Source organism: Curtobacterium sp. MCPF17_051, assembly GCF_003234595.1.
In the GTDB taxonomy this organism is placed as follows: Bacteria; Actinomycetota; Actinomycetes; order Actinomycetales; family Microbacteriaceae; genus Curtobacterium; species Curtobacterium flaccumfaciens.
In genome coordinates, this window is sequence record NZ_QKSE01000013.1 from 55,340 (window position 1) to 111,466 (window position 56,127).

General features: G+C 72.1%; 51 protein-coding genes and 1 pseudogene (1 of these 52 running past the window's edge). 24 read left to right on the forward strand and 28 right to left on the reverse strand.

Annotation, left to right across the window (positions count from 1 at the left end):
• Positions 1 to 788: the 3' portion of an EamA family transporter gene (locus DEJ35_RS11630; RefSeq protein ID WP_111192768.1), read on the forward strand. It extends 139 nt beyond the left edge of the window; only the last 788 of its 927 coding nucleotides appear in the window; its start codon lies beyond the left edge, outside the window; it ends in the stop codon at positions 786 to 788.
• A gap of 12 nt (positions 789 to 800) precedes the next feature.
• Here the strand turns inward: DEJ35_RS11630 and DEJ35_RS11635 are convergent, their stop codons facing one another.
• On the reverse strand, positions 801 to 1,259 hold the full coding sequence (locus DEJ35_RS11635) for a GNAT family acetyltransferase (RefSeq protein ID WP_111192769.1): 459 nt from the start codon (positions 1,257 to 1,259) through the stop codon (positions 801 to 803).
• A gap of 94 nt (positions 1,260 to 1,353) precedes the next feature.
• On the opposite strand from DEJ35_RS11635, the gene DEJ35_RS11640 reads away from it, so the two are divergent.
• Entirely contained in the window at positions 1,354 to 2,163 is an 810-nt protein-coding gene (locus tag DEJ35_RS11640) for a class E sortase (protein WP_258369776.1), read from the forward strand.
• Entirely contained in the window at positions 2,160 to 2,336 is a 177-nt protein-coding gene (locus DEJ35_RS17335) for a hypothetical protein (protein WP_181419972.1), read from the forward strand. Before DEJ35_RS11640 ends, DEJ35_RS17335 begins: the two co-directional genes overlap by 4 nt.
• A gap of 32 nt (positions 2,337 to 2,368) precedes the next feature.
• Here the strand turns inward: DEJ35_RS17335 and DEJ35_RS11645 are convergent, their stop codons facing one another.
• From DEJ35_RS11645 to DEJ35_RS11660, 4 genes are all read right to left on the reverse strand, one after another.
• Complete coding sequence (locus DEJ35_RS11645; protein WP_111192770.1) at positions 2,369 to 5,359, reverse strand: AAA family ATPase; 2,991 nt, start codon at positions 5,357 to 5,359, stop codon at positions 2,369 to 2,371.
• Positions 5,359 to 6,522 (reverse strand): exonuclease SbcCD subunit D, encoded by a 1,164-nt coding sequence (locus tag DEJ35_RS11650; protein WP_111123681.1) that lies wholly within the window; start codon positions 6,520 to 6,522, stop codon positions 5,359 to 5,361. The genes DEJ35_RS11645 and DEJ35_RS11650 overlap by 1 nt, the downstream gene beginning before the upstream one ends.
• A 72-nt stretch (positions 6,523 to 6,594) precedes the next feature.
• Complete coding sequence (locus DEJ35_RS11655) at positions 6,595 to 7,785, reverse strand: S24/S26 family peptidase (RefSeq protein WP_111123682.1); 1,191 nt, start codon at positions 7,783 to 7,785, stop codon at positions 6,595 to 6,597.
• 68 nt (positions 7,786 to 7,853) lie between these two features.
• Positions 7,854 to 8,453, reverse strand: a complete 600-nt coding sequence (locus DEJ35_RS11660; RefSeq protein ID WP_110858866.1) for a hypothetical protein — start codon at positions 8,451 to 8,453, stop codon at positions 7,854 to 7,856.
• 208 nt (positions 8,454 to 8,661) lie between these two features.
• Between DEJ35_RS11660 and DEJ35_RS11665 the strand changes: the two genes are divergently transcribed.
• Positions 8,662 to 9,240: a MarR family winged helix-turn-helix transcriptional regulator gene (locus DEJ35_RS11665; protein WP_111123683.1), complete on the forward strand. Its 579-nt coding sequence runs from the start codon at positions 8,662 to 8,664 to the stop codon at positions 9,238 to 9,240.
• 36 nt (positions 9,241 to 9,276) lie between these two features.
• Complete coding sequence (locus tag DEJ35_RS11670) at positions 9,277 to 9,786, forward strand: DinB family protein (RefSeq protein WP_110858864.1); 510 nt, start codon at positions 9,277 to 9,279, stop codon at positions 9,784 to 9,786.
• Positions 9,787 to 10,051: 265 nt separating this feature from the next.
• Here the strand turns inward: DEJ35_RS11670 and DEJ35_RS11675 are convergent, their stop codons facing one another.
• Together DEJ35_RS11675 and DEJ35_RS11680 are read right to left on the reverse strand one after the other, a co-directional pair.
• Complete coding sequence (locus DEJ35_RS11675) at positions 10,052 to 12,121, reverse strand: DEAD/DEAH box helicase (protein WP_111192771.1); 2,070 nt, start codon at positions 12,119 to 12,121, stop codon at positions 10,052 to 10,054.
• A gap of 270 nt (positions 12,122 to 12,391) precedes the next feature.
• A complete protein-coding gene (locus DEJ35_RS11680) occupies positions 12,392 to 13,246 on the reverse strand; it encodes a PPK2 family polyphosphate kinase (protein WP_181419960.1) in 855 nt (284 codons plus the stop codon).
• A 110-nt stretch (positions 13,247 to 13,356) separates the two neighbouring features.
• Here DEJ35_RS11680 and DEJ35_RS11685 point away from each other — a divergent pair, with 110 nt between their 5' ends.
• Together DEJ35_RS11685 and DEJ35_RS11690 are read left to right on the forward strand one after the other, a co-directional pair.
• Positions 13,357 to 14,367 carry an alpha/beta hydrolase gene (locus DEJ35_RS11685; RefSeq protein WP_111192772.1) on the forward strand — a complete coding sequence of 337 codons (1,011 nt, stop codon included), beginning with the start codon at positions 13,357 to 13,359 and terminating at the stop codon, positions 14,365 to 14,367.
• Between the two features lie 131 nt (positions 14,368 to 14,498).
• Positions 14,499 to 14,795 carry a hypothetical protein gene (locus tag DEJ35_RS11690; protein WP_111192773.1) on the forward strand — a complete coding sequence of 99 codons (297 nt, stop codon included), beginning with the start codon at positions 14,499 to 14,501 and terminating at the stop codon, positions 14,793 to 14,795.
• Here DEJ35_RS11690 and DEJ35_RS11695 read toward each other — a convergent pair.
• The 3 genes from DEJ35_RS11695 to DEJ35_RS11705 form a co-directional block, all read right to left on the reverse strand.
• Entirely contained in the window at positions 14,792 to 18,259 is a 3,468-nt protein-coding gene (locus DEJ35_RS11695) for an efflux RND transporter permease subunit (protein ID WP_111192774.1), read from the reverse strand. The two genes, DEJ35_RS11690 and DEJ35_RS11695, sit on opposite strands and share 4 nt — an antisense overlap.
• A 63-nt stretch (positions 18,260 to 18,322) precedes the next feature.
• Positions 18,323 to 18,997 carry a DUF6518 family protein gene (locus tag DEJ35_RS11700; RefSeq protein ID WP_110858859.1) on the reverse strand — a complete coding sequence of 225 codons (675 nt, stop codon included), beginning with the start codon at positions 18,995 to 18,997 and terminating at the stop codon, positions 18,323 to 18,325.
• A 149-nt stretch (positions 18,998 to 19,146) separates the two neighbouring features.
• Entirely contained in the window at positions 19,147 to 20,598 is a 1,452-nt protein-coding gene (locus tag DEJ35_RS11705; protein ID WP_258378471.1) for a PLP-dependent aminotransferase family protein, read from the reverse strand.
• Positions 20,599 to 20,659: 61 nt separating this feature from the next.
• Between DEJ35_RS11705 and DEJ35_RS11710 the strand changes: the two genes are divergently transcribed.
• The 3 genes from DEJ35_RS11710 (at position 20,660) to DEJ35_RS11720 (ending at position 22,921) form a co-directional block, all read left to right on the forward strand.
• Positions 20,660 to 21,337: a YitT family protein gene (locus DEJ35_RS11710; RefSeq protein WP_181419959.1), complete on the forward strand. Its 678-nt coding sequence runs from the start codon at positions 20,660 to 20,662 to the stop codon at positions 21,335 to 21,337.
• Positions 21,338 to 21,482: 145 nt separating this feature from the next.
• Complete coding sequence (locus DEJ35_RS11715) at positions 21,483 to 22,343, forward strand: DUF4097 family beta strand repeat-containing protein (protein WP_110858858.1); 861 nt, start codon at positions 21,483 to 21,485, stop codon at positions 22,341 to 22,343.
• Positions 22,340 to 22,921, forward strand: coding sequence for a PadR family transcriptional regulator (locus tag DEJ35_RS11720; protein WP_071405831.1), 582 nt, complete (start codon positions 22,340 to 22,342; stop codon positions 22,919 to 22,921). Before DEJ35_RS11715 ends, DEJ35_RS11720 begins: the two co-directional genes overlap by 4 nt.
• 123 nt (positions 22,922 to 23,044) lie before the next feature.
• On the opposite strand, the gene DEJ35_RS11725 is transcribed toward DEJ35_RS11720, so the two are convergent.
• Entirely contained in the window at positions 23,045 to 23,497 is a 453-nt protein-coding gene (locus DEJ35_RS11725) for a MerR family transcriptional regulator (protein ID WP_111192776.1), read from the reverse strand.
• Between the two features lie 130 nt (positions 23,498 to 23,627).
• Between DEJ35_RS11725 and DEJ35_RS11730 the strand changes: the two genes are divergently transcribed.
• From DEJ35_RS11730 to DEJ35_RS11745, 4 genes are all read left to right on the forward strand, one after another.
• Entirely contained in the window at positions 23,628 to 25,862 is a 2,235-nt protein-coding gene (locus DEJ35_RS11730) for an APC family permease (RefSeq protein WP_110858856.1), read from the forward strand.
• 11 nt (positions 25,863 to 25,873) lie between these two features.
• Positions 25,874 to 26,629: a hypothetical protein gene (locus tag DEJ35_RS11735; protein ID WP_111192777.1), complete on the forward strand. Its 756-nt coding sequence runs from the start codon at positions 25,874 to 25,876 to the stop codon at positions 26,627 to 26,629.
• A gap of 61 nt (positions 26,630 to 26,690) precedes the next feature.
• Positions 26,691 to 26,966: a DUF3072 domain-containing protein gene (locus tag DEJ35_RS11740; RefSeq protein WP_017886246.1), complete on the forward strand. Its 276-nt coding sequence runs from the start codon at positions 26,691 to 26,693 to the stop codon at positions 26,964 to 26,966.
• Positions 26,967 to 27,086: 120 nt separating this feature from the next.
• Positions 27,087 to 27,527 (forward strand): DoxX family protein, encoded by a 441-nt coding sequence (locus DEJ35_RS11745; RefSeq protein ID WP_111192778.1) that lies wholly within the window; start codon positions 27,087 to 27,089, stop codon positions 27,525 to 27,527.
• Between the two features lie 122 nt (positions 27,528 to 27,649).
• Here DEJ35_RS11745 and DEJ35_RS11750 read toward each other — a convergent pair whose 3' ends face one another.
• Positions 27,650 to 28,795: an NAD(P)-binding domain-containing protein gene (locus tag DEJ35_RS11750; RefSeq protein WP_111192779.1), complete on the reverse strand. Its 1,146-nt coding sequence runs from the start codon at positions 28,793 to 28,795 to the stop codon at positions 27,650 to 27,652.
• A 158-nt stretch (positions 28,796 to 28,953) separates the two neighbouring features.
• Between DEJ35_RS11750 and DEJ35_RS11755 the strand changes: the two genes are divergently transcribed.
• Positions 28,954 to 29,172, forward strand: a complete 219-nt coding sequence (locus tag DEJ35_RS11755) for a DUF3073 domain-containing protein (RefSeq protein ID WP_017886249.1) — start codon at positions 28,954 to 28,956, stop codon at positions 29,170 to 29,172.
• A 671-nt stretch (positions 29,173 to 29,843) separates the two neighbouring features.
• On the opposite strand, the gene purM is transcribed toward DEJ35_RS11755, so the two are convergent.
• Complete coding sequence (gene purM / locus DEJ35_RS11760; protein WP_111192780.1) at positions 29,844 to 30,959, reverse strand: phosphoribosylformylglycinamidine cyclo-ligase; 1,116 nt, start codon at positions 30,957 to 30,959, stop codon at positions 29,844 to 29,846.
• A 73-nt stretch (positions 30,960 to 31,032) separates the two neighbouring features.
• Between purM and purF the strand changes: the two genes are divergently transcribed.
• Positions 31,033 to 32,490, forward strand: a complete 1,458-nt coding sequence (gene purF / locus DEJ35_RS11765) for an amidophosphoribosyltransferase (RefSeq protein WP_027465037.1) — start codon at positions 31,033 to 31,035, stop codon at positions 32,488 to 32,490.
• 84 nt (positions 32,491 to 32,574) lie between these two features.
• On the opposite strand, the gene DEJ35_RS11770 is transcribed toward purF, so the two are convergent.
• Positions 32,575 to 32,976, reverse strand: a complete 402-nt coding sequence (locus DEJ35_RS11770) for a hypothetical protein (RefSeq protein ID WP_110858851.1) — start codon at positions 32,974 to 32,976, stop codon at positions 32,575 to 32,577.
• 108 nt (positions 32,977 to 33,084) lie between these two features.
• Here DEJ35_RS11770 and DEJ35_RS11775 point away from each other — a divergent pair, with 108 nt between their 5' ends.
• Positions 33,085 to 35,673, forward strand: a complete 2,589-nt coding sequence (locus tag DEJ35_RS11775) for a LuxR C-terminal-related transcriptional regulator (RefSeq protein ID WP_111192781.1) — start codon at positions 33,085 to 33,087, stop codon at positions 35,671 to 35,673.
• Between the two features lie 300 nt (positions 35,674 to 35,973).
• Here DEJ35_RS11775 and DEJ35_RS11780 read toward each other — a convergent pair whose 3' ends face one another.
• Positions 35,974 to 36,345 carry a sterol carrier family protein gene (locus tag DEJ35_RS11780; RefSeq protein WP_071248502.1) on the reverse strand — a complete coding sequence of 124 codons (372 nt, stop codon included), beginning with the start codon at positions 36,343 to 36,345 and terminating at the stop codon, positions 35,974 to 35,976.
• Positions 36,346 to 36,402: 57 nt separating this feature from the next.
• Between DEJ35_RS11780 and purD the strand changes: the two genes are divergently transcribed.
• Positions 36,403 to 37,671: a phosphoribosylamine--glycine ligase gene (purD, locus tag DEJ35_RS11785; protein WP_111090232.1), complete on the forward strand. Its 1,269-nt coding sequence runs from the start codon at positions 36,403 to 36,405 to the stop codon at positions 37,669 to 37,671.
• Positions 37,668 to 38,537, forward strand: coding sequence for a phosphoribosylaminoimidazolesuccinocarboxamide synthase (locus DEJ35_RS11790; protein WP_111192782.1), 870 nt, complete (start codon positions 37,668 to 37,670; stop codon positions 38,535 to 38,537). The genes purD and DEJ35_RS11790 overlap by 4 nt, the downstream gene beginning before the upstream one ends.
• A 506-nt stretch (positions 38,538 to 39,043) precedes the next feature.
• On the opposite strand, the gene DEJ35_RS11795 is transcribed toward DEJ35_RS11790, so the two are convergent.
• The gene (locus DEJ35_RS11795; RefSeq protein ID WP_110858848.1) at positions 39,044 to 40,258 is read right to left on the reverse strand and encodes a PP2C family protein-serine/threonine phosphatase; all 1,215 of its coding nucleotides are present in this window, start codon (positions 40,256 to 40,258) and stop codon (positions 39,044 to 39,046) included.
• A gap of 88 nt (positions 40,259 to 40,346) precedes the next feature.
• On the opposite strand from DEJ35_RS11795, the gene DEJ35_RS11800 reads away from it, so the two are divergent.
• Complete coding sequence (locus tag DEJ35_RS11800) at positions 40,347 to 40,664, forward strand: hypothetical protein (RefSeq protein WP_146238480.1); 318 nt, start codon at positions 40,347 to 40,349, stop codon at positions 40,662 to 40,664.
• A 76-nt stretch (positions 40,665 to 40,740) separates the two neighbouring features.
• Here DEJ35_RS11800 and DEJ35_RS11805 read toward each other — a convergent pair whose 3' ends face one another.
• From DEJ35_RS11805 to DEJ35_RS11815, 3 genes are read right to left on the reverse strand one after another with little or no spacing between them, the layout of a single operon-like run.
• Positions 40,741 to 41,559 (reverse strand): helix-turn-helix transcriptional regulator, encoded by an 819-nt coding sequence (locus DEJ35_RS11805; RefSeq protein ID WP_146244787.1) that lies wholly within the window; start codon positions 41,557 to 41,559, stop codon positions 40,741 to 40,743.
• A complete protein-coding gene (gene lepB / locus DEJ35_RS11810; protein WP_111192784.1) occupies positions 41,556 to 42,203 on the reverse strand; it encodes a signal peptidase I in 648 nt (215 codons plus the stop codon). The genes DEJ35_RS11805 and lepB overlap by 4 nt, the downstream gene beginning before the upstream one ends.
• Complete coding sequence (locus DEJ35_RS11815) at positions 42,200 to 42,775, reverse strand: hypothetical protein (protein ID WP_146244788.1); 576 nt, start codon at positions 42,773 to 42,775, stop codon at positions 42,200 to 42,202. The genes lepB and DEJ35_RS11815 overlap by 4 nt, the downstream gene beginning before the upstream one ends.
• Before the next feature lie 127 nt (positions 42,776 to 42,902).
• Here DEJ35_RS11815 and DEJ35_RS11820 point away from each other — a divergent pair, with 127 nt between their 5' ends.
• Entirely contained in the window at positions 42,903 to 43,688 is a 786-nt protein-coding gene (locus DEJ35_RS11820; protein WP_111192786.1) for an SDR family oxidoreductase, read from the forward strand.
• Positions 43,689 to 43,809: 121 nt separating this feature from the next.
• Here DEJ35_RS11820 and DEJ35_RS11825 read toward each other — a convergent pair whose 3' ends face one another.
• The 5 genes from DEJ35_RS11825 to DEJ35_RS11845 all read right to left on the reverse strand — a co-directional run bounded on the left by DEJ35_RS11825 (position 43,810) and on the right by DEJ35_RS11845 (position 48,193).
• A complete protein-coding gene (locus tag DEJ35_RS11825; protein ID WP_111123694.1) occupies positions 43,810 to 44,694 on the reverse strand; it encodes a VOC family protein in 885 nt (294 codons plus the stop codon).
• 223 nt (positions 44,695 to 44,917) lie between these two features.
• Positions 44,918 to 46,009 (reverse strand): hypothetical protein, encoded by a 1,092-nt coding sequence (locus DEJ35_RS11830; protein ID WP_146244789.1) that lies wholly within the window; start codon positions 46,007 to 46,009, stop codon positions 44,918 to 44,920.
• Entirely contained in the window at positions 46,006 to 46,602 is a 597-nt protein-coding gene (locus tag DEJ35_RS11835; protein ID WP_220036891.1) for an ATP-binding cassette domain-containing protein, read from the reverse strand. Before DEJ35_RS11835 ends, DEJ35_RS11830 begins: the two co-directional genes overlap by 4 nt.
• Positions 46,599 to 47,642 (reverse strand): peptidoglycan-binding protein, encoded by a 1,044-nt coding sequence (locus tag DEJ35_RS11840; RefSeq protein ID WP_111192789.1) that lies wholly within the window; start codon positions 47,640 to 47,642, stop codon positions 46,599 to 46,601. Before DEJ35_RS11840 ends, DEJ35_RS11835 begins: the two co-directional genes overlap by 4 nt.
• Complete coding sequence (locus tag DEJ35_RS11845; protein ID WP_111192790.1) at positions 47,642 to 48,193, reverse strand: hypothetical protein; 552 nt, start codon at positions 48,191 to 48,193, stop codon at positions 47,642 to 47,644. The genes DEJ35_RS11840 and DEJ35_RS11845 overlap by 1 nt, the downstream gene beginning before the upstream one ends.
• A 320-nt stretch (positions 48,194 to 48,513) precedes the next feature.
• Here DEJ35_RS11845 and DEJ35_RS11850 point away from each other — a divergent pair, with 320 nt between their 5' ends.
• On the forward strand, positions 48,514 to 49,080 hold the full coding sequence (locus DEJ35_RS11850; RefSeq protein WP_181435574.1) for a GNAT family N-acetyltransferase: 567 nt from the start codon (positions 48,514 to 48,516) through the stop codon (positions 49,078 to 49,080).
• A 137-nt stretch (positions 49,081 to 49,217) separates the two neighbouring features.
• Here the strand turns inward: DEJ35_RS11850 and DEJ35_RS11855 are convergent, their stop codons facing one another.
• Positions 49,218 to 50,735, reverse strand: a complete 1,518-nt coding sequence (locus tag DEJ35_RS11855) for a catalase (RefSeq protein WP_111192792.1) — start codon at positions 50,733 to 50,735, stop codon at positions 49,218 to 49,220.
• A 224-nt stretch (positions 50,736 to 50,959) separates the two neighbouring features.
• Positions 50,960 to 51,379 (reverse strand): annotated as a pseudogene (locus DEJ35_RS11865) (Fur family transcriptional regulator); the annotation flags it as partial.
• A gap of 169 nt (positions 51,380 to 51,548) precedes the next feature.
• Between DEJ35_RS11865 and DEJ35_RS11870 the strand changes: the two are divergent.
• On the forward strand, positions 51,549 to 52,862 hold the full coding sequence (locus DEJ35_RS11870; protein WP_111192793.1) for an acyltransferase: 1,314 nt from the start codon (positions 51,549 to 51,551) through the stop codon (positions 52,860 to 52,862).
• A gap of 156 nt (positions 52,863 to 53,018) precedes the next feature.
• Positions 53,019 to 53,849, forward strand: a complete 831-nt coding sequence (locus tag DEJ35_RS11875) for a cytochrome c oxidase assembly protein (protein WP_258378472.1) — start codon at positions 53,019 to 53,021, stop codon at positions 53,847 to 53,849.
• 121 nt (positions 53,850 to 53,970) lie between these two features.
• Here the strand turns inward: DEJ35_RS11875 and DEJ35_RS11880 are convergent, their stop codons facing one another.
• Together DEJ35_RS11880 and DEJ35_RS11885 are read right to left on the reverse strand one after the other, a co-directional pair.
• Positions 53,971 to 55,515 carry a DHA2 family efflux MFS transporter permease subunit gene (locus DEJ35_RS11880; RefSeq protein ID WP_027465025.1) on the reverse strand — a complete coding sequence of 515 codons (1,545 nt, stop codon included), beginning with the start codon at positions 55,513 to 55,515 and terminating at the stop codon, positions 53,971 to 53,973.
• Positions 55,512 to 56,120 carry a PadR family transcriptional regulator gene (locus DEJ35_RS11885; RefSeq protein ID WP_051596619.1) on the reverse strand — a complete coding sequence of 203 codons (609 nt, stop codon included), beginning with the start codon at positions 56,118 to 56,120 and terminating at the stop codon, positions 55,512 to 55,514. The genes DEJ35_RS11880 and DEJ35_RS11885 overlap by 4 nt, the downstream gene beginning before the upstream one ends.
• Between the last annotated feature and the right edge of the window lie 7 nt (positions 56,121 to 56,127).

Sequence of the window (56,127 nt, forward strand, 5' to 3'; positions counted from 1 at the left end):
TCGGCCTGGTGGTCCTCGGTGGCGTGTTCTCGTGGCCGGCCGCGGTCTGGGGTGTGGTCGCGGGGCTCTCGGGCGGCGTCGGGGTGCTGCTGCTCTACGCGGCACTCGCGATCGGTCCGATGAGCGTGCTCTCCCCCGTCACCGCCATGTTCGCAGCCGTCGTGCCGGTGCTCGTCGCGGTGCTCCGCGGCACGGTGCTGTCACCGGTGGCCACCGGGGCGCTCGTGGTCGCGGTCGTCGCGGTGGTCCTGGTCGCGGTGGTCCGGGACGCCTCGGGCGCACGGCTGACCGCCCGAGGCGTGGTCGCCGCCGCCGTCGCCGGGTGCGGCTTCGGCGGGATCGTGCTGGCCTACGACATGACGCCGTCGGACTCGGGCGTCGCACCCCTCGTGGTCGCGCGGGTGCTGCAGGCGGTGCTGCTGGGCGCGGCGGCGATCGTCGTCGTGCTCCGGACGGGAGGCCCGGTGCACGCCCCGACGGCGACGGCCCGCTCCGACGGGGCTGCCGCCGTCCGCGAGCCTCGGTCGGGTCGCGCATGGGGTCCGCGGCTGCTGGTCACCGTGGCCGTGTGCGGCGTCTTCGACGCCATGGCGAACGTCTTCATCCAGGCGGGGCTGCACAGCAGCGACGACCCGGCGACCCTGCCCGTCGTGAGTGTGCTCAACGCGCTCTACCCGATCGGCACGGTGGTGCTGGCCGGGGTGGTGCTCCGGGAACGGTTGACCGCGCAGCAGTGGATCGGCATCGTGCTGGCGTTCGTCGCGTCGGTGGCGCTGGCGCTGGCGTAGCGCGCGGCGCGGTCAGGCGTCGGGGATGAGGCGCTTGCCGAGCGAGACCGTGCGGTCGTCGGTGTAGCCGAGGGACGCGTAGAACCCGAGCACCTGCTCGTTGCCCGCACGCACCTGCAGGTTGAGCTTCGGGCAGCCGAGGTCGGTCAGGAGCCGCTCGAACTCGGCCATCAGGGTGCGACCGAGGCCGGAGCCCTGCAGGTCCGGGCGCACGGCGAGGTAGTTCACCCAGCCGCGGTGCCCGTCGAAGCCGGCCATGCCCGCGGCGACCACTTCGGTGTCGGCGGTGTCTGTGTCATCGCCGTCGGTGCCGTCCGGCTCGGCGACCAGGAAGAGCTCGGGCTGGACGGTCAGCTTGCGCTCGATGTCGCGCCGGGGGTCGTTCCAGGGGCGGACGAGCCCGCAGGATTCCCACAGTGCGACGACCGCGTCGGTGTCCTCGGTGCGGAAGGGGCGGATCCGGTACTCCATGCCCCCACGTTAACGGGGGTGGGGAGAACGTCGTCACCGGCCTGTCGTCGTGATCTGATAGACCTGTCCGACCACCCAGCCGATCAGGAGCCCCGTGACCGCACACGACACCATCCCGTCGCGCCGCAGCGCACGGGACGACGAAGCCGGCTCGCGGTCCCGGCGTTCCCCGCGCAGACGCCAGACGGTCGGCGGCGCGATCGTGTCGCTCATCGCCGAGTTGCTCATCATCGCGGGCGCCGGCACCGGCCTGTACGTCGTGTGGACGGCGTGGTGGACCGACGTGGTCGCCGTGAACGAGCAGACGAAGCTCGTGCAGGGCCTCGACCAGGTCAAGACCCCGAAGGTCGAGGGCACCGAGCACCGCGGCACCGCACCCGTGCTGGACGAACCGCCGGCGTTGTCGGACGTGTTCGGGACGATGCAGATCCCCCGGTTCGGCAACGACTACAACCGGCCGATCGGCGAGGGCACGGATCGTGAGAAGGTCCTCAACACCATCGGGCTCGGGCACTACCAGGGCACCGCGATGCCCGGTGCACCCGGCAACTTCGCCGTCGCCGGACACCGGGTCACCTACGGCAAGCCCCTCAACCAGATCGCGGAGCTGAAGAAGGGCGACTCGGTCGTGGTCCGGGTCACCGACGCGAAGACGAAGTTCGACGTCTGGTACGTCTACAAGGTCACCGACAGCCAGATCGTCACGCCCGACAAGATCGAGACGATCGCGCCGGTGCCGAACAAGCCCGGCGTGGAACCGACCGCCCAGGACCGCTGGCTCACGCTGACCGCCTGCCACCCGATGTGGTCGGCGGCGGAGCGGTACGTGACGCACGCGAAACTCGACTACTGGATGCCCGCGTCCGAGGGCACCCCGAAGGAACTCTCGGAGACGGCCAAGTGATCTTCCCCCTGGTCTGGCGGCTGCTGCCCGGCCCCACCGCCCTGAAGGTGCTCGAGCTGCTGGTCCTGCTCGCGGCAATCGTGTTCGTGCTGTTCCAGTGGGTGTTCCCGTGGATCGCAGCGGACATCCTGCCGCCGCCGGACGGCACGGTGGGGGCCACGCCGACCCCGTAGCGCCTGGTCTGGTCTGGTCTGGTCTGGTCTGGTCAGACCGTGGTCGTCACCCGCGACCCGCCGGTCGGGGTGCGGCGCACGGCGATCCGCTCCGGGATCCGCTGCTTGAGTTCTTCGACGTGGCTGACGATCCCGACCTGTCGCCCGCCGGCGGTCAGTCGGGACAGCTGCCCGATGACGTCGTCGAGGGTCTCGGGGTCGAGTGTGCCGAACCCCTCGTCGACGAAGAGCGTGCCGAGCGACACCCCGCCGGCCTCGGCCTGCACGACGTCGGCCAGCCCGAGCGCCAGGCACAGTGACACGGTGAACGTCTCGCCGCCCGACAGGCTGCGGGGGTCACGGACGGTGTCGGTCGTGTGGTCGTGCACGGCGAGGGCGAGCCCCGTCCGTCGCGACCGTGACCCGGATTCCCGTTCGTCGGAGGTCTCGAGGGTGAACCGCCCGGCGAGCATGCCGCGCAACCGGTCGTTCGCCGCCGCCACGACGTCCTCGAAGCGCCGCATGAGCACGTAGGTGCCGAGCGTGATGCCGGTCGGGTTGACCGAAGCCTCGCCGTTCGCGACGTCGGCGAGCCGGACGACGGCGCGGCTGCGGGCCGAGGTCTCCTGTCGCGCACGGACGGTGCGGTCGACCTCGGTCGCACACTGCTCGACGGCCTCGGCGCGGTGCGCTGCGGTCACCGCGAGCCGGGTGGCCTCGTCGAGCTCGGCCGTCGCGCGGACCCGTTCGGCCTGCGCCGCCGGCACGTCGAGCTGCTCCGGATCGTCGTCGGCGGCCTGCACCACCGCGGGGTCGTCGAGCCCTGCCCGCACGACGGCGCGTTCGGCCTCGGCTGCGCTGATGCTGCTGCGGAAGCGCGCGACGGTGTCGGGGTCGAGCAAGCCGGCGCGTGCGGCATCGACGTCGGGGAAGGCCTGCACGTCGAGGACCCGGGCCACCTCGGCGCTGCGCTCGTCGCGGGCTCGGGCCGCGGCCGCCGCACGGTCGTCGGCCTCGGCGACGGCGCGGAGCACCGTCAGCCGCCCGTCGAGCTCGTCGACCACGGCACGGAGCGAGACAGGGGCGCTGCCGTCGTCGCTGTCGAGCAGTGCTCCGAGCCGGTCGATCGCCTCGTGCACCGATCGCAGGTCGGCCTCGAGCCGCTCGGCATCGGAGGCCGCGGTCGACGCGAGCACCGTGCGCCGGGCGTCGAGATCGTTCCGCTCACGCTCGAGCGCCCGGGTCGCGGTGTCGTGCGCCGTCCGCTCGCGCTCGTGCTCCAGCACCAGCGCCGCAGCGTCGTGCGCCGCTCGGACCCGCTCGTCGGCGGCCACCGCCATCGCGTCGAGGGCGATGCTGTCGACCGTGCCGACGACGCCGGTCAGTCGGAGGTGCTCCGCACGTTCGACGGCCAGGTCGGCCGCGGCGTCGGCGAGCTGCTGGTCGGCCCGACGCGTGGCGTCGCCCGCGGACTCCACCGCTTGGATCGTCGGGTGGTCGTCCTGCGGCGCGGCCACCGACGGGTGCGCGGTCGACCCGCAGACCGGGCACGGGTCGCCGGGGGTCAGCGCGGCACCGAGCTCTCCGGCGAGCCCGGCGATCCGGCGCTCGCGCAGGGAACGTTCGGCATCGAGCGCCTCGGTGGCCCGACGGCGGGCACCGGCCACGACGCGTTCGGCATCGGCGACGCGCTGCTCGGCGCGGTCGCGCGCGGCCAGGTCGGCACGGAGCGACTGCACCCGGGCGACCTCGTGCGCGGCGGCGTCGGCGTCGGCAGCGGTCACCGAGGCGGTCCGGGCGGCCTCGACGATCCGTGCTCGTTCCGACGGCCGTGCCTCGAGCGCGGTGTCGAGGGCGGCGAGGTCGTCGGTGAGTCGCGATGCGGTCGCGGTGGCCTCGGCGATCGCGGTGCGCCTGGCATCCGCTTCGGCCTCGACCGCGACGAGGTGCCGGACGTCGGACAGGGCGTCGGTCAGCGTGTCGCGGCGCCGGACGATCTGCTCTGCGTCGACGGCGGAGAGCGCGTGCTGGTCGCGCAGCCGGGCCGCTGCCGCGGCGGTGTCGTCCGCCCGTACGGTTGCGGCTTCGAGGCCGTCGGCCACCGCGGCGACCCGGGCGGCGCGATCGGCCGTCGCGACCGCGGCCCGTGCCTGCTCGATCGCCGGGGCGTCTTCGTCGAGGAGCGCCTGCCGCCGCAGCAGCGCCGCTCGTCGCTCGAGGGCGGCCGCACGGGCCGTCACCGATCGTTCGTGCTCGGTCGCCGCCGTCGCAGCGGCAGCCGCAGCCGTCCGGGCTGCCCCGGCTGCGTCGGCCGTCGCGCGGAGGGACGCCACCGTGTCGGGGACGACGGACTCGTCGGCATCGGCGAGGTCCGCCGCCTGCGCGAACCGGGCCAGGGCGTCGCGGACGCGGTCGTCGGCTCCCTCGACCTCGGCCTGCACGGCTCGGCGGCGAGCGGCGAGTTCGTCGGCGGTGCGGTCGTAGACCTGGGTGCCGAACAGCGACTGCAGGAGCTTCCGGCGGTCTTCACCCGGGGAGCGGAGGAACCGTGCGAACTCGCCCTGCGGCAGCACCACGGTCTGCAGGAACTGCGCGCGGTCGAGCCCGACGATCCGGGCGATCTCGACCCCGACCTCGGGGATGCGGGACGACATGGGTTCGCCGGCGACGTCGGTGGGCGCGGCGAGTCGGAACAGCTGCACGGACGCCTGCTGCTTCACCGTGCCGGTCCCCCGCTGCTTCGGGCGGTCGTACTGCGGGGTGCGCCGGACCCGGAACATGCCTGCACCGGTCTCGAACACGAGCTCGACGAACGGTTCGACCGCGGGGTCGGCGTGCTGGCTGTGCAGCCGGTCGGAACTGGCGTCGGAACCGGCGAGTCCGCCGTACAGGGCGAACACGACGGCGTCGATGATCGTCGACTTGCCGGAACCGGTCGGCCCCTCGAGCAGGAAGACCCCGGACGCGGCCAGCGCCGCGAAGTCGATCGTCACGAGGTCGGGGTACGGCCCGATGGCGCGCAGTTCGAGTCGGTGCAGGTACATCAGCGGTCCCCCTCGCGCTGCAGGGCGAGCGCCGCGGCCTCGTACGCCTCGGTCAGCACCGCCCGTTCGTCGTCGTCGGGCAACCCGCCGGTGGCGAAGGCCACGAAATCGCCGGCGACCTCGACCGGGTCGGACGTGGCGGTGACGGCCCGCGCGGCGGTGGCGGCCGGCCGGTCCGCCGGCTCGTGCGTGATCGCCAGGGCGTGCGGGAAGAGGTCCTTCACGCGGGCGTACATGCGTTCCGGGTGCACGGTGTCGGTCACCGCGACGCGGACCCAGGCGTCGGCATCGGCCCGGAACTCCCCGGACTCGATGGCGTCGATGCTGCCCCGGACGTCGACGAGCCGCCGCGGCACCGGGGTCGGTACGAGCTCGACGGTGACGGCACCCACCGCGTCGAGGTCGGCGATGGTCACGGACTTCCGCTGGTGCCGCTCGCCGAACGAGAACGCCAGCGGGGACCCGGCGTACCGGATCCGGTCGTCGTCGCCGACGCGCTGCGGGCCGTGCAGGTGCCCGAGGGCGACGTAGTCGAACCCGTCGAACACGGACTCGGCCACACGGTCGACCCCGCCGACGCGGATGTCCTGCTCGCTGTCGCTCGGGTCGGCGCCCCCGACGAAGGCGTGTGCGACGACGACGCTCCGGGTGCCGGCCCGCGTCTCGAGGTCGGCGCGGATCCGTTCGGTGGCGGCGTGCACGACGGCGTGGTGTGAGCGGGCGAGGGGTTCGTCGGGGACCGCCGCCAGGGCGTACCGCGTGAGGTCGGGGTGCAGGTACGGGATGCCGTACACGGCCACCGGGCCGTCGTCGTCGGTCACGAGCACCGGATCGGCCACGTGTGCGGGCTCGGCGAGGATGCGCACGCGCTGCCCCATCACGCCGGCACCGAAGCCGAGCCGCGCGGCGGAGTCGTGGTTGCCCGGCGTGAGGACCACCGTCGTGGTCTCGGCGAGGCGCTCGAGCACGCGGGAGAGCATGCGGACGGCGTCCACCGGCGGGATCGCGCGGTCGTAGACGTCGCCGGCGATGACGACGAGGTCGACCGCCCGTTCGCGGGCGAGGTCGACGAGCCAGTCGGTGAACGCGGCCTGGTGCTCGAGCAGGTCGGCACCCAGCAGTGTGCGGCCGAGGTGCCAGTCGCCGGTGTGCAGGATCCGCATGCGGCCACGGTAACGCCGGCCGGGGACATCCCCGGACACCTCGCTGTGCCCTGTGGACAACGGATCAAGGCGTCAGTTCGCGCAGCTCAGGTTCGTGCCGACGAGCGCGGTCTGGATGCGCGCCGTCGCCGTGCTGTCGACGTGCCAGGAACCTGCCCAGTTGGTGCGGATCTTCACGGTGACGACCGCACCGAGCGTCAGGATGCCGCTGCCCGTGACCCGGATCGGCGCCGTGCTGCCCGCCGGTCCGGTCGCCGCGATCGTGTTCGCGTTCGTGTTGAGCACCGAGAAGGACGTCGCGGGCGGCCCGTTGTACGTGAAGCCGATGTTGACCGAGCCGTCACCGTTCGGGGTGCAGGTCAGCGCGGTGGCTGGGGTCGCCGTGCCCGCCGAGAAGGTCGCCGTCGGTGCGACGGTGGTCCGCGACCACGGGGCCGCGTCCGCCGCTCCGGGCAGCAGGACGCCGGCGGCCGCAGCGAGCACGAGCACCGCGGCGCCCCCGCCGACGCGGCGAAGCCGCCGCACGCGACGCGCTCGTCGACGCGACGCCCGACGGGTGAGGACGGTGGACGAAGCGGTCTGGAGGCCCGTGGCGGTGCCGTCCCGCGCCTCCCGGCCGTCTTCGGTACCGTCTGCCGGACCGGCGGCGTCATCCGGACCAGCCGCGTCGTCCGGACCACCGGCTGCGCCGTCGGTGTCGTCGTCGGCCTCGACGAGCCGCCGGAGCGACCCGTCGATCGTGCAGAGCGCGAGCACCGCGGTCAGGCCGAGCGCGAGCATCGCGACCAGGCCCCACTCCCCGGCGCTGATCCACCGGATCGGCGTCCCGATGAACGGGATGCGCAGGAAGGCGACGCCGTGCACGGCGGAGCGCTCGATCGGCGTGGAGTCCTGCTCGGGGTTGGCGTCGCCCTTCGTGACCATGGTGCCGCGCGGGCCGTCCTCGACGTAGCGGTGCATGCGCAGGTGGTCCGGCTGATCCGGGTCGTCGGCCAGCAGGACCTTGCCCGTCGCGATCTCGCCCGAGCCGACCGGACGCGAGACGACCACGTCACCGGGAACGATCCGCGGCTCCATCGAGCCGGTCATCACGGTGGTCGGTTGCCACCCGATGAGCGCCGGCGCGGCCGCCCAGAGCGCGAGCCCGAGCAGCGTCGCGACCACGCCCCGGGCGAGGGTGGCGACGACGACGCGCCCCCAGTCGACGGCGTCACGGACCGCTGCGTGCGGTGCGGGACCACCGTGCACTGCGATGCTGCTCATGACTGCCTTCGACCGGGGGCGCGTTGCGGGGAGGGAACGGACGGGGCTGGTTCGGCCCCGGTCCCGACTCAGCTGTTCTGGGCCTCCCAGGTGAAGCCGAGGGCTGCGGTGCCGCCCTGCACGGTGTTCGGGGCGGTGCTCGACACCGTGTAGGTGACGCGGTACACGCGCGTCTCGGACGCGGTGCCGGTCGGGGCCCAGGTGCCGACGCCGGTCGCGTAGTTGGTCGAGGCGGCGCCGAAGCCCGCGACGGTGCCGCTGTAGAGCGAGCCACCCGTGGCGGCCGGGGTGAAGCCGGAGCAGGAGCCGAAGCCGCCGCCGGTGCCCTGCTCGATGGTCAGGTTGACGTTCGCCGCCAGGTCCTTCGTGGTCGAGACGTTCGTGCCGTAGAGCTTCACGGCCGAGGGCAGCGAACCGGTCGAGGTCACCGCGATGCAGTTCGCACCGGTCGAGCCGGGCTTCAGGTTGTTCGCCGTGAACAGCGCGGTGTTGTTGTCGTCGTCGGACAGGGCGACACTGCCGGCCGTCCAGTTGTTCGTCGGGTTGACGGTGGTCGAGGAGAAGGCCGCGTACGAGGCCGTCGAGACGACGACCCCCGAGGCGACGAGGGCGGCGGGGATGGCGATCCAGGCGGCGAGGCGGGCAGCACGAGGCGTGACACGAGACATGGTTGGACTCCGTGAGGAAGAGATCTGATCGGTGGTTCGGACGGGCCCGCGGTGGTTGGTCGCGCTACGTGCCGAGGTGGTACGACGATCAAGCTACTTGGCCCTCGAGCAGCTCACAAGACCTGAGGTGTCCCCACTGATGGGGGTATCTTGACGAGTGAGTTACTTGTTGACTGAAGTTCCCAACCTGTACCCGAGAAGAGCTCCCATGACGGACACCGACCCGGTCGTCCTCCCCCCGCACGCACCCGCCGTCCCCGCGGCGCGCGTCGCCCCCACCACACCGCCGGCACCGGTGTCGCCCGACGTCACGGCGCTCGACCCCGTCACCGCCGACACGGACCGCGACGCCGACCTGCCGCGACTGCTCACCGCCTTCCGGGTGCTCCAGACGCAGCACGCGCGCGTCCTGCACCACGAGAGCACGATCCGCGGGCTGAACGCCACGGACACCCGCTTCGTGTTCTTCCTCAGCGCCGCCGACGGCCACGGCGTGACCCCGAAGCAGGCCGGCGAGTACCTCGAACTCACCACCGGTGCGATGACGTCGCTGATCGACCGGCTCGAGAAGCACGGACACCTCGAGCGTCGCCCGAACCCGGAGGACCGCCGGAGCGTGCTGCTGCACCTCACGCCGTCGGGCACGGCGGTCGCCCACGAGGTCGGCGCCGTCTACTCCGACGCGTTCCGGCAGGTCGTCGCACCGTCGGACCGCGCCGTGGTCGCCGCCGCGTTCGAGGGGCTCGGTGCCGCCCTGGAGCGCCACCACCGCAGCGCCGCCGTGTGACAGCGGGTGTCACGGTCCGCGCGTAGCGTGAGCGCCATGACCCCCTCTGAACTCCTCATCGAAGCGTTCTCCCGCGTCCCCGAGACGGTCGAGCGGGCCGTCGACGGGCTCTCCGAAGACCAGCTCGCGACACGACCGGCCGCCGGGGCGAACACCCTCGCGTGGCTCGCGTGGCACATCGCCCGTGGCCAGGACGTGCAGATCGCGGAGCTCGCCGGCTCCGAGCAGGTCTGGACGGCGGACGGCTGGTACGACCGGTTCGGGCTGCCGTTCCCGGCCGAGGCGCTCGGGTACGGCATGTCCCGCGACGACGTCGGGCGGGTGCGGGCCTCTGCCGAGCTGCTCACCGGATACCTGCGCGCCGTGCACGAGCGCACGGTCGCGTACCTCGGCACGCTCGGCCCGGACGACCTCGACCCCGTCGTCGACGACGCGTGGGACCCGCCCGTGACGGCCGGCGCGCGACTCGTGAGCATCCTGGACGACTGCACGCAGCACGCCGGGCAGGCCGGCTTCGTGCGCGGGCTGCTGTTCTTCAACCGCTGAACGCGCGCGGTCGGTCGCTCGGTCGCTTCGTGAGCAGCAATGGTCGGGTCCGACGTCGCGACCCGACCATCGGTGCTCACCATGTGACGGACGGGAGGCCCGGTACCAGCTGGTACCGTCCCTCCCGTCACGGCCGTCATGCCGCTGGCGCGTCACGCCGGTACCGGCGGGTGGGGCCCACCTCCCGTCACGGCCGTCATGCCGCTGGCGCGTCACGCCGGTACCGGCGGGTGGGGCCCACCTCCCGTCCGTCGTGTGGTCGCGACTAGCGCGCGGCGAGCTCCGACACGATGCCGTCACCGGGTGCGGCCTGCACCAGGTCCGCCTCGATCTCGGCGCGCTCGAGGATGCCCTCGATCTTGCGGATGCGGCCACGCGGAACGATCGTCACGACCGTGCCCTCCTTGCCGGCACGACCCGTGCGGCCGGAGCGGTGCATGTACGCCTTGTAGTCGTCCGGGGCGTCCGCCTGCACGACGAGCGAGACGTCGTCGACGTGGATGCCGCGGGCGGCGACGTCGGTGGCGACGAGCACGTTCACCCGGCCGCTCGTGAGCAGCTGCAGGTTGCGCGTGCGGCGCGACTGGTTCAGGTCGCCGTGGAGCGAGGTCGCGCGGATGCCGGCGTCCTCGAACTGGTCGGCCAGACGCTCGGCGTAGGCGCGGGTCCGGGCGAAGACGATGGTCTTGCCGTCGCCGGCGACCAGCTCCTCGAGGAGACGGTCCTTCTCGCGCTGCTCGACCACGAGCACGCGGTGGTCGATGGTCGAGGACGCCTGGTCCTCACCCGCGACCTCGTGCACGCTCGGCTCGTGCAGGAACTGCTCGACGAGCGCCGCGACCTGGGTGTCGAGCGTCGCGCTGAACAGCAGCTTCTGCGCGCGGTTGCCCTGCGGGGTGACCTCGGCCGTGGCGGAGAGGATCTCCTGCACCGGCTCGAGGAACCCGAGGTCGCACATGTGGTCGGCCTCGTCGAGCACGGAGATGATGACCTCGCTGAGGTCGAGCTTCCCCTTGTTCATGAGGTCCTGCACACGACCGGGGGTGCCGACGATGATGTCGACGCCGCGCTCGAGCGCGCCCTCCTGACGGCCGTAGGGCACGCCGCCGTAGATCTGCGTCGTGAACAGGCCGACCGAACGCGCGATGGGCTGCACGGTGCGGTCGATCTGCAGGGCGAGCTCACGGGTCGGCGCGAGGATGAGCGCACGCGGAGCGCGGCCCATCTTGCGCTTGGTGCCGCCGCCGTGCTCCATGAGCTTCTCGACCAGCGGCGCACCGAAGGCGATGGTCTTGCCGGAGCCGGTGCGGCCGCGACCGAGGACGTCCTTGCCGGCGAGCACGTCGGGGATCGTCGCCGCCTGGATCGGGAACGGGCTCGAGGCGCCGAGCTCCTGCAGGGCGCGGGAGATGTTGCCGCCGATGCCCAGGTCGCCGAAGGTCACGCCCTCGACGTCGGCCGCGATGGTGGCCTCGGCCTGGAGCTTCTCGAGCTTGACGTCGTCGGCCGGCACGAACTTGCCGCGCTCGGGCTCGTCGAACGAGCGGCGCGGGGCGCGGTCGGTGCGGTCGTCGCGGTCGAACTTGCGCGGGGCGCGGTCGTCACGGTCGAACTTACGCGGGGCGCGGTCGTCGCGGTCGAACGAGCGACGCGGGCGGTCGTCGTTGTCACGACGGGGCGCACGGTCGTCGCGGTCGAACGAACGACGGGGGCGGTCGTCGTTGTCACGACGGGGCGCTCGGTCATCGCGGTTGAACGAGCGCGGTGCACGGTCGTCACGGTCGAAGCGACGCGAACGGTCGTCGTTGTCACGACGCGGCGCACGGTCGTCACGGTTGAAGCTGCGCGGTGCACGGTCGTCACGGTCGAAGCGACGCGGACGGTCGTCGTTGTCACGACGGGGCGCACGGTCATCGCGGTTGAACGAGCGCGGTGCACGGTCGTCACGGTCGAAGCGACGCGGTGCTCGGTCATCGCGGTCGAACGAACGACGCGGACGGTCGTCGTTGTCACGACGGGGCGCGCGGTCGTCACGATCGAAGCGACGCGGGGCGCGGTCATCACGGTTGAAGCCGCGGCCGCCACGGTCATCGCGGTCGGGGCGACGCTGCCCGCCGCTGTCACGCGGCTCCCAGTTCGGGCGGGCCGGACGCTCGCCCTGCGACGAGCGGCCGCGACGCTCCTCGGCATCCCAGCGCTGCTTCTGGCGGGGCTGCGACGGGTCGGCGGCGCGGAACCCGCGGTGCTTGCTGCTGCGGGCGGCGGGGGTGCCGTTCGGGTGGCGGACGCGGTCGGAGGCGCGGTTGTCCGCGCCGCCCTTGTTGTACGGGGCCATGGCTGCTTTCTCGGGTGCGCAACGTACCGCAGCGCCCGACAGCGACATCGGCGGGGGCTGCTTGCGGAGAGGGGGTTCATCCCGTCGCGAGTCGACGTGATTCCAGCCCTCGAGCAACACACACCCAGCAGAATTTCCGTGATCACAATGTCACGACGTCGAAGGCCGACCGAGCGAGTCTACGCGAGCCGGTGCCCTGACGCCAGCCCCGCGCGGTCCGGCGGCGGCGTGCCGGGCGCGGGACGGGCCTCCAGTCCGGTGGTCGCGCGCTCAGGACTCCGCGAGCCGACGACGCTGCTCGGCGACGTCGAAGTCGGCCTTCGGCCAGGACAGCTGCATGTCCTCCAGCGCCCGGAGCAGGAGCTGCTGCACGGCGAGGCGGGCGTACCACTTGCGGTTCGCGGGCACCACGTACCAGGGAGCCTGCGGGGTCGAGGTGCGGTCGAGGGCGATCTGGTACGCCTGCTGGTAGCGGTCCCAGAGCAGGCGGTCGTCGATGTCGGCCGGGTTGAACTTCCAGTGTTTGTCGGGGCGGTCGAGCCGGTCGCCGAGGCGCTCGCGCTGTTCGTCCTTCGAGATGTGCAGCATCACCTTGACGATGGTCGTGTCGGCGGCGGCGAGGCCGTCCTCGAAGGCGGTGATCGCGCCGTACCGGCGTTCGATCTCGTCCGGTGCGGCGAGCCCACGGACCCGTTGTGCGAGCACGTCCTCGTAGTGCGAGCGGTCGAACACGCCGAGCTGTCCGGCCGCGGGGAGCTGTCGTTCGATGCGCCAGAGGAAGTCGTGCTCGCGCTCCTCGGCCGTCGGGGCCTTGAAGCCGGCGTAGCGCACCCCGTTCGGGTCGACCGCACCGACGACGTGCGAGACGATGCCGCCCTTGCCCGCGGTGTCCATGGCCTGCAGTACGAGCAGCACCCGGCGCTCGTCACCGGCGGTCGACGCCGCGTACAGGCGCTCCTGCAGGGCGGCGAGACGGGAGGCGCCGGCGGCGAGGGCTTCGAGGCCGTCGATCTTGCGACCGGGGAAGCCCGGGGTGTCGTCCGGGTCCACCTGGTCGAGGCGGAACCCGGGTTCGACGCGGAGCAGTGGTTCGGGATCGGCGTTCCAGGCCTTGCGACTGCTCACGGGTCCTCCTGCGGTGCTCCGGTCGGCGGCTGCCGTGCTCATCCTCGCACTGCCGCTGATCGTCCGCTCGGGTGACGTGGGCGGCCGCCGGTGCGGCTAGCGTTGACGTGATGAAGTCCGGCCGCCGCTCAGTGCTCGCGCTCGTCGCCGCGGTCGTGGCGCTCGGCGCGATGGCGTCCTGCAGCACGGACCCGGTCGGCGACGAGAACGCCACGGTGACCGCGGACAGCATCATCTACCCGCTGTCGCTGCGGTACCACGGCATCGACGTGGTGGCGGACGTGCCCTACGGCACCGATCCGCTGCAGCGCCTCGACGTGTGCCTGCCGGCCGACAGCGACCCCGCGACGACGGCGACCCCCACCGCGACGCCGTCGGCCACCGCCGACCCCGATGCCCGAGCGGTCCGGGCCACCACCGGACGCCCGGCGGTCCTGATGATCCACGGCGGCAGCTGGTCGCACGGTGACAAGGCGACCGCCGCCTACCGGTCCGTGTGCAAGTACCTGGCATCCGAGGGCTTCGTGACGTTCAACGTCGACTACCGCCTGGCGCCGACCGACCCGTTCCCGGCCGGGCTCGACGACGTCCGCCGTGCGCTCGACTACGTGTTCCGTCCGGCGACGCTCGAGACCTACGACGTCGACTCCCAGCGCGTGGGCGTGTTCGGCGGGAGCGCCGGCGGCAACCTCGCCGCGATGCTCGCGGTCACCGACCACGACTCCGCCGCGTACGCCGACGGCGACCGGATCCGTGCCGTGGTCGACCTGAGCGGGCCGACGAACCTGACCACCCGGTCCACCGAGCCCGACGGGGTCTCGGCGGCCTTCCAGCGCAAGCAGCTGCTCTACCTGGGGTGCCGGTCGTACGCCAGGTGCCCGGCGGCCACCCGGGCGTCGCCGGAGTTCCACGTCACCTCGGACACCGCTCCGTTCTTCATCGGGCACTCCACCGACGAGTTCATCCCGATGTGGGAGTCGCAGGAGTTCGCCGCGACGCTCCGGTCCCACGACGTCCCGGTGACGTTCGTGGCGGTCGAGGGCACGGCACACTCGATCGCCCAGCTCGACGAGGCGATGAGCCGCCGCGTGGCCACGTTCCTGCGGACGCAGCTGGGCTGACCGCGCGAGCTGACCGGCTGACCACGCGAGCTGACCGGCTGGCCTCGCAAGGCGACCGGCCGCGTGCCCCGGGTGGGTGCCACCCGGAGTCGGGACTGCCGCTGTCGAGCCCCCGGCCGCAGACTTCGGGGGTGACCGACACCTCGACCCGCCCTGCCCGCGCCGCTGCGACCCGCTGGGACCGCCCGGCGCTGCAGACGTTCGGGGAGCTGCTGCTCGGGCTGTCGTTCGTCGCCGCGGTGGCCTTCGGCGGGTACGCCTCGGTCACCGGGCAGCTGGCCGTCGTGTCGCAGGGCGCCGCCGTGGTGTTCCTCGTGACGCTGACCCTGGTGCTCGTGTCGTGGTTCCGAGCGGTCGAGCGCGAGGAGCGGACCGAGCGTGTCGTCGTCTCGCCCCTCGCCGCCATCGACGCCGAGTACCGCTGCTAGGCAGCGCTGCCGGAACGCGCCGCCCGTCGCCGCTGCCGTTCCCGCCGGAGCTCCACGCGTTCCTGGCGTCGCTCGGCGCGCGCCTGCTTCCGGGTCTTCCCCGCGGCGATCCGGTCGTCGTTGCGTTCGCGAGCCCGCTCGACCACGAAGTACAGCGCCGGCAGCACCACGAGCGTCAGCAGCGTCGAGGACACCAGGCCACCGATCACGACCAGTGCCAGCGGCTGCGAGATGAAGCCGGACTTGCCGGTCAGCCCGACCGCCATCGGCAGCAGCGCGAAGATCGTCGCCATCGCCGTCATCAGGATCGGACGGAGGCGTCGTGTCGCGCCCTCGATCAACGCCTCGCGCACCCGCAACCCGCGCCGTCGGTACTGGTTGACGAGGTCGATGAGCACGATGGCGTTCGTCACGACGATGCCGACGAGCATGAGCAGACCGATCAGCGACGCGACGCCGATCGGGACGCCCGATGCGATCTGCAGCAGGATCGCGCCCGTCGCCGCGAACGGCACCGACACGAGCAGCAGCAGCGGCTGGAGCAGGCTCCGGAACGTCGCGACCATGATCACGTAGACGATCAGCACGGCGACCAGCACCGCGAGCCCGAGCTGCGAGAACGCGGACGACTGGCTGGCGGCGACACCACCGATCGAGGCGGTCGCGCCCTTCGGCAGGTCGAGCTCGTCGACGGCGGTCGTGACGGACTGCACGGCCGCACCGAGGTTCGTGGCGTCCGGCGTCACGGTGATCGTGGCGGTGCGGGCCGCGTTCGTCGTGGTGACCGTTGTCGGTCCCTCGGACTCCTCGACCGTGGCGACGTCGGACAGCGGGACCGTGCCGGTGCTCGTCGGGACGTCGAGGGCACGGAGTGCGGCGATGGTGGTCGGCGGCTCGGGGTCGGCGATGTAGACGTCGAGCGTCGCGTCGTCGATCTCGATGCTGCCGGTGTCCCGTGGCGAGACCGCTGCGGCGACGAGGCCACCCACCTGCGTCTCGGTGAGGCCGAGTGACGCGGCCTTCTGGCGGTCCACCCGGACGGCGAGGAACGGCTCCGCCGCGGACAGGTTGCTCGTGGCGCCCGTGGTGTCCGGGACCGACCGCATGGTCTTCAGCACCTGACGCGACGCCGTCTCGAGCTGCGCCTGGGTCGGCGCTGTGACGTCGACCTCGATGTCGCTGCTGCCGCCGAACCCGCCGCCGGAGGACGCGATGGTGACCTCGCCGACGTCCTCGATCGCACCGATCGACTTCCGGGCGTCGGCCTGGATCGTCGGCTGGTCGGCCTCGGCATCGGTCGTGACGGCGTACTGCACCGAGGCGCTGCCGCCCCCGCCGAACGCCGCCTGGATCGACTGGCCGCTCGTGCCGATGGTGGTCTGCACGGTCTCGACGCCGTCGACGTCCTGCAGTGCCCGCTCGACCTTGCGTGCGGACTCGGACTGGACGGCGAGGCTGGAGCCGGCCTTCAGGTCCTGCGTGACCGTGAAGGTGTTCTGCCCGGAGTCGCCGAGGTAGTTCGTGGTGACGAACGGCAGCGTGGCCACCGTTCCGCCGAGCACGATCACGGCGAGCAGGATGACGACGACCGGCTTCCGGACGACCCACCGGAGCACCGGCAGGTAGACGCGGCGCAGACGGTCGGCGGTTCCGGCGTCGTGCAGGTCCGCGGCGGAGGCGAGCACGCCCTCGGACCGGTCGTGATCGTGCCCGGCGACGCCCGCCGACGGCGCTGCATCCGCTTCCGAGTCCGCTGCCGTCGTCGCATCGCCCGGCTTCGCCTTCGGCGGGCGCAGCCACCAGTACGCGAGCACCGGGACGATGGTGAGCGAGACGAACAGCGACGCGACGAGCGCCAGGGTGACCGTCACGGCGAACGGTCGGAACAGCTCCCCCACGAGTTCAGCGACGAAGGCGACCGGCAGGAACACCGCGACGGTCGTCAGCGTCGACGCGGTGACCGCTCCGGCGACCTCGCGCACGGCGTCCCGCACGGCACGGCCGCGGTCGACGCCGGGGAGCATGTGCCGCTTGATGTTCTCGATGACGACGATGGAGTCGTCGACCACGCGGCCGATCGCGATCGTGAGGGCCGCCAGCGTGATGATGTTGAGCGTGTACCCGGCGGCGCGCATGCCGATCGCGGCGAGGAGCACCGACGTCGGGATCGAGATCGCGGTGACGAGCGTGGAACGCCACGACAGCAGGAACACCAGGATGACGATCACCGCGAAGGCGAGCCCGAGCAGGCCTTCTTCGGCGAGGGAGTCGATGGACTGCTGGATGTAGGGCGCCTGGTCGAAGACGACGGTGAAGCGGGGGTCACCCTCGATCTTGTCCTCGATAGCGGGCAGGGCGTCGCGCACGGTCGTCGAGACGTCGACGGTGTTGGCTTCCTGCGTCTTCGTGATCGAGATCGTCAGGGCCTGCTGGCCGTCCACGCGGCTGATCGAGGTGCGCGGCGACTCGGTGATGGCGACCTTCGCGACGTCGCCCAGGGTGGTGTCCGTCGGCGTGGCCGCGGTCGTGGACCCGCCAGTCGCGGCGTCGCCGGTGGGGGCGGTGCCGGTCGCCCCGGTGCCGGTCGCACCCGTGTCGCTTCCGGTCGCACCGGCGCCGGTCGCACCCGTACCGGCGGCACCCGCAGCCGTGCCGTCACCGGACGACGCCGTCCCGTCGGCGGCACCCGACCCGGATCCGTCCGAGCCCGACGAGCCCGAAGCACTCGACGAGCTCGTCAGCGGCAGCGCGCGGATGTCCTCGAGCGAAGCGATCCGCTCACCCGTCTGCACCGACAGGGTCGAGCCGTCCTCGGTGATGGTGCCGCCGGGGATCAGGGTGCCGTTGTCGTCGAGCGCGTCCGAGATCGCCGTCTGGGTCAGGCCGCGGGCGGCGAGCTCGTCCTGGTCCGGCGTGATGACGACGCGACGGCCCGGGTTGCCGAAGACGTCCGCCTGCCGCACGCCGTCGAGCTTCTCGAGGTCGGGGATCGCCGAGGCCTGCAGCCGGTCGACGAGCTGCTCCTGGTTGCCGGACGCCGAGACCGCGACCTGCAGCACCGGCAGGTCGTCGAAGGACCCGGTGACGATCTGCGTCTGCACCGAGTCGGGCAGCGACAGCGCGTTCACCGCGGTCTGGATCTTGTCCTCGGCGCTGGCCAGGTTCGATCCGTACTGGAACGACGCCGACACCACGCTCTGCCCGGTGGACGAGGTCGCACTGGTCGACTCGAGGTCCGGGACGACCTGGATCGCCTGCTCGATCTTCGTCGAGACGTCGTTCGACACGACCTCTGGCGTGGCTCCGGGGTAGGCGCTGACGATCGCGACCTGCGGGAACTCGACGCTGGGGATCAGCTCCTGCTTGAGACTCGAGAGCGCGATGCCGCCGAAGACCGCGACCACGATCGTGACGAGCGCGATGAGGGCCCGGTTGCGCAGGCTGAAGACCGAGAGGAGGTGCACGTCATCGATCCTCGCAGGACCGACCGACGAACGTTCGGCTGGCAGCCAGAACCCGCCGTCGGATCAGAACCCGCCGAGCAACAGGTACGCCCCGAGCACCGCGACGGTCCCGACCACCCCGGTGCCGAGCGCCACCACGCGCGCGACGGGTGAGCGGGTGCCGAGGACCCCGATGCCGAGGAGCACCACCCCGACGACGATCTCGACGACCCAGGTGACGTGCCCGGTCGTCGCGGCGACCTGCAGCAGCCCGCGGATCCCCTCACCGACGAGCACCGCGGCCGTCACACCGAGCGCCCCCGCGCGCCACCGGGCGTCGCGGGACCGCACCGCCACGGCGACCGCCCCGGCCAGCAACCCGGCCGGCACCCCGAGCAGCACCCACGGGTTCGTGATCGACAGCACGTCCGGGAACCCGCGCAGGACCGTCGTGGCCCAGTACCCGACGTGCATGAGCTCGAGGAGCACGACGCCGAGCACCATCGCGAGCGGCAGGGCGACGCGGCCCGCTCGTGCTCCGGCCGCCAGGCACAGCAGCGCCGCGACGAGGAACCACGGTCCGGCCGAGTTCGACACGGAGGCGAGTGCGGGCACCGCCTGCCCGAACGACGTCAGGACGCCGGCCAGGACCGCCCCGCTCAGCGCGATGGTGACCCGCACCACGGCGGGGACCGGCGCGGGCGGGTCGACGGGCGTCGGCACAGCGGAGCGGGTTCCGGCGGACAGGGTCGCGTTCATGGCTCCAGCCTCGCCGGACCCCACCGGCGCCGCATCACCCCGGGGAGCGAGAACCCCCGACCCGGCCTCACCCCAGAGGATGACACCGTCCCCGGCGAACGACACCGTCCCCGGCGGACGACACCGAGCCCCGGCGGACGACGCACCTCTCAGACCACCGCCGCCAACGACCCCCGCACCCCGGTCGACTCGCCACCGACCCGCTCCCACGCACGCGACAGCACGTCGACCAACCGCCCCCGGTCGGCCGGGGCCATCGTGAACGGCACCCGCAGGAACCGCTCGAACCCGCCGTCCGGCCCGAACACCCCGCCCGAGGCCAGCACCACGCCCTCGGCCCTCGCGGCGAGCACGAGCGCGCTCGACACCGGCCGGCCGAGCCCGACCCACGTCGTCAACCCGCCCGCCGGCGCCGGGACGTCCCACTCCGGGAGCCGCGCCCGGAGCGCCCCCACGACCGCGTCGCGACCTTCGCGCAGGGACGCACGCCGCCCCTCCAGGACGGCCGCCGTGCGCGGGACCAGCTCGCGCACGACCAGCTGGTCGAGCACGGGGGTGCCGAGGTCGCCCGTCGGGCGGGCGAGCAGCAGCCGCTGCAGCAGCGCCGGGTCGGCACGGATCCAGCCGATCCGCAGCCCGCCCCAGAAGACCTTGGCGGCGGAACCGATCATCACGACCGACGCCCCCGACGGGTCGGCCGCTGCCAACGGCGGCGACGGCGAACCGTCGATCCGGAGCTCCCCCATCGTCTCGTCGGCGATGACGGTCGTGCCGACCGAGGACGCGACCGACAGCAGGAGCTGGCGGGTCGATGCGGACATGGTCGCACCGGTCGGGTTGTGGAGCTCGGGCATGACGTACGCGACGGAGGGCGCGGTGCGACGCAGCGTCGTCTCGAGCGCGGCGGCGTCCCACCCCGTCCGCGCATCGACGGGGACGCCGACCAGACGGCCGCCGGCCTCGCGGAAGGCCTCGTGCGCGTGCGGGTAGGTCGGGGACTCGACGAGGACGGCGTCGCCACGGCGGACGAGCACGCGCGCGAGCAGGGCGATGGCGTGCTGCGCGCCGATGGTGACGATGACCTGGGCGGGCTCGGTCGGCAGTCCGCGCTCGGTGTAGCGCGCTGCGATCGCGGCGCGGAGGCCGGGGTCGCCGACGGTGTCGTAGCCGATGCCGGCGAGCGCGGCGGGCACGTGCCGGACCGCCCGCTCGACCGCCTCGTCGATGCCGGGGGCCGCGTGCAGGGCCGCCTTGCGCAGGTCGAGCAGGTCCCCCTCGACGACTCCGCCCAGGCGTTCGGGGTCGGGCCGGCCGACCAGGTCACGGGGCAGGTGGACCACGCTGCCCGAGCCATGGACGGACACCAGGAACCCGTCGGAGCGCAGCCGGGCGTAGGCGTTCGCGACGGTGGTGCGTGAGACACCGAGGGCTGCGGCCAGGCCGCGCTCGGCCGGCAGCCGGACGCCCTGGGCGACCCGACCGTCGATGACGAGGACCCGGAGGGCATCGGCGAGGGCCTCGTAGGCCGGAGCGTCGGTGCTCGCGCGCCAGTCGGTCAGCAGGTGGGCGGCGGCACGGGCACTGATCAGGACAGGGGGCACGGGTCCACGGTAGCGCGATTGGCTCTCGACCAGCAGGCCAATCTGTCGGGACGATGGCCACATGCCCCGCCGCACCGCCCTCACCCTGCGCTTCGTCCAGCTCTTCGTCGGACTGTTCCTCTACGGCGCCTCGACCGCACTGCAGGTCCGCGCGGTGGTCGGCGTGAGCTCGTGGACCGTGCTGACCCAGGGGCTCGAGAACGTCGTGCCGTGGTCGTTCGGGGTCATCACGGTCGTGTCGAGCGGCGTCATCCTGCTGCTGTGGATCCCGCTGCGCCAGAAGCCGGGCATCGGGACGCTGCTGAACGCCCTGGCGATCGGGCCGAGTGCGGACCTGGTGCTCTGGCTGGTTCCGGAGCCGTCGGGGCTCGTCGCCCGGATCGGGCTGTTCGCCGCGGGACTCGTGCTGCTCGCGATCGCGACGGCGTTCTACATCGGTGCGGGGTTCGGCACGGGGGCGCGGGACGGCCTGATGGTCGGGTTGCACCAGCGGCTCGGCTGGCCAATCTGGCTCGCGCGGACCCTCGTCGAGGTCACCGTGGTGATCGTCGGGTGGATCCTCGGCGGGGACGTCGGCGTCGGCACCGTCATCGCGGCGTTCGCGATCGGCCCGATGGTCCAGCCGCTCATGCCGCACTTCCGCCGGTTCCCGTGGAGCCCCGAGCGCACGGCCGCAGCGCCCGGCGTCGCAGCACCCGCCCTGGAGGCCCGCCCCACCCCCGCCACGCCCGCTTCCTGAGCAGGAACGGTCTGGTCCACGGCCGCGACCCGACCATTCCTGCTCACGATCGCCCGGCGATCGCGTGTGACCCCTTGCGGCCGTAGGGAACGCGATATAGCGTGACCTGCACAGACGCGATACATCGCGAGTCCCAGGAGGCAACATGGCGCAGGAGAAGTGGCTCGTCGACGAGCCCAAGGTCATCGACACCGGCATCGTGCGCACCGTGCGTGTCGGCCTCGTCGGCGGGCAGGTGGACGTCGTCGCGCACGACGAACCCACGGCCCGGGTCGAGATCCACAGCGTGTCCGGCAAGCAGATGCTCATCGAGGTCGACGGCGACACCCTCACCGTCGACCACCCCCAGGTCCGGTGGGACGACCCCATCGGGTTCCTGAAGTCCTTCCGCGGCAAGGCCCACGCCGACGTCAGCATCCTGGTCCCCCGCGACGCCGGCATCACGCTCGGTGTCGTCTCGGCCGGTGCGCTGCTGTCCGGCACGAACCGTGGTGCCACGCTCAACACGGTGTCCGGCGACCTGGTCGTCGACGGCGTCGCGGGTGACGTCACGGTCAACGCCGTCTCGGGCGCCACCACGATCCGCGACCTCGACGGCGCGCTCGCGGTGCACACCGTCTCCGGCGACGTCGTGGCCACCGGCGAGATCCCGCGGTTCCAGGCCGATGGCGTCTCAGCCGACGTCGTGCTCGACCTGCACGGGGTCCCCGAGTCCGCGCGCGTCAACACGGTGTCCGGGTCGGTGAGCGTCCGCCTGGCGGACGGCGTCGCCTACAAGTGCACGGTGAACACCGCGACCGGCAAGCTGCAGTTCGACGACGCCGAGATCCGCGGGGTACGCGGTTCGTACGTCAAGCAGGGCGGCGAACTGTCCGGCCAGTGGCTCGACCTGCGGGTGAACTCCGTCTCCGGCGACATCGCGGTGCTGCACGCCCCGCCAGTCGCCGAGCCTGCACCCCCGACGACACCGACCACCCCGACGAACGAGAGCGAGGTGCCCGAATGAGCCCCGTCTTCGCCCACGGCCACCTGCGCCTCTACCTGCTCGTCCTGCTGGCCGACCACCCGATGCACGGCTACGAGCTCATCCAGGCACTCGGCGACCGCTTCGGCGGCACCTACGTGCCGAGCGCCGGCACCGTGTACCCCCGGCTCGCCAAGCTCGAGGACGACGGCCTGGTCACCAAGACCGCCGACGGGCGCAAGACCGTCTACGCGATCACGGACGCCGGCCGTGCCGAGCTCGCGGCGCGTGCCGACGAGATCGCCACGGTCGAGTCCGGCGTGAGCGACTCGGTGAAGTCGTTGGCCGACGGCGTGCGCGCCTCGGTCGGCGAGGCCATGCGCTCGCTCCGTGCCGACCTGGCCGCCGCCGCCGAGAGCCCGGCGACCGGTTCCGCCGAGGAGCCCGTGTCCGTGCCGTCGGACAGCGCCCGCGCCCTGCGCGAGCTCGAGATGGCCCTGTCGTCGTTCCGGCAGCAGGTGCGTGCGGACCTGCGCCGTCGGGCGACCCGCGGCACGCTCGGTGCGGACACCGTGACGCGGCTGCGCGACGGCCTGGAGGCCCTGCGCAAGTCGCTCTGACGGCCGGCGGCCGACAGGCGGTCGCGACCACGGGCCTCCCGGCCGTCACGGGACCGCCCGCGGACCCAGGTTCCGGACACAGCACCGTGCAGATGCGCGGTGCTGTGTCCGGAACCTGGTTCCTCACCGTCCCGCAGCCGGTGGGTCGACGACCGACAGCCGCGTCGGCGCGAAGCCGGCGAACGCCTCGGCCGCCGTCAGGGGTTCCCCGTGCTCGACGCGCGCCACGGTGGTGCGCACCGCCGCGAGCTGCCGGGCCAGCCGGTCCCGTTCGTGCTCCAGCCACGTCAGGTGCGCCGTGAGCGCCGCGACGTCGTCACCCTCGTCGTCGAGGCGTCGCGCGATCTCCGGCAGTCCGAGTCCGAGTCCGCGCAGCAGCAGGATCCGCTGCAGCCGGACGAGCGCGCGGTCGTCGTAGCGCCGGAGCCCGCCCGCGCCGACGGCGGTGGCCGGCAGCAGTCCGACGGCCTCGTAGTGCCGAAGGGTCCGACTCGAGACGCCGGCGGAACGCGCCACCTCGGTGATGGCGTGGGGAGCTTTCGCAGCTGCGTCGTCCGGGCCTGTCGATCCGCTCATGCTGGCGACTGTACTGGTTGACGCTGCGTCAACGGCAAGGGGTGGGCGGCACCCAGGGTCGAGCGCCCGTGGGCACCCGGGAATATGCGGCAGGCGAACCGTGTTGACTCGCGCCCGGAACTGAGTAGGTTTGCCGCTCGTGACGAACGAGATCCGGTCGTTGAAAGCACGACTGATCGGGGATCCCCTCCCCTCTGAGAAGCTCGAAGGACAGCTCCTCCCGAAGCACCTGGCCCTGCCGATCTTCGCGAGTGACCCGCTGTCCTCTGTCGCGTACGCGCCGCAGGAACTCCTGATGATCCTGCTGCTCGGCGGCATGGCCTTCCTGACGTTCGCGCCGTGGGTCGCCGCGCTCGTCGTGCTGCTGCTCGTGGTCGTCGTCGCCTCGTACCGGCAGCTCATCAAGGCGTACCCGTCCGGCGGTGGCGACTACGAGGTGGCGCACCGGAACCTCGGTGAGAAGGCCGGGCTGGTCGTCGCCAGTGCGCTGCTCGTCGACTACGTGATGACGGTGGCCGTGTCGGTCGCCTCCGGTGTCGACAACATCATCTCGGCGCTGCCGATGCTCGACCACTTCCGCGTCGAGCTCGCCCTGCTGTTCGTCGTGCTGCTCGCCGCCGCCAACCTGCGGGGTGTGCGGGAGTCGAGCAAGGCCTTCGCGATCCCGACCTACCTGTTCGTGGCGAGCGTCTTCGTGATGGTCGTCACCGGACTCGTCCGGGTGGCAGCCGGCAACGCCCCGGTCGCCGAGTCCGCTGCGTACACCGTGCAGAACGTGGAACACACGACGCAGGCGGCGTTCATCCTGCTGCTCCTCCGCGCCTTCGCCTCGGGCTGCTCGGCCCTGACCGGCGTCGAGGCCATCGCGAACGGCGTGCAGGCGTTCCGCCGGCCGAAGATCAAGAACGCGCAGGCCACCCTGGTCGCGATGGGCGGCATCGCGATCGTCCTGTTCATCGGGCTCATCACCCTGGCGCTCGTGTCGCACGTGCACTACGCCGAGCGTGCCTGCGACCTGCAGGGCTTCGCGAACTGTGCGACCACGCCCCAGCGCTCGCTCATCGCGCAGATCGCTGCGGCGACGTTCGGCAACAACTCGGTGCTGTTCTTCGTCATCCAGGCGACGACGGCAGCGGTCCTGCTCCTCGCGGCGAACACGGCCTTCAACGGCTTCCCGCTGCTCGGCTCGATCCTGGCGCGCGACTCGTACGCTCCGAAGGCGCTCTCGACCCGCGGCGACCGCCTCATCTACTCGAACGGCGTCATCGTCCTCGCCCTCGTCGCCGCGGCGCTGCTCGTGGTCTACCGGGCGAACGTCACGAGCCTCATCCAGCTCTACATCATCGGTGTCTTCGTGTCGTTCACGCTCGGGCAGACGGGCATGGTCGTGCACTGGACGCGGCTGCTTCGGGCCGACCGGGACCGGGACGGGTCGCCCGCTGCTGACGACGAGCCACCCGTGAACCGCGGGCAGGTCGTCCGCTCCCGCACGATCAACGCGATCGGCGCCACCTTCACCCTCGTGGTGCTCGTCATCGTCACGATCACGAAGTTCACCCACGGGGCCTGGCTCGTGTTCCTGATCATGCCGGTGCTGTACGTGCTGATGCTCGGCGTGAACCGGTACTACCGCGACGTCTCGCACGAGATCGAGGCCGACGTCGAGACGAAGTTCGGCGCCACCGGCGACCACGCCATCGTGCTGGTGAACAAGCTGCAGAAGCCCGTGCTCAAGGCGCTCGACTACGCGGTCGCCGCGGAGCACGCGAGCATCGAGGCGGTGCACGTCGCGATCGACGACGCCGAGTCCCAACGCCTGCGCGACCAGTGGGCGGAGTACGGCATCCAGGTGCCGCTGACGATCGTGCCGAGCCCCTACCGTGACATCTCGATGCCGCTGATCAAGTACATCAAGGCACACCGGCACGAGCACGGCTCCGAGGTCGTCACCGTCTACACCCCGATCTTCATCGTCGGGCACTGGTGGGAGGGCCTGCTCCACAACCACCGCGGTCGCCGCATCCGCAAGAAGCTGCTGCTCGTGCACGGCGTCACCGTGGCCCTGGTGCCGTGGCTCCTCGACTCGTCCGAGCTGCTGTACGGCCGGCGCTCCCGCCCGCTGCCCGGCCAGGATCGCCGCGGCGAGCCCGTCCGGCCCCCGCTCCGCCGCCCCGCGCAGCCCGCGTCGCCGGCCGAGGCCGCGACCGAGGACCGCCTGCTCCGATCCGCCGAGCGCAACAGCATCCAGCCGCGCCGCGCGACCCGTCCGGCGGGCCCCGCCGAGGGCGTCGACCCCGCGCTCTGCACGGGCGAGATCCACGCCCTCGTGCCCTCCCCGCCGCGACGGGGAGCCGACGAGTCGTAGCATGTGGCCCCATGACCATCAGTGACCTGCGGACGTTCGCCACGTTCGACGGACACGGCGGCAAGGTCTCGAAGCGCGTCGAGGTGCTCGACCACGAACCGCCGCCCGGCAGCCCGCTCGAAGGACTCGTCGCCGTGCGGGGCGAGCATCCCCTCGGCGCGTGTGACGAGCGCGCCGCCGACGAGTCCGCCGCGCTCTCCCGTGGCGTCCCGAGCGTCGGCTGGGTGGATCCGGCGGCGCTCCGCGACTGGTACCGCCCGGACCGCGTCGTCCTCACCCGGCTCGAGGCCCGGCAGTCCGGCATCGAGCCCGGCGTCTACGCCGACTCCCGTGGGCGCGGTCGCGTCCGGATCGACGGCCTGGAGGCTCACCTCGCCCCCGACGGTCGACCCGCGTTCCGCGCGCTGGCCGGCCCCACCGCCGAGCCCGTCGTCGACGCGCCGCTGCCGACCGACCAGGCCGTCCGCCTGGTGGCGGTGAGCGCTGTCCCCGAGGGGCTCGAGGTCGTCACCGCCCCGGTGTCACCGTTCCTGCAGCCCGGCGAGCACCCGGCGTACGGCGACGACGTGGTCGGGTTGCCGCCACGTCCGGCGAGCGGTCACGTCCGGGTCACGGCGTCGGTGCTGCTCGACGGCGAACTGCACGAGGTCGACCGGATCGACGTGCGTGCGGCGACGATCTGGATCCGCCGCGACGACCGCGTCGTACCGATCGCCACGAGTGCCGTCGGGCCCGACCTGGTGCGGTACGCGGCGACTGCGGTCTGAGCCGCTTCGGGGGACGCCGCTGCTGCGTGTCGCGACGGGGGTGCGGCGTACCGTCGCGGACATGAGTGACGCAGACCGCGACCAGCAGCAGACCCCGGACGCACCGATCCAGGGCGAGACCCTCGGCGGCCCCCGACCCGACCCCTCCACCGACGCGAGCAAGGACCCCGAGCAGTGGGTCACCGGCGACGAGCCGATGACCGGACCGCAGCGCAGCTACCTCGACACCCTGGCCCGTGAAGCCGGCGAGGAGCTCCCCGCCGACCTCACCAAGGCGCAGGCGTCGGAGCACATCGACCGTCTCCAGCAGCAGACCGGCCGCGGCGCCGATTCCTGAGGAGCAGTCCGCCCTTCGGCGGACCGCTGCCTGGGCATGCTCTGAGCGTGTTCTGGCGAAGCGCGGTCAGTCCCCTGTTCGAGGACGATCGATGACGCGTCACCGGCTACCTTCGTGGCCATGCGAACGACATCGACCTCCATCGGCCTGACCGCGCTCCGCATCGTCCTCGGGGTGGTGTTCATCGCCCACGGCGCCCAGAAGTTCGCCCAGGGCATCCCCGCCGTGGTGCAGGGCTTCTCCGGCATGGGCGTCCCCCTCGCCGAGGTCGCAGCACCCCTGGTCGCCGGCCTCGAGCTCGTCGGCGGCATCCTGCTCGTGCTCGGCGTCGCCACCCGCGTCGTCGGCGTGCTGCTGGCCGTCGACATGGTGGTCGCCGGGTTCCTGGCCCACGGCACCGCCGGCTTCTACTCGCAGGACGGCGGGTTCGAGTACGTGCTCGTCCTCGCGGTGGCGTCGTTCGCCGTGGCGTTGACCGGGCCCGGGCGGTTCTCGCTCGACGCCCTGGTGCTCAAGTCGTCGCGCCGTCGTCGTGGCGTCGAGGGACCCCTGCCCGCCTGAGCCGCGCGGCTTGTCCGGTGCGAGGTTCCGTCGCTCGTGCGAGCTCACGAGGGCCGCACCGGGAACGGAACCTCGCACCGTTCGCGTGGCCCCTCGCACCGTGCGAGGGGCCGCGCGGCCGTTCAGCCCGCCAGTGCGTCCATGACCTGGCGGGCGATGCGCCGTCCGGCCCGGTTCGCACCGATGGTCGACGCCTGGGGACCGTAGCCGGCCAGGAACAACCGCGGCTCCTCGGCCGACCGGCCGTCCTCGACCACCACCCCGCCCGCCGGGGTCCGCAGGTGCAGCGGTGCGAGGTGCCGCAGGTCGGCGCGGAACCCCGTCGCCCAGATCACCGCGTCGGCGCGCACATGGGATCCGTCGGCGGTCCACACGCCGGTCTCGTCCATCCGCGTGAACATCGGCTCGTCACGCAGCACGCCGCGGTCGATGCCGGCGCGGATCCGTCGCGACACCGGGACCCCGGTGCCGCTGACGATGCTCGGCAGGACCTCGCCGGCGCGGGCGGCACGGTCCTGTTCGTCGACGGCGGCCACCGCGGACTCGACGTCGAGCGACGCTGTCCCGGCCCAGACCATCGGGCGCCGGGTGAACCACCGCGTCGAGCGGGCGACGCCGTCGAGTTCGAGCAGGAACCCGATCGCGCTCGTCCCACCGCCCACCACCACGACGTCCTGGCGAGCGAACTCGGTGGCGCTGCGGTACTCGGTCGTGTCGACCTGCCGTCCGCGGAACACGTCGCGGCCCGGGTACCACGGCACGAACGGGGTGCCCCACGTGCCGGACGCGTTCACCACGACCTCGGCACGGATGCGCGTGACGGTGCCGTCGGCGCTCCGGGTCGTGACGCACAGGCCGCCGTCCGCCGGAGCCTCGGCCGCCACGCCGCCGTCGCCGTCGATGCGCGAGACGGACGTCACCGTGACCGGGCGCCGGACCCGCAGGTCGTAGTGCTGCTCGAAGCGCCGGTAGTACTCCCCGACGACGTCCCGGGCGGGCCGTGACCGGTCGGCGTCGTCGAACTCCAGGCCCATCGCGCGCATGCCGGGCAGGTCGTGCACCCGGTGCGCCGCTCCGAGCCGCAGGGCCTCCCACCGGAACTGCCACGCCCCACCGGTGCTCGGCGCGCGGTCGAGGATCACCAGCTCGCTGCCCGGGACGAGCCCGAGGCGACGCAGGTGGTATCCCACGGAGAGCCCCGCCTGCCCCGCACCGATCACCACCACGCGGGCGTGCTGGTCGACCGGGGTCTCGAGGGGTTCCGTCATCACTTCGATTCTGCTGTGCGGGCCAGCCGTCGCGCGACGTCCAGATCGAGGTACATGGTAGAGTGATCGGCAGATTTCAAACCACGAACCGTCTGGTTCCCCGAGTGATCCTCCGTCATTCGCCAGGACCGGACCAGAGCCGAACGAGGGGGTCACGCATGGGGCGCGGCCGTCAGAAGGCGAAGCACACCAAGGTCGCCCGCGAGCTGAAGTACTTCAGCCCGCAGACGAACTACGGTGCGCTCGAGCAAGAGCTCTCCGCCGGACAACACTCCGACGAGAACTACGTCGACCGTTGGGCGGACCAGTACGGTCCGGAACCGGCGGAAGACGAAGACGAGTTCGAGACCCAGGCAGACCAGAACAAGTCCGCCTGACTTCTCTCGCAGTCACGCCGCGCAGCCCTCGGGCAGCGCGGCGTTTCCGCGTGCCCGGACGCCGGACGCGCACAGGCACTCATCGGATCTTCCAGGGCACCCTGCAGCGCGCTCGGGTCCCGGCCGCGAGTGGTCACGACTCCCCGCGCGCAAGACGCCGTGCGGTCGAGAACTGTCGGCTGCAGGCACGCCAGGCGACGGTTCGTGACCGCTCACCGCACGCACCACAGCGAGTCCCCGGCACACCCGCGACGGAGGCAGGGGCCAGGCTGCTCGCATCACACGCACCGGTACCGCGCCCGAGTCCCGGCCTCGAGTGGTCACGACTCCCCGCGCGCAAGACGCCGAGCGGTCACGAACTGTCGGCTGCAGGCACGTTGAACGACGGTTCGTGACCAGTCACCGCACGCAGCACGGCGAGTCCCCGGCACACCCGCGACGGAGGCAAGGACCAGGCTGCTCGCATCACACGCCCCGGTACCGCGCCCGAGTCCCGGCCTCGAATGGTCACGACTCCCCGCGCGCAAGACGCCGTGCGGTCACGAATCGTCGACTGCAGGCCCGCCGAACGACGGTTCGTGACCACTCACCGCACGCTCCACGGCGCGGCGCAGGACCGCGGCGCGGCGGGAGCGGGAGCGGGAGCCCCCGGCCCGGCGCCGCCGAGCTGGTCAGCCCGCGTAGCTCCCGACGAGCCGGACAGCGCCGCCGTCGACACCCTTGGCCCCCTGCTCGAACCCGGTCAGGTCCCGCGCGGACGTGGCGATGGTGCCGACGGGCCACGTGGGCATGCCGGCGGCACCGAGTGAGGCGATGACCTCGGCAGCGGCCCCGGCCGAGACGACGGCGAACATGCCGATGCCCAGGTTCCAGGTGCCCTCGGTGTCCTCGATCGGGGTGCCGGCCATGTCAGCCAGGACCCGGAAGACCGGGAGCGGCTGCCAGGTGGAGCGATCGACCTCGACCCAGGAGCCGACGGGCAGCACGCGCGCCAGGTTCGCGGCGATGCCACCACCGGTCACGTGCGAGAGCGAGTGCACCGCGCCCGGGTGCTGCTCGAGGAGCGCCAGGAGCGGTGCGGTGTACAGGCGGGTCGGCTCGAGCAGGGCTTCGCCGACGGAGACCGCGCCGCCGAAGCCGACGCCGCTCAGGTCGGCCAGCTGGTCCGTGAAGCCGACGCCCCGCGACGCCAGGATGTGCCGCACGAGCGAGTAGCCGTTCGAGTGCAGGCCCGACGACTCGATCGCCAGGACCACGTCACCGTCCTGCACCAGGTGCGCTCCGAGCTGCGCGTCCGCCTCGACGACACCCGTCGCCGCACCGGCCACGTCGTAGTCGTCCGGGCCGAGCAGCCCCGGGTGCTCGGCGGTCTCGCCGCCGACCAGGGCGGTGCCGGTCTCCGAGCAGCCGCGGGCGATGCCGGCGACGATGTCGGCGATCCGGCCCGGCACCACACGACCGCACGCGATGTAGTCGGTCATGAACAGCGGCTTCGCGCCGACCACGACGATGTCGTCGACGACCATGCCGACCAGGTCCTGCCCGATGGTGTCATGCTTGTCGATCGCCTGCGCGATCGCGACCTTGGTGCCGACGCCGTCGGTCGAGGTCGCGAGCAACGGGTGTGAGAAGTCCTTCAGGAACGAGACGTCGTAGAGCCCGGCGAACCCACCGACGCCACCGAGGACCGAGGCGTTGTGGGTCGCCGCAACCGCGGACTTCATCAGTTCGACGGCCAGGTCACCGGCAGCGGTGTCCACTCCGGCTTCGGCGTACGGGTTGGGCATGCGGAGTCCTTCGCGGTGACATGGCAGACTTGTTCGGTACCCCCCGATTCTACGGTCTGGAGCACACCCGCGAATGTGCGGCATCGTCGGCCTTGTTGCGCAGGGCCCCGCCAACCAATCCATCTACGACGCACTGCTCCTCCTGCAGCACCGCGGGCAGGACTCGACGGGCATCGCCACGGTCGAGGGTCACGTGCACCACATGCACAAGACCCGCGGCCACGTGCGTGAGGCGTTCCGCACCCGCGACATGCGTGCCCTCCTCGGCACCATGGGACTCGGACACGTCCGCTACGCCACCAAGGGCGCCGCGACGAACGAGGAAGAGGCCCAGCCGTTCTACGTGAACGCGCCGTACGGCATCGTCCTCGTCCACAACGGCAACCTCACCAACACGCGGGAACTCACGCGTGAACTGTTCGACATCGACCGTCGCCACCTGAACACGACGAGCGACACCGAGCTCCTGGTGAACGTGCTGGCGCACGAGCTGCAGGGCCAGGTCCGCGGCGCGAACCTCGACCCGGGTCAGGTCTTCGACGCCGTCGAGCGCGTGCACGAGCGGGTCGAGGGCTCCTACGCCACGATCGCGACCATCGCCGGGCACGGGCTGCTGGCCTTCCGCGACCCGTTCGGCATCCGCCCGCTGATCCTCGGCCACAAGTTCGACGAGGCCGGGCAGCCGGAGTGGGTCGTCGCGAGCGAGTCGCTCGTGCTCGAGTCCGGCGGGTACGAGATCGTCCGCGACATCGCCCCGGGCGAGGCCGTCTTCATCGAGATGAACGGCCAGATGCACGCCCGCCAGTGCGCGAAGAACCCGCGCCTGGTGCCGTGCTCGTTCGAGTACGTCTACCTGGCACGCCCCGACTCGGTGATGAACGGCATCTCGGTCTACGACGCGCGTCTGCGCCTCGGCAACCGTCTCGCCGACACCATCGAGCAGTACGCGCCGACCGGTGACATCGACGTGGTCATGCCGATCCCGGACTCGAGCCGTCCGGCGGCCATGCAGGTCGCCCGGAAGCTCGGCATCGAGTACCGCGAGGGCTTCTACAAGAACCGCTACGTCGGCCGCACCTTCATCATGCCGGGGCAGGCGGAGCGCAAGCGTTCGGTGCGCCAGAAGCTCAACGCGATGTCGTCCGAGTTCAAGGGCAAGAACATCCTGATCGTCGACGACTCGATCGTCCGCGGCACCACGAGCCGCGAGATCGTCGAGATGGCCCGGGCCGCCGGCGCGAACGAGGTCACGTTCACGAGTGCCGCTCCGCCTGTCCGGTTCCCGCACGTCTACGGCATCAACATGCCGACGCGCGCGGAGCTCATCGCGCACGACCGGAAGATCCCGGAGATCAACCGCGTGCTCGGCAGCGACCACCTGATCTACCAGGAGGTCGGGGACATGCGCGACGCCATCATCGAGGGCTCCGACGTGACCGACCTCGAGATGAGCTGCTTCACGGGCGAGTACGTCACGGGCACCGTGAGCCCGGAGTACCTGTCCTGGGTCGAGGCGAACCAGCTCAGCTAGGTCGCGTCCGAGACGCGACCACCAGACGGACTGGAGGCCCGGTGCCAGCTGGCACCGGGCCTCCAGTCCGTTGATCGGGAGCGGCTACGGCCGCTGGTCACCGTGGTCGTCGAGCTCGCCGTCGACCGTCTCGGGGGGCAGTTCGACCTCGACGCGCTCCGCCGTCAGGCGGGCCGACCGCCGGGCGTAGACCCGGTCGAACACGACGGCGACGACCGCACCGACGAAGGCACCGATCGTGACACCCCACAGGCTGAAGTAGCCGACCAGGCTGCCGAAGCTGGTCTGGTCCCGCTGGCCACCGAGGTTCATGGTGAGGGCGACCACGACGAGGGTCGCGAGGAATCCGAGCACGGCACCGCCGACGATGAACACGCCGAACTTCGGTGCACGGCGGATGGTGACCTCGTCGGGGCTGGCGACCGCGCTGGGAGCCGGTGCCGGCGTGGGGAGCGGCTGCTCGTCGGGTTGATCGGTGTTGCTCACCCGTCCATTGTCCCCCACTGTGGGACGTCCCGCGGCCTGTGCCCGGCGACCGATCCGGGAGAGGATGGTCGCTACTGGTCGGTATCCCAAGGGGAGGAGGTGTGTCGGATGCGTGAACGAACCGCACCCGCCCGCCGACGCCGACCGACCGCCCCCGCCCGCGTGGCCTGGCCCGTCGCGCAGCGCGTCGAGGAGGACCGCGCCGTCGCCGTCGTCGCCGAGCACCGGTGGAGCGTCGCACTCGTCGGCGCCCCCGGGATCGGCAAGAGCACCGCCGCGGCGCGGGTCACCGACCGCGTCGCCGGTCGCGACGGCACCGGCCGCACGGTCGTCGTGCCGATCACGGCGGTCGCCGCGAGCAGGTCGATGCCCTTCGGCGCCGTCGCCGAGCGCTTCGGCGAGCTGCCGGCGTCCATCTCGGAGCTGTCCGACGACACCGGTGCCGAGCAGCGCCTCCGGGCGATCGAGGACCTCGTCGACCGCGACGTCCTGCTCCGCGTCGACGACGCCGACCACCTCGACGCGATCTCCGCGCGGTACGTCGCCTGGTTGGTCCGCCGGCAGGGCGCCCGGCTCGTCCTGACCTGCCGCGACTTCACGGCGCTCCCCGAGCCGCTCCGCGCGCTGTGGCAGGACGACCTGCTCGAGCGCATCGACCTGCAGCCCCTGGCGCTGCACGAGACCGCGGCACTCGTGGCCGAGGCGCTGGGCTCGCCGCTCGAGAACGCCTCCGCCGAGCGCGTCCACCGCGCCACCGCCGGCAACCCGCTGTACCTGCGCGAGGTGGTCCGCGCGGCACGGGTCTCCGGTGCACTCGACCACACGGCGACCGGGTGGTACTGGCGCGGACGGGTGACCGCGTCGGACAGCCTCGCCGACATGTACCGCACGGAGCTCGGGTCGCTGCCGGAGGACCTGCGCGACGTCGTCGACATCGTCGCCCTCGCCGACCCGATCCCGCTCGCGCGCCTGCTCGGCCTGGTCACCGGCGGGGACGTCGACCGGGTCGTCGCGCTCGGCTTGGTCCGGATCGATTCACTCGAGGACGGCGCCGCGGTCGTCCGGCCGTCGCACCCGCTCGTCGGCGAGGTCATCCGGACCCTGGTGCCGGTGGCCCGGCGCACGGCGCTCTTCGCGCGCGCCAACGCCTTCCGCACCGACCGACCCGAGGGCGCACCGCCCGCAGCACGCCTGCGTGCCGCGCTGTGGTCGCTCGAGTGCGGGGTCCTGCCGTCGGTGGACCAGCTGCTCGACGCCGCGCAGGTCGCCGTGCGGCTGCAGGAGCACGAGAGCGGGATCGCCCTGGCCTCGGCAGCGCTCCGCACGACACTCACCCCGACCGAGCAGGTCGCCGCGCACTGCCTCCGCTCGTTGGCGTACTCGTACTCGGACGGCCGTGAAGCCGGCCGCGCCGGCGCCGAAGCCGCTTGGGAGGTGGCGAAGCGGCACGTCGGCGACGTCACCGACGAGGCCGTGATCGAAGCGTGCGAGACCCTGGCGAACATCCGCCAGTTCCACGACGACGACGTCACGGCGGCGGTCGCCCTGACCGATGCCGCCACGCGCCTGGTGGTGTCCGACGAGGCCGTCGAGCGGCTGCGGCTGCTGCGGATGGCGCACCAGGGCTGGGGCGGGGACTTCGCCGAGGTCCGGGCCGAGATCGAGCGCAGCGGGATCGTGCACGCCCCGACGATGCCGATGTCGTTCCTCGCCGTCGCACCCTGCGCCGTGATGGCGTTGGCGACCGCCGGCCGGCTGGACGACGCGTCCGCGCTCGGTCACCGCGCCCTGGCCACCGCCGTGGCCCACGTCGAGGCAGCGCCCTGGAGCGTCGGCGAGAACTCCTCCGTCCTGCACCAGGTGCAGATGTGGCGCGGCGACCTGGACGACCTGATCATCGAGGTGCCGGCGGGGCGGTCCAGCCCGTACCTGAAGTACGACTTCACGCTCGAGCTCATCGGCCAGGGCAACCTGGCGATCGCACAGCGCCGCTGGGACGACGCGGTCGCCGCGTTCTCGGCGGCGTGCGAACGGTACGACATCGCCGACCACGGCGGGTTCGCGGCCTACCCCTGGGCACGTCTGGCCCTGGCGCACGCCTACGCCGGACGCCCGGAAGCAGCCTCCAGTGCGCTCGAGCGGGCCCGGACCACCCCGCTGCGGGCGATGCGGATCATCGGCGAGCAGGTCGCCGTGTCGATCGCCTGGACCGAGGCCGTGCTCGGCAACCCGGCCGGACTGCAGCACGCCGACGAGATCATCGAACGCAGCACGGCCAACGGCTCGTGGACGCACGTGATGTACGGGTACGCCCTGCACCACGCGGTCGGCATGTCGCAGGGGCGCGACTCGACCGGTTCGCTCGCGCGGATGCGCGAGGCCGCTACCCGCGTCGACGGACCACTCGCCGCCGCCGTGATCGAGTACGCCGACGCCGTGCGTGCCGGCGATCGCACGCGGGTGATCGCGGCGCAGGGCGTGCTCGCGGCGCACGGTGTCTCGGTGGCCGCCGCGCGCTCGAAACCGCCGCTGACGAAGCGCGAGTACGAGGTCGCCGAGCTCGCTGCGCAGGGGCTGAGCAACCGCCGGATCGCGGAGTCCCTCGGGCTCTCGACGCGGACGATCGACGCGCACCTGTCCCGTGTCTTCGCGAAGTGGGACCTGCACGCGCGCTCGGAGCTCAGCGAGCTGCTCTGAGCTGCTCTGAGCTGCTCTGAGCTGCTCAGCGTTCGGCATCGGCTGTCGCACACGCAAGAACGTTGCGGATTGCAGCACGACGCGCCGCCACGATTGACACGTTGTGTGGAACATCGCGTACCTTGGTGCCTGTCGCCGGGTTCGGACCCGTTCGGGTCGGGTCCGAATCCCGGCGACTTCAAGCTTAGGAACCCGGTCGATGCGGGCGCATCGGTAGGCACTACCTAATTCGCGCGGGAATCCTCCGCGGGCGGCTTCGGGGCGGTTCGGGCAGGCGCGATTCGGTCAGGCGCGGGTGGGTCAGGCGCCGGGGGCGGGCAGCCGGACCGGCAGGAACGCCGTCAGGTCGGCGCGCGAGCCCGAGGCGCTGACGCGCGACTGCGCGACCGCCTCGGCCCAGGTCAGCTCACCGGACGCGAGCGCGAGCCACGTGGTGGCGTCGGTCTCGACCACGTTCGGCGGCGTGCCACGGGTGTGCCGGGGTCCGGGCACGGCCTGGACGGCGGCGAACGGCGGCACCCGCACCTCGACGCTGTTGCCCGGCACCTCGTCCGCCAGGCACTGCAACGTCCACCGCACCGCGGTCGCGACGGCCGGTCGAGCCGTCTCCCCACGACGCACCGCGGCCAGTGCCGCGCGCCCGTCGGCGTCCTCGATCCTCCTGGGTGGCATCTCCACAGGCTAGCCCTCGCATCGCGGGCGGCGAGTCGGGCTGGGTAGGGTGATCGGGTGCGAATCCTCGTCCTCGGTTCCGGTGCCCGCGAGCACGCGATCATCACGGCCCTCCTCGCTGAGCATGCGGGTCACGTCATCACGGCAGCGCCCGGCAACGCCGGCATCGCCGCCGACGTCGAGACCGTCTCCCTCGACCCCACCAACGGTGCGCTCGTCGCCGAGTACGCGATCGAGAACGACGTCGAGCTCGTCGTCGTGGGCCCCGAGGCCCCGCTCATCGCCGGCGTGGCCGACCCGGTGCGCACCCGCGGCATCCCGGTGTTCGGGCCGGGCAAGGCCGCCGCGCAGCTCGAGGGGTCGAAGGCGTTCGCCAAGCGGATCATGGGCGAGGCCGGTGTGCCCACAGGGCGTCCGGTCTACGCCGGCACGGCGGACGAAGCCGTCGCCGCGATCGACGAGCTCGGCGCCCCGTACGTGGTCAAGGCCGACGGGCTCGCCGCCGGCAAGGGCGTGCTCGTGACCGACGACCGCCAGGCCGCGATCGACCACGCCACCTACTGGCTCCAGCACGGACACGTCGTGGTCGAGGAGTTCCTCGACGGCGAAGAGGTCTCGTTGTTCTTCCTGAGCGACGGGCACGACGTCCGCGCGCTCAGCCCTGCGCAGGACTACAAGCGCCTGGCCGACGGCGACCACGGACCGAACACGGGCGGCATGGGTGCGTACTCGCCGCTGCCGTGGCTCGCCGACCGCTGGCCGTCCGAGCAGGCCTTCGTCGACGAGGTCACCGAGCTCGTCGCGCTGCCGACCGTCCGCCGCCTCGAACACGAGGGCACGCCGTTCGTCGGGCTCCTGTACTGCGGCCTCATCGTCACCGAGCAGGGCGTCCGCGTGATCGAGTTCAACGCGCGCTTCGGTGACCCGGAGACGCAGGTCGTGCTCCCCCGCCTGGCCACGCCGCTCAGCGAACTCCTGCTGGCTGCCGCCACCGGGCAGCTCGGTGCGGTGCCCGCACCCGTGTTCCGCGACGAGGTCGCCGTGACCGTCGTCCTGGCGAGCGAGGGCTACCCGGAGAACCCGCAGACCGGTCGACCGATCACCGGCATCGACGACGCGAACGCCCGCGACGGCGTCTCGGTCGCGCACGCCGCCACCGGTGTCCTCGACGACACGCTCGTGGCCACGGGTGGCCGGGTGCTCAGCGTCGTGGCGACCGGGTCGGACTTCGCCCAGGCCCGCGAGCGCGCCTACGCCGGGCTCGGCGACATCACGCTCGACGGCGCCCAGTTCCGCACCGACATCGCCGCGAAGGTCGCGAAGTGACCGCCGCCGCTCCGATCGCCGGCTGGCGGCACGTCTCGTCCGGCAAGGTGCGCGAGCTCTACGTGCCCGAGGGCACCGCGGACCTGGCGAGCGCGTCCGAGCTGCTGCTCGTCGCCTCGGACCGGGTCAGCGCGTACGACTTCGCGCTCGAGCCGCCGATCCCGGGCAAGGGCGAACTGCTGACCCGCCTGTCGCGGTTCTGGTTCACCCAGCTGAGCGACGTCCCGAACCACATCATCGGCCCGTCCTCCGGTGGAACCCCGGTGCCCGCCGAGGTCGAGGCACGGTCGATGCACGTCATGCCGCTCACGATGTTCCCCGTCGAGTGCGTCGTGCGCGGGTACCTGGTCGGCAGCGGCTGGGCCGAGTACCAGGAGACCGGCAGCGTGTGCGGCGTCGCGCTCCCCGCGGGGCTGTCCAACGGTGACCGCCTGCCGGAACCGATCTACACGCCGGCGTACAAGGCGGCCCAGGGCGAGCACGACGAGAACATCTCGTACGAGCAGACCGTCGACCTGGTCGGTGCCGAGACCGCGGCCACCCTGCGCGAGCTCTCGCTGCACGTCTACACCGAGGCCGCGGCCATCGCTCTCGAGCGTGACGTCGTCATCGCGGACACCAAGTTCGAGTTCGGGCAGGACGCCACCGGCCGGATCCGCATCGCCGACGAGGTCCTGACGAGCGACTCCAGCCGCTACTGGGACGCCCGCTCCGCCGACCGCACCGACTCGTTCGACAAGCAGATCGTGCGGGACTGGCTCAGCGCGCACTGGGATCGCCAGGGCATGCCGCCGGTCCTGCCGGACGAGATCGTCCAGCGAACGGCTGCGCGCTACGCCGAGCTGATCGAGCGCCTCGGCGCCTGACGCCCCGCCCGGTCGGCGCCTGGTGTCGCACGAACGGTCACGACGCCCCGCTCAGGTCCGCCGTGCGGTCACGAACCGTCGCCCGAGGCCGCGCCGACCGACAGTCCGCGACCACTCGGCGCCCGACGCACGGCAGGTCGCGACCACTCGCCGCGCGGTACCCGGTGCCACCCGAACGGTCACGACGCCCCGCTCAGGTCCGGCGTGCGGTCACGAACCGTCGCCCGAGGCCGCGCCAACCGACAGTTCGCGACCACTCCGCGCCCGACGCACGGCAGGTCGCGACCACTCGCCGCGGTACCCGGTGCCACACGAACGGTCACGACACCCCGCTCAGGTCCGCCGTGCGGTCACGAACCGTCGCCCGAGGCCGCGCCAACCGACAGTTCTCGACCACTCCGCGCCCGACGCACGGCAGGTCGCGACCACTCGGCGCCCGACGCACGGCAGGTCGCGACCACTCGCCGCGCGACCGGCCGACGAGCCGGCGGCAGTTGTTCGACCGCTCAGGCCCCGAGCGCGTCCCGCGCCACCACGACGACGGTCAGGTCGTCGCCCGGGTCGTGCTCGGCGACGCGTGCGCGCACCCGCTGCAGGAACGTCTCGACGTCCGGGGACTCCCGGTACAGCGACCCGAGCTCCGACAGCGACGCGAGCGTGGAGTCCCAGAGCTCGAGCGCGCCGTCGGTCACGACGATGAGCACGTCACCGGGCCGGAGCACGAGCGACCCGGCGGCGCGGGGCATCCCTGCGGGGTGCAGCCCGATCGGCAGGTCCGACGACCGCAGGATCCGTTCGGCACCGTCGTCGCGGAGCTGCAGTACGAGCCCGTGGCCGGCGTCGGCGAAGTCGAGGCGGCCGGTGGACGGGGTCAGTCGGCCGTGGAACATCGTCGCGAAGGACTCGGCACGGCTGAGCTCGGGGGCGACCTGCGCCTCGAGTTCGGCGACCGCGACGCTCGGGTCCTGGTCGCCGCGGGCGAGCAGCCCACCGCGGATGTTCGCCGCGAGGAGCCCGGCGGACATCCCCTTGCCCATGACGTCCGACACGGTCAGGTGGATCGAGTCCTCGCCGGAGCGGTGCCAGTCGTGGAAGTCACCGGAGACGAGCCCGTGCGGGATCGACACCCCCGTGATCCGGTACCCGGGCACCTGCACGGCAGCCGGCTGCAGGCCGTGGAGCACGGTGCGCAGCCGGTCCTCGTCGGCACCGGCGAGCAGCTCGCGCTCTGCCCAAATGCCGAGTTCCTGCAGCAGTTCGAGCTCGTCGGCGTCGAGGGTGCGCGGCTCGGGGTCGATCAGGCAGAGGGTGCCGATCTTCAGGTCGTCGTCGCCGGCGCGGAGCCCGACACCGGCGTAGAACCGGATGTTCGGGTCGTCGAGCACCATCGGCAGGTCCGCGTACCGGTCGTCCAGTCGGGCATCGGCGACGACCACGGGGCCCTGCTCACCCAGGCTCCGTCCGCAGAACGTGTCCTGCAGCGGGATGACCGGATCGAAGGCGGCGTCGCTCTGCTGCGACTTGATCGTCAGCGTGGTCTCGCCCGCCAGGTTGAGGAACGAGCCGGAGACCCCGAGGGCCTCACGGGCGATCCGGGTGATCCGTTCGAACCGTTCCTCGACCCCGCCGTCGACCACGTCGAGTGCCGCGATCAGAGCGGCTCGCCGGACCGCATCGGCCCCGGTCGGCGCGGGCACGGACATCGCGGTTTCCGGCTGCATGCTCCCACGGTAACGCGCGGAACGGACAGGGCCTGGCCCCAGTCCGGAGGGCGCAGGTGGTCGGGCGCGTCGGCGTACCCTGGTCGTCGTGCTCCGAGTCGTCCCCGCAACCGTCCTCGGCGTGGCCGCGCTCCTGGCCCTCGCTGGCTGTGGCGCCCACGACTCCACCGGCCAGGTGTCGGTCACGGTGTCGTCGAACGCCGCCGACCACCCCTACGAGGTCAAGGTGTTCGCCTCGACCGGCAAGCTCTCCGAGCACCAGCGGGTGTTCCCGGGCGGTACGGCGGACTTCGCGGGCGTTCCCCTCGGCCAGGTCACGGTCCGCGCCGGCGACCTCTGCCCGCAGACGACCAAGGTGTCCGACGGCACGGTCGCGAGGGTCACCCTGACGACGACGGGCTGCTGACCCCGACCGCGACCGGGTGCTCGACGCGCGGTTCGCCCGGCGAGCCGGATGCCGGAATCCGCGAAGAACGCGAGAACTACCGTTCTCCGGGTGTGCCGCTCCGCGCGATGGTCTGGTGCGGCTGCTCCCCGAACCGTTCCCGGTAGTACGCCGCGAACCGCCCCAGGTGGGTGAACCGCCACCGCCGCGCCACCTCGCTGACGAGCAGCGCGCGGGAACCCGGCCGCCCCAGCTCCAGGTGCACCCGGTCGAGCCGGACCTCGCGCAGGTACCGCATGGGCGTGACGCCGAGACGACGGCGGAAAAGGTCCTGCAGGCCGCGCTCACTCAGGTCGCAGGCCGCTGCGACGTCCGCCACCGTCAGCACCCGGTCGGCATGGTCGTGGACGAAGCCGATCGCGCGCCGCATCCGGTCCGCGACGTCCGCTCGCGACCGAGCGAAGGTCGACAGGACGACGGTCGCGATCCGCCGGTTCAGGGACGCGCGGTCGGCGGCGGGCAGCGCCGGGTCGAGGATGCGCCCGGAGGCCTCGCGCAGCAGTGCCCGCAGCGGTTCGAGTGCGGGATCGCCCGCGTCCGGCTGCCGGAACACCGAGGACTCGTCCGTGTCGCCGAGCAGCGACGGCGACAGGTGCAGCAGCGTCGTGGCGGTCGCGTCGGTCTCGAAGCCGTACGCGACGGACGCCGAGAGCATCATCGGCCGCCCGGCGCCGACCTGCCACTGCTCGCCGTCGTCGGCGGTCAGGCTGGCCCGGCCGTCGGCGAGCCAGAACACGACGTGGTCGGGACGCGGACCGATCGTCCCGGACTGCTTGCCCGGTGTCGCGATCCGGTGGATCGACAGGTCGTCGTCCCCGCCGGTCTCGTAGCCGAAGCCCTGGTCGTCAGCGGTCACGGCGTCGGGACCCGGTCCCACTCGTCCCCGTACCGGGACAGCACCGACCACCGCGAGATCGGCCACGTGGTCACGAAGGCGCGCCCCACGACGTCGTCGACCGGCACGGTGCCGTGCACGCGCGAGTCGGCGGAGTCGTAGCGGTTGTCGCCCATCACCCAGATGCGCCCCTTCGGCACGGTGATCTCGAAGTCCTTCCCGGCGACACGGTCCGACCCGCGTTCGAGCACGACGTAGGGCTCGTCGACCGCGTGTCCGTTCACCGACAGGCGCCCCCGGGCGTCACAGCACGACACCGTGTCACCCGGCAGGCCGATGACCCGCTTGATCAGGTCGTCGCCCTGGCCCATGCTGAGCCAGCCGCCCGGGTCCTGGAACACCACGACGTCACCACGCTGCAGCGGGACGACCCCGGGCACGAGCTCGTTGACGAGCACCCGGTCCCCGACGAGCAGCGTGTTCTGCATCGAGGCCGAGGGGATGTAGAAGGAACGGACCAGGTACGCCTTCACCAGGAAGGACGCCAACAGCGCCACGACGACGATGATGACGAGGTCGCGCAGGAACCACAGACCGCCGCGCTTCGGCTCGGCCACGGCGTCGGCGTCAGCGCCGGATGCAGCGTGGGCGTCGGTGTCGCTCAATGCGTCAGCACCACCTTGACGAGGCCGATCACGAACGCCACCGCGGCCAGCACGATGCCGCCCCACAGCCCGAGGAACGTGGGCTGCTTCCCGCTGAACCGCTGCATGAACACACCCACCAACCCGATGCGTACGACCAGGATCACCGTCGCCGCGATCTGTGCCCACTCCGCCGGCAGCCACCCGGTCCAGGCAACCGCGTAGAGGACCGCCGGGATCAGCCCGGAGGTCGCGATCGGGTTGGCGTTCCTGACGATCGTCGCGACCGAGTCGCGGCGCGCAGCGCGGTCCTCGGCGGACTCCTCGCCGTCGTCGCCGAGCCCGTGCGCGACCAGGTGCGCGAGCACGTGGGCCAGGTACGTGAGCACCGCGGTCGCCAGGACGGTCGCCACCGCTGCTCCGTGGTGGATCTGATCCGGGTTCACCGCGATCGCGACGGCGAGCACCGTGATGTTGCCGTAGATGTACGACGACATCCGGTCGCGGACGTGCTCGAGTGGCAGGTCGCGGGGATCCGGGCGACCGCCGCGGGGTCCGCGCCCCGGTCGGGAGGGCCGTCGTGTGCGTGGCATCCGTCCATCTTGGCCCCCGCGGTCTGCCGTCCGCCGACAGGACACCGGGTGCGATGGCCACACGGGTGGCCGGTTCCGGCAGACTGGGTGCCGATCGGCGCGACGGAGCGCCGGACAGGAGGCCCGCATGACGTCAGCACGACCCCTCGCCCTGGTGACCGGGGTGGGCCGCAGAGCCGGCATCGGCGCGGCACTCGCCACCCGGCTGGCAACCGACGGCTGGGACCTCGCCATCTCGTGGTGGGGGCCCTACGACGACCGCGTGAGCGGCGGGGCGGACCCGGACGGGGTCGAGTCGGTGGTGCAGGAGTGCGAGGCGGCGGGAGCACGGGTGACGCGCCTCCCGGTCGACCTGGAGGACCCGGAGCAGGCGGCCGCGCTCGTCGGCCGCGCCGAGTCGGAAGCCGGCGCCCCCGTGACCGCCCTCGTCATGTCGCACTGCGAGTCCGTGGACTCCGACCTGCGCACCACCACGGTCGAGTCGTGGGACCGCCACTTCGCCGTGAACGCCCGCGCACCGTTCCTGCTCGTGCAGGCCTACGCGGCGGGGCTCGAGCGCGCCGGGGACGCCGCACCGCGCGACCGACGCCGGATCGTCGCGCTGACGAGCGACCACATCGCGTACAACCTGCCGTACGGGGCATCGAAGGGTGCGCTCGACCGGATCGTGTTCGGCGCCGCGAAGGAGCTCGGCAGCCTCGGCGTCAGCGCCAACGTGGTGAACCCGGGCCCGAACGACACCGGCTGGATGTCCGACGAGGTCAAGGGGTGGGCCGTCGAGGGCACTCCGCTCGGCCGACTCGGACGCCCGTCGGACACCGCCGCGCTCGTCGGGTTCCTCTGCTCGGAGCAGGGCGCCTGGGTGAACGGGCAGCTGCTGAAGTCGGACGGTGGGATCTCGAACAGCGCCTGATGCGGGCGGCCGGGCAGCCGGGCAGCCGGCGCCGAGTCTCGGAGTCAGCGACACTTCTCGTGGCTGCGGGCGCGAGAAGTGTCGCTCAGTCCGAGTCTCGGCCGCCCCGCGGCGGACCGCGTCAGGCGCGACCGGGCGCAGTCACCTCGATGCGGTTCGCCCACGGGTCCTCGAACGCGACCGTCCGGCCGTCGTCGGCGGTCTGCACCCCGGTGTCGTGCATGCGTGCGACGAGGGCACCGAGGTCGTCCGACCCGGGCACCTCGATCCGCACGAGTCCCAGCCCGAGCGCGAGCTGGCGGCGCCCGGCCCCACGTGAGTTCCAGGTGTTCATCGCCATGTGGTGGTGGTAGCCGCCGGCGCTGACGAACAGGGCCTCGCCCCAACCGGCCGTCGTCGCGAAGCCGAGCTTGTCGACGTAGAAGTCCTTCGCGCTGGCGACGTCGCCGACCGACAGGTGCACGTGGCCGACCCGACCCGGCGCGTTCGGCGCGGACTCCACTGCCTCGACCGTCAGGTGCTCTTGCAGGAACGCGTTCGGGTCGACGTACTTCGTGTCCATGTCGACCATGCCGTGCGTCCACGACCACTCCGTGCGGTCACGGTCCCAGTACAGCTCGACGCCGTTGCCCTCGGGGTCGGTGAAGTAGAACGCGTTGCTCACCAGGTGGTCGGCGCTGCCGGTGAAGGTCTGCGGGAACTTCGTTGCGACCGAGTACAGCGCGGCGGCCAGGTCGGCCGTCGTGTCGAACAGGATCGCGGTGTGGAACAGGCCGGCGTCGTGCGGGCCTGCGTGCTGCATGGACGGCGCGTGCTCGAGGATCACGATCGGCACCGCCAGGCCACCGGCACCTGGTCGCCCGAGGACGGCGACGCCGCCCTCGTTCGAGAGCAGCGAGAGCTGGACGCCGTCGCGGTAGTAGCCGATCATCCGGTCGAGGTTCGCGACGCGGAGGGTGACGGCACCCATCCCGGTGTCGGCGGCGAGGAGGTTCTGCGGGTGCATGGCACCAGTGTGCGCCCATTTAGTTGACGCGTCAACCAAATGGGCGTCGGTCGCCTGCGCCAAAGCGACAGATCCACGCCATCCCGGTGCGAGGTACCCGCCAAAGCGACAGATCTCTGCGAACAGTTCGCGGCAATCTGTCGCTTTGGCGCACGGGGGCGCGCAGCGGACGGGGCGCGCAGGCGACGAGAGGCCCGGTGCGCGTCCGCCCCTCCGGCCGCGGTCAGCGGGAGCGGAAGTAGCGGTGCAGCGCGCGCTCGCGGATCGCGGCCGCGGCGAGCGCCCCACCGAGCAGCGCGCCCACGAGCCCGAGGGACGCGATCGCGATCGCCTCGCGCACGATCGGCAGCGCATCGTCGACGTCGAGGCCACGCACCGACACCACCGCGACGCTCGTCGCGACCACCGCCCCGACCGATGCCCAGACCAGGTGCTGCAGGACGACGCCGAGGACCTGCGCACACCGCGGTACCCCGACGTGCCGGTCGTAGGCCAGGGCGAGCCGACGCCGTGCGACCGCTGCCCCGCCGATCGTCAGCCCCACGAGGGCCGCTGCACCGAACGGGACGAGCACTGGCTGCCGCGCCGCGGGGGTGAAGACCGCGCCCAGCGTCGGGTTGAGCTGCCCGGCGGTCGGTCGGTCCTCGCCGTCGGCCCCGCTCGCCGGCAAGACGGTGCGCCGGAGCATCGAGACCGTGTCGTCGCGCTGCGGCCACACCGTCGCCCAGCAGGCGTCGAACGGCGACCCGTCGTCGACCGCCGGCGCGAGGACCGCGTACTCCAGGTCGGGGTCCCGGCCGTCGTCGGGGTAGTCGTACACGCCGGCGACTCCGGTGCCCGCGCCGCCCACCGTCACGAGGCGATCGCCGGCAGCAAGGCCCAGGGTCTCGTGCACCGCGGGCGAGACGATCACTCCCGTCGCCCCGTCGGCAGCCGAGCCGCCGAGCAGGCCACGCACCCCGGCGGTCACTTCGTAGGTCGGGATCGCCGAGCCCGGCAGCGCGGCGGGGACGACCCCGACGTCGAGGCGCCGGAACGCACCAGACGCGATGACCCCTTCGGCATCCGCGAGGGCATCGCACACGCGGCCGTCGATCCGGCCCTCGGCCCGCTGGACGGTCGTCGCCGCACCGCTCGCGACGAACACCGCAGCCGCTCGGACGTCACCGGCGACCGCCACGGCGCGCATGCCCACGACGCCGCTGAGCAGCACCGCGAGGACGACAGCGGCCGTGGCTGCCCACGAGGCTCCGGAAGCGATGTCGCGCCACGCCTCCCGCCAGACCTCGGTCACCTGCATCCGGCGACGGCTCATCGGTACCGCCCGAGGTCGAGCACTCCGTCGCAGGCGTCACGGCTCGCGTCGTCGTGCGTGGCGACGACGACGACCGTCCCCGACGCGGCGAGCGCACCGATCCCACGGTTCACCTCGATCGCGGCCGCTCGGTCGAGTTGCGCCGTCGGCTCGTCGACCAGCATCAGACCCGGCGCACTCGCGATCGCGCGCGCGAGCATCAGGCGTTGCGCCTCACCACCGGACAGTTCGGCGAATCGCGCGTGCGCCCGCGAACCAAGCCCGAAGCGCTCGAGGACCCCGAGCGCGCGGACGTCCGCGGTCCGACGATCCGCGCCCTGGGCGACGAACGGCAACGCGACGTGGTCGAGCACTCGGCGGCGGGCCACCCCGTACGGGTTCTGGAAGACCCAGAGCGGCCGACAGCCCGGCGGACGGACGGCGGCACCACGCGTCGGACGGAGCATCCCGGCGAGGATCGCGAGCAGCGTTGACTTGCCGGAACCGCTCGGCCCGACGACCGCGGTCACGGTCCCCTCGGCGAAGGTGCGGTCGATGCGGTCGAACAGCACGGTGCCGTTCGGCCAAACGTGCCCGACGCCCTCGAGCGTCACCGACACGAACTGGACCGGTCCGGCGCGGCACTGATCCGGTCGAGCGTTCGTCCGCCGGGCACCCGGACGAACGACTGCCCGAGTTCTGATCCGAGCACCTCGACCCGGAGTGGCCGCCCCGTCGTCGGTTGCACGCACGCCCGGTCACCCTCGAGGCCCCAGAGGGCCGTCGGCGGCACCACCTGGACGGTTCGTGGGTGACTGAGCGTCCACTTCGCAGCCACCGTCGGTGCGCCGTCCGCCGAAGCGACCGTCGATGCGTACTCCGGCAGGGCGGTGATCGCAGCGAGGTCCGTCGGCGACGAGACCACCCCGGCGGTGTCCATCGGGACGTCGGCGTTCCCGATCCGCAGCACGCGCTCCCCCGGCGCCGGATCGACCGGGAGCGCCTCGATGCGTGCACCGCGGAGTTCGGCCGGGAGTTCGACGAGGACACCGTCGGCGCCGACCGCTGCCCCGACGACGGCCACGCACGCCAGGACGACGTTCTCGGCGGCCGGTACCCATGCGAACGGAGCCCGCGGCACGACGTCGTCGGGCAGGTCGTCGCGGTCGACGCCTCGGACGACCAGGAACTGCTGCGCAGCACGGAGTGTGCCCCGACCGAGGACACCGTCGATGCTCAATCCGGCACCGAGGCGCGTGAGTTCCCGCTGCAACCCCGTGACGTCGGCCCCGCGGTCGCCGAGCTCGAGGTCGCGCCACAGCGGCTCGTCACTGGCGAGTGCGAGCACCGGCTGTCCGTCGACCCGCGCGAGGACGTCCCCGCTCCGCACGGGTGCCCCGGTCGAGCACGTCGACGTCGTCACCGTGCCGGTCCGCGACGTCACGACCGCCCGTGGGGCACCGATGTCGAGTGCGAGCTGCACCTGTCGTTCGTCGGCATCGGTGCGCTCGGTCACCCGGACGGTGCTCGCGGGGGCAGCCGTCCGGAGTGCGGCCGGGACCTCGGCCGGCACAACGACCACGATGGCCGCGGCCGTCGCCGCTGCGACCACCATCGCCCCGAGCGCCAGGAGCGCGGCAGATGGGAAGCGCATCACCGCCGCCAGAGGCCGAGGGGGTCCAGCCGACACTGTACGGCTGCGGGATCCCACGGCGAGAAGGAGAAGTTCCCGTCGTCGTTCTGATCACGCCAGTCACGTTCGGTGTACGTGTCGTCGACGAGTCTGGAAGCACGGAGGCACGCGACGGTGATCATTGCCTCGTCCTGCTTCTCCGGGTTCCGCCGGACCTCGTTGAACAGGTAGGTCACGTCGCTGTCGAAGCCCTTCGCGCACTTCGACTTCGAATCGTTCATGGCCGCGGCGTCTTCAGCCTTCCGCCCGGGGAGCGGCGAGGCTTCGGACGTGCCGTCCTCCGCTGTCGTGTAGTCGTAGCCGAGATCCCGCGTGCATGCGCTCATGCGGGACTGCGCATCCGCGACCTCCCGCGCCGAGATCGTTCCGTCCGAGAGGATCTGCCACTGGTAGGAACTGGCGTCGGCGGCTGATTCCGCGAACTCACCCGCCCACGGCCCGGCCCCGGAGAAGCCCGACGGATCGACGACCCGGGGTGCAGCATCCGCCTGGGCACAACCGACGAGCCCCACGGCGGCGATCGCCCCGACGATCGTTGCTCCCCGAAGCCTGCTCCGAATCACCGCGTCAGGCCCGGGTCATGCCGTACTGGGCGATGTTGGTCCAGCAGGCAGCCCGGTAGGACCACTTGTTGCCACCGACCACGTTCCCCCACTTCATCGTCCCGCTCCGCAGACGGTTGAGGTGCTGAGCGCGACCACACCCAGTACGACGTTCTTGATCGACATCGATCTCCCCTTTCGTTGTGACATCTCCCGGATGTGACCGTTAACGTATTACCGGTTCATACGAGAACGCAACGACCACCACCACATCCGTGCAGGATGGACCCGTGACTGACGACGTCCGGTGGGAGGTGGTCGAGGAGAGCACGCTGTCGCTCCCCGACCACGAAGCGATCGCAGCGCTGCTCGGGCAGGCCTTCCCCGACTGGTCGCACTGGTACGTGGGCGGCCGGAGCTGGTCCGGCATGCAGCCGGAACGCCGGGTGCTCGCGCACGACGCCGACGGGGTCGTCCTGGCCCACGTCGGCATCCGCCGCATGTACATCTCCGTCGGCGGGCAGGACGTCCTGGTCGGCGACACGGGCCTGGTCGCCGTCGCGCCCCGCCTGCAGGGCACCGGCGTCGGCCGCGAGCTGATGAGCCGCACCGCGGCGGTCCTCGAGGGACTCCGCGTCCCCTTCGGGTTCCTCGGCGCGGGCGAGGACCGCATCCCCTTCTACGCGAAGCTCGGCTGGCACGAGTTCCCCGAGGCCGTCGGCACCTTCTCGGCGTTCACCGCCGAGGGCGCGGGCGTCAGCAACACCGAGCAGGGCGGCTGGATGGCGCTGCCGGTGGCAGCGCAGCTCGAGGACTGGCCCGCTGGCCCGATCTGGCTGAACGGCCAGCAGGTCTGAGCACGAGGACTGGGCACCCCCGACGCACCGGCCCGATCTGGGTGAACGGCCAGCAGGTCTAGACGCAACGACCGACGGACGGGAGGCCCGGTACCAGCTGGTACCGGGCCTCCCGTCCGTTGGTCGTCCAGCGGGGCTTACGCCTCGACCGCGACCTTCTCCGGGTCCTCGTTGGAGCCCGGCGCGCTCGGCGCGACCGCGGCGCGCACGCGCGCACCCAGGTCGGCGTCGACGTTCGTCCAGTAGGCGAACACACGCTCGCGCAGGTCGTCGCGCGTCACCTTCGAGACGTGGCCGGCGATGTTGCCGACCAGGCGCTCACGGGCGGCGTCGTCCAGGACCTCACGGACGAGCGTGCCGGCCTGGCCGAAGTCGTCGTCCTCCGGGTGCAGGGTCGCGGCGGAACGCTGCAGCGCACCGTCGGACTCCCAGCCCGGGGCGTCGTCGGTCGCGTTCGGGTCGGCGTGCGCACCACCGAGCGAGTTCGGCGCGTACACCGGCACCTCGGACTTCTGGAAGTCGAAGCGCATGCCGCCGTCCTTCGAGTACGAGTGGACCTCGTTCTTCGGGGCGTTCACCGGCAGCTGGGCGTGGTTCGTGCCGACGCGGTAGCGATGTGCGTCCGCGTAGCTGAAGATGCGCGCCAGGAGCATCTTGTCCGGGCTCGCAGCGATGCCGGGCACGAAGTTCGAGGGGGCGAAGGTCGCCTGCTCGATCTGCGCGAAGTAGTTCTCCGGGTTGCGGTTGAGCTCCATCGTGCCGACCTCGATGAGCGGGTAGTCCGCGTGCGGCCACACCTTCGTCAGGTCGAACGGGTTGAAGCGGTAGGTCGCGGCGTCCTCGTAGGGCATGACCTGCACCTTGAGGGTCCAGCGCGGGAAGTCCTGACGCTCGATCGCGGCGTGCAGGTCACGGATGTGGAAGTCCGCGTCCTCGCCGGCGATGCGGTCCGCGTCCTGCTGCGTCAGGGTCTTGTGGCCCTGCTCGGTGATGAAGTGGTACTTCACCCAGAAGCGCTCGCCCTCGGCGTTGATCCACTGGTAGGTGTGCGAGCCGAAGCCGTCCATCTCGCGCCAGCTCGCCGGCAGGCCGCGGTCGCCCATCAGCCACGTGACCTGGTGCGCCGACTCGGGCGAAAGGGTCCAGAAGTCCCACTGCATGTCGTGGTCGCGCAGGTGCGAACCGGGCAGGCGCTTCTGCGAGCGGATGAAGTCGGGGAACTTGATGCCGTCGCGGATGAAGAACACCGGGGTGTTGTTGCCGACGAGGTCGTAGTTGCCCTCTTCGGTGTAGAACTTCAGCGCGAAGCCGCGGGGGTCGCGCCATGTGTCGGGGGAACCCTGCTCACCGGCGACGCTCGAGAACCGGGCGAGCATCTCGGTGGTCTGACCGGGCTGCAGGAACGCGGCGCGGGTGAAGCGCGAGACGTCCTGCGTGACGGTGAAGGTACCGAAGGCGCCGCCACCCTTGGCGTGCACGACCCGCTCCGGGACACGCTCGCGGTTGAACTGGGCGAGCTTCTCGACCAGGTAGTGGTCGTGCAGCGCGAGGGGGCCGTCGGCCCCCACGCCCATCGAGTGCTCGTCGCTCGAGACGGGTGCGCCGCTGTTGGTCGTGGTGGTCGGGGTGCCGGTCGGCGTGTTCTGGTCGGACACGGTTCCTCCTGGGGTGGGACGTTGGTTCGGTCAGGGTGCTCGGGTGGTCAGGGTCCGGCGCGTCGTGGCGCCGGTGCGGAGGGCGATCGCCGTCAGGCGGGCGTGGGGGCGTCGGGCGCCTGCGCGCTCGCGTCGGGCGCGTCCAGGTGGTCGCGCACCGCGTCGTCGCGCACCGCGTCGTCGCGCGCCGCGTCGTCGCGCGCCGCGTCGGGCGCGTCTGGGTCGTCGCGCTCTGCCGCCGCACAGCGTTCGCAGATGCCCCAGTAGGTGACCTCGGCGGTGGTGACCGCGAAGCCGTGGGTCTCGGACGGCGTCAGGCAGGGCGAGTGGCCGACCGCGCAGTCGACGTCCTCGATCGCGCCGCACAGGGTGCAGACGATGTGGTGGTGGTTGTCACCGGTGCGGCGCTCGTAGCGCGCAGGGCTGCCGGCCGGTTCGATGCGGCGGACGAGCCCGACGCCGGTCAGGGCGTTCAGCACGCCGTAGACGGCCTGGTGACTGGTGGTCGGCAGCTCCACGGCGAGCGCGGTGACGATGTCGTCCGCGGTGGCGTGCGGCATCGAGTCCGTCGCGCGGAGTACCGCGAGTCGTGGGGTCGTGACCCGGAGCCCCGAAGAACGGAGCAGATCGGCGTCGGCGTCCATGCTGAGCCTTTCTTTTGCAGGAATCAAGACAACGCGTTCACTGTACACGAGCTTCTGCTGCCGACCAGCGAGGGGACGCATGCCGCCACCGGAATACGAAGTGTCACGATCGGGTCGCGATCAGCTGGGACGACACTGGACCGACCGTTCCGCACGCTAACGTCCGGACATGTCCACGAGCCAGGGTCTGCCTGAACAGGCGAACAGCACCGCGGACGTCCGGGGGATCATCGCGAAGCGGGACCTGGTCGTCGACCTCATCCGGACGGCCTGCGTCGTCCTCGTCGTCATCGTGCACGTCACGATGGTCGGCGTCGCGGCCGATGACCAGGGGGTGCGGGTCACGAGCCCGCTGCAGGAACTCCCCTGGTACGTCGCCGCCACCTGGGTCGGGCAGGTGATGCCGCTGTTCTTCGTGGTCGGCGGGTTCGCGAGCGCCGTCGGCTGGCGCAGCACCGTCGCCCGTGGCGCGCCGAGCCCCGCCCGCGACTACCTGGCCACCCGCCTGGTGCGGCTGTTCCGGCCCGCGGTGCCGCTGTTCGTGTTCCTCGCGCTCGGGCTCGGGGTCGCCACGGCCGCTGGCACGCCGCCGGAGCTCCTGGCCGAGGTCGCGTTCGGCATCGGTTCGCCGCTCTGGTTCCTGGCTGCCTACGGCATCACCCAGTGCTGCGTCCCCGTGATGATGCGCCTGCACGAGCGAGCACCCTGGGCCACCCTCGCCGTGCTGCTCGTGCTCGCCGGGGCGGTCGACGCCGTCCGCCTGTCCACCGGTGTCGCCGAGGTCGGGCTGCTCAACCTCGGGCCGGTGTGGCTCTTCGCGCAGCAGCTCGGCTTCCTCTGGGCCGACGGCTGGTTCGCGCGCCGGTCGAAGGTGCTCCTGCTCGGCATCGCCGTCGCCGCGTACGCCGTGCTCGTGCCGATGACCTCGGTCGGGCTCTGGGCACCGGACATGCTGCAGGACCTCAACCCGCCGATGCTCCCGCTGGCGTTCCTGGCGATCGCGCAGGCCTGCCTGGTCCAGCTCGTGCACGCTCCGCTCACCAGGCTGATGCGCACGCGGGCCGCACTCGGGGCCGTGTTCGTCCTCGGCCGCGACGGCATGACCATCTACCTGTGGCACCTGCCGCTGTTCATCGCGCTGAACGGCATCGCCCTGCTCGTCGGGGTGCCGTTCCCGGCGCCGGGCTCCGGCCCGTGGTGGGCGTCGCGCATCGTCGCACTCGTGGTGGTGCTCGCCGTCGCGATCGGGGTGGCCAGGGCTCTGCGCTGGTTCGACCGGCCGCTCCCCCGGCTGCTGCCGTCGGCCGACCGTCCGTCGTGGCCGGTCGTCGCGTTCGCCGCCCTCTGCACGATCGGCCCGGCGTTCCTCGTGATGCAGCTGCACCTGTCGTTCGGCGTCGCGCTCGTCGGTGCCGTGGCCGTGCCGGTGGGCGTCTGGCTGCTGTCGCGGACCGTCCCGGCACGCGGGGTCGCCCGGATCTGAACCGGTTCTCACCGTCGCGGTCCACGACGGACCCCCGGCGGACGTCGGGCGGACGGAGGATGGCTTCGGCGACGCGAAGGACGAGTCCGCCTGATCCCCAGGAGGCTCCCCACGCCGTCGACACCCGAGTTCTGGAGCACCTGGCGGTTCGACCCCCTGGCGGCGGCGCTCCTCGTCGTCGCCGCCGTCGCCTACCTCCGGTGGGTCGTCGGCGCGGCTCGAGGTGGTGACCGATGGCCGTGGTGGCGCACGCTCGCCTTCGCCACGGCGCTCGTGCTGTTCGGCGTCCTGCAGTTCGGCATCGTCGGCGTCGACGACGAGCGGTTGCGCTGGGCGTTCGTCCTGCGGGCCGCCCTGCTGTTCTTCGCGGTCCCCACCTTCGCCGCGCTCGGTGCGCCGGTCGCACTGCTCCGGATCGGAGGCCCGGCTCGTCTCGCGCAGGTCGCCGACGCGGTCATGCGGTCACGTCCGGTGCGCCTGCTCGGCAACGCGATCGTCGCCCCGCTGGTCGCGCTCGCGCTGTTCGCCGTCCTGCTCACCCCGTTCTCGGCGGTGATCCGGGAGTCCCCCGCATGGGCCGCCATCATCACCGTGGCCGTGCCGGCGCTCGGGTTCGGGCTGCTCGCACCACTGTCCGAGGTCGGTGTGCTCGTCTCGTCGACGTTCGCCACGGCCGAGTTCCTGCTCGCGTTCGTCGAGCTCGTCGTCGACGCGGTGCCCGGCATCGTGCTGCGGATCACGAACCACGTGCTCGACGGGTCCCTCGTGCCGGTGGTGGGTCGGGCCTGGTACCCGTCGCCGCTGCAGGACCAGCACCTGGCGGGCGACCTGCTGTGGTTCATCGCCGAGGTGGCGGACATCCCCGTGCTCGTCGCCCTGTTCATCCGGTGGCAGCGGACCGACCGCCGCGAGGCCCGGGCCGTCGACGCCCTGACCGACGAGCAGGTGGACGAGCTCACCCGGGCGCACCTGCAGCGCCGCGGATGAGCGGTCGGCGCGACGCCACGCGACGCCACGCGACGCCCCGCTTCGCTTCGCTTCGTGAGCAGCAATGGCCGGGTACCCGAAGGCGACCCGACCATTCCTGCTCACGACGTGCGGTCGCGCCCTACTTCGACGGGGCCCCCGCGGGCTCGGCGTCGGGCTGCGTGGTCACCGAGCCGGTCTGCTGCCAGGCGACGGTCTGCTTCGGCTTCGCCAGGAACAGCGCCGCGACGATGGCCACGATGAGCACGATCGCCGGCAGGTAGAGCGACTCACCCATGGCCTTGGAGAACGGCTCGAGCAGGAAGCCCGGCAGTGCGCCGACCTGCTGCTCCGCGCCACCGGCCGTGGCCCCACCGGACGACGCCGGGAAGTTCGCGGTGATCCGGGCCTCCATCAGGGCGGCGATGCCGGCGGAACCGAGCACCGCACCGATCTGGCGCGTGGTGTTGTAGACACCCGAGCCGGCACCGGCCAGCTTCGGCGGCAGGTTGCGCGTCGCCGAGACGGACAGCGGTCCCCACATGCAGGCGTTGGCGAGGCCGAGGAGCGCGCTCGGCAGGAGCACCCAGCCCCACTCGGCACCGCTCGACAGCAGGGCGCCGAACCAGAACAGGCCGACGGAGAAGCAGGCGAGCCCGAACGAGGCGACCCAGCGCGGGTTCCAGCGGTTCAGGTTCTTGCCGACGATCGGCGCGAGTGCGGCGGACAGCACGGCCTGCGGCACGAGGAGCAGTGCGGCCTGGGTCGGCGAGAAGCGCAGGACGTCCTGGGCCCACAGCATGATCGGCAGCGCGAACGAGGCGATCGCGACACCGACGGCGGTGATGGCGACGTTGGCCAGCGTGAAGTTGCGGTCCTTGAACAGGCCGAGCGGCAGCAGCGGCTCACCCTTCTGCACGCCCTGCCAGACGACGAAGCCGGCGAGCACCACGAGGCCGACGATGATGAGCGACCACACCGAGATCGGACCGGCGATCACGCCCCAGTCGTAGGTCTCGCCTTCCTGGATGCCGAAGACGAGCAGGAACAGGCCCGCTGCCGACAGGAAGATGCCGAGGTAGTCGAAGCGGTGTCCGTGACGCTCGAACGACGGCACGAAGCGCTGCGCGAGCACGAACGCCACGACACCGACGGGGACGTTCACGAAGAAGATCCACTCCCAGCCGAATCCGTCGACGAGCAGGCCGCCCACGATCGGGCCGACGAGCGACGCGACACCGGCGACGGCGCCCCAGAGGCCCATGGCCGCGCCGCGGTTCTGCGGCGGGAAGATGCGCGTGATGACCGACATGGTCTGCGGGCTCATCATCGCGGCGCCGAGGCCCTGCACGACGCGGGCGACGATCAGCACCTCGATCGAGCCGGCCAGGCCGCACCACAGGCTGGCGAGCGTGAAGACCACGAGGCCGATCTGGTACATGACCTTCGGGCCGAAGCGGTCGCCGAGCCGGCCGGTGATGAGCAGCGGCACGGCGTAGGCGAGCAGGTAGGCGCTCGTCACCCAGATCACGGAGTTGATGTCCGCGTCGAGCTTCTGGGCGATGGTGGGGGTGGCGACCGACACGATGGTCGAGTCGACGAGGATCATGAAGAACCCGACGACGAGTGCCCACAGGGCAGGCCACGGCTTCTTCTCGGTCGTCCGCGGAGGCGTGACGGTGGTCATCGAGTGGTTTCCTTGCTGTTCGTGGTGGTGTCTGCGGACGCGACGGAGGCGTCCCAGGAGATGTGGCCGGCGGCGATCCGGTCGGCCGTGGCGGCGAGCCACTCGATCTGCGTCGTGAGCATGGCACGCACGTACGACACGTCGAGCCAGTACCGCTCGGGCAGGTCCTTCGCACGGACGACCCCGAGGATCTCGTCCGCCTCGTCGCGCTGGGCCCGGAGTGCGACGGCCCGTGCCCGGAGGGCGGACTCGGCCTCGTCGACCGACAGGTTCTCGATCTCGGCGACGGCCAGGTGGAAGACGGGGTACTCCTCGGCCGGCTCGGCGATCAGCCGGACGAGCCCGTCGTGCAGGGCCGTCCACCCGTCGTCCGTGATGGCGTAGGTGGTGCGTTCCGGACGGTTGCCCGCCCGGTCGGTCCCGACGACCTCGGCGAGGCCGAGCTCCACCAGGCGGCCGACCTGGTGGTACAGGGTGCCGGGCCGGACCTTGACGTTCCGGCCGTCCCGGCGGTGCGTCATCGTCTGGAACATCTCGTAGGGATGCGTCGGCCCCTCGGCCAGGAGCCCGAGCGCGGCGAACGCGAGTGGCGTGAGCGACGGCACACGTGCC

What these genes read in the sequence shown, in the direction of transcription:
- DEJ35_RS11635 (WP_111192769.1), bottom strand. Translation starts at nt 1,259, where the DNA reads ATGGAGTACCGGATCCGCCCCTTCCGCACCGAGGACACCGACGCGGTC.
- DEJ35_RS11645 (WP_111192770.1), bottom strand. Translation starts at nt 5,359, where the DNA reads ATGTACCTGCACCGACTCGAACTGCGCGCCATCGGGCCGTACCCCGAC.
- DEJ35_RS11650 (WP_111123681.1), bottom strand. Translation starts at nt 6,522, where the DNA reads ATGCGGATCCTGCACACCGGCGACTGGCACCTCGGCCGCACACTGCTG.
- DEJ35_RS11655 (WP_111123682.1), bottom strand. Translation starts at nt 7,785, where the DNA reads ATGAGCAGCATCGCAGTGCACGGTGGTCCCGCACCGCACGCAGCGGTC.
- DEJ35_RS11660 (WP_110858866.1), bottom strand. Translation starts at nt 8,453, where the DNA reads ATGTCTCGTGTCACGCCTCGTGCTGCCCGCCTCGCCGCCTGGATCGCC.
- DEJ35_RS11665 (WP_111123683.1), top strand. Translation starts at nt 8,662, where the DNA reads ATGACGGACACCGACCCGGTCGTCCTCCCCCCGCACGCACCCGCCGTC.
- DEJ35_RS11670 (WP_110858864.1), top strand. Translation starts at nt 9,277, where the DNA reads ATGACCCCCTCTGAACTCCTCATCGAAGCGTTCTCCCGCGTCCCCGAG.
- DEJ35_RS11675 (WP_111192771.1), bottom strand. Translation starts at nt 12,121, where the DNA reads ATGGCCCCGTACAACAAGGGCGGCGCGGACAACCGCGCCTCCGACCGC.
- DEJ35_RS11685 (WP_111192772.1), top strand. Translation starts at nt 13,357, where the DNA reads ATGAAGTCCGGCCGCCGCTCAGTGCTCGCGCTCGTCGCCGCGGTCGTG.
- DEJ35_RS11700 (WP_110858859.1), bottom strand. Translation starts at nt 18,997, where the DNA reads ATGAACGCGACCCTGTCCGCCGGAACCCGCTCCGCTGTGCCGACGCCC.
- DEJ35_RS11710 (WP_181419959.1), top strand. Translation starts at nt 20,660, where the DNA reads ATGCCCCGCCGCACCGCCCTCACCCTGCGCTTCGTCCAGCTCTTCGTC.
- DEJ35_RS11715 (WP_110858858.1), top strand. Translation starts at nt 21,483, where the DNA reads ATGGCGCAGGAGAAGTGGCTCGTCGACGAGCCCAAGGTCATCGACACC.
- DEJ35_RS11720 (WP_071405831.1), top strand. Translation starts at nt 22,340, where the DNA reads ATGAGCCCCGTCTTCGCCCACGGCCACCTGCGCCTCTACCTGCTCGTC.
- DEJ35_RS11725 (WP_111192776.1), bottom strand. Translation starts at nt 23,497, where the DNA reads ATGAGCGGATCGACAGGCCCGGACGACGCAGCTGCGAAAGCTCCCCAC.
- DEJ35_RS11735 (WP_111192777.1), top strand. Translation starts at nt 25,874, where the DNA reads ATGACCATCAGTGACCTGCGGACGTTCGCCACGTTCGACGGACACGGC.
- DEJ35_RS11740 (WP_017886246.1), top strand. Translation starts at nt 26,691, where the DNA reads ATGAGTGACGCAGACCGCGACCAGCAGCAGACCCCGGACGCACCGATC.
- DEJ35_RS11745 (WP_111192778.1), top strand. Translation starts at nt 27,087, where the DNA reads ATGCGAACGACATCGACCTCCATCGGCCTGACCGCGCTCCGCATCGTC.
- DEJ35_RS11750 (WP_111192779.1), bottom strand. Translation starts at nt 28,795, where the DNA reads ATGACGGAACCCCTCGAGACCCCGGTCGACCAGCACGCCCGCGTGGTG.
- DEJ35_RS11755 (WP_017886249.1), top strand. Translation starts at nt 28,954, where the DNA reads ATGGGGCGCGGCCGTCAGAAGGCGAAGCACACCAAGGTCGCCCGCGAG.
- purM (WP_111192780.1), bottom strand. Translation starts at nt 30,959, where the DNA reads ATGCCCAACCCGTACGCCGAAGCCGGAGTGGACACCGCTGCCGGTGAC.
- purF (WP_027465037.1), top strand. Translation starts at nt 31,033, where the DNA reads ATGTGCGGCATCGTCGGCCTTGTTGCGCAGGGCCCCGCCAACCAATCC.
- DEJ35_RS11775 (WP_111192781.1), top strand. Translation starts at nt 33,085, where the DNA reads ATGCGTGAACGAACCGCACCCGCCCGCCGACGCCGACCGACCGCCCCC.
- DEJ35_RS11780 (WP_071248502.1), bottom strand. Translation starts at nt 36,345, where the DNA reads ATGCCACCCAGGAGGATCGAGGACGCCGACGGGCGCGCGGCACTGGCC.
- DEJ35_RS11795 (WP_110858848.1), bottom strand. Translation starts at nt 40,258, where the DNA reads ATGCAGCCGGAAACCGCGATGTCCGTGCCCGCGCCGACCGGGGCCGAT.
- DEJ35_RS11815 (WP_146244788.1), bottom strand. Translation starts at nt 42,775, where the DNA reads ATGCCACGCACACGACGGCCCTCCCGACCGGGGCGCGGACCCCGCGGC.
- DEJ35_RS11820 (WP_111192786.1), top strand. Translation starts at nt 42,903, where the DNA reads ATGACGTCAGCACGACCCCTCGCCCTGGTGACCGGGGTGGGCCGCAGA.
- DEJ35_RS11825 (WP_111123694.1), bottom strand. Translation starts at nt 44,694, where the DNA reads ATGCACCCGCAGAACCTCCTCGCCGCCGACACCGGGATGGGTGCCGTC.
- DEJ35_RS11830 (WP_146244789.1), bottom strand. Translation starts at nt 46,009, where the DNA reads ATGAGCCGTCGCCGGATGCAGGTGACCGAGGTCTGGCGGGAGGCGTGG.
- DEJ35_RS11840 (WP_111192789.1), bottom strand. Translation starts at nt 47,642, where the DNA reads ATGCGCTTCCCATCTGCCGCGCTCCTGGCGCTCGGGGCGATGGTGGTC.
- DEJ35_RS11870 (WP_111192793.1), top strand. Translation starts at nt 51,549, where the DNA reads ATGTCCACGAGCCAGGGTCTGCCTGAACAGGCGAACAGCACCGCGGAC.
- DEJ35_RS11880 (WP_027465025.1), bottom strand. Translation starts at nt 55,515, where the DNA reads ATGACCACCGTCACGCCTCCGCGGACGACCGAGAAGAAGCCGTGGCCT.